Below are 53,362 nucleotides of genomic sequence, written 5' to 3' on the forward strand. Positions count from 1 at the left end.
CGCCCGCGGGGCGGGGCGCCGGCAACCAAACGCCGCCCCCCGCGGCGGTGGGGGCCCGGGCCCTGGCCGCGCGTGGCCATGGCCCGCCGGTCTGGGTCCATGGCGACGTCGCCTCGGGCAATCTGCTCGTCGAAGATGGCAAGCTCTACGCGGTCGTCGATTTCGGTAGTTCGGCTATCGGCGATCCTGCCTGTGATCTGGTGATCGCGTGGACGGAATTTTACGGCGAGAGCCGTCAGGCGTTCCGCGACGCCATTGCCCTTGACGAGCACAGCTGGGCGCGCGCACGGGGCTGGGCGTTGTGGAAGGCGCTGATCGTCGCTTCGGGACATGACGGCAACCAGCGCGAGGCGGAAAAATCGTGGCGGGTCATCGATGAGGTGCTGGCGGATCACACAAAACAGTCGAAGCGGGAAGGCTAATTCAGTCTGAACGCGTCCCGCTCTAATAACGAAAGCATTACTGCCCGCCCATCTCCTTCCTGAACGTATCGAAATCGACCTGCATGCCGTTGAAGATGGTGCTCCAATGGCGGGTCAGCGCTGAAACGGCGACCGCCTCCTGGATCTCCTCGTCGGTGGCGCCGGCGCGCTTGGCGTTCTGCGTGTCCGACCAGATACAGTAGTTGCACGGGATTTGCGCCGCTACTGCCAGCGAGATCAGCGACTTGACCTTCGGCGGCAGCGCCGTCTTGTCGCTGAGCTGGATGGCCTTGACCTCGGCCCATGCACCAGGCAGACCGACTTTCGGGAACTGCATTACGAAACTCGGTACGCCGCCCATGGTCGACTGGATGTCCTTGACGGTCGCGTCATACTCATCGGCATAAGAAGGAGCTGCAGCCAGGGTCAGCACACAGGTGGCGGCGAGCAGGCAGGCGCGGCGGATGGAAGAATGCGTTGATGAAAGAGTACGATAGGCAGACATGACATTCTCCTCTGGCGTTTGTTGGCCTTACGGTGTAAGGTAACGTCGAAAATGAACCTTACAGCGTAAGTTGTCAAGCGGCACCATGGACACATCGATCAAAAAAAAGCGACCGCGCGGCCGGCTGTCTCGCGAGATGATCGAGGATGCCGCTTTGAAGGTGATCGAGAGCGAGGGCCTCGCCGGGTTTTCGATGCGCAAGCTGGCGGCAGAACTCGGCTGCGAAGCCATGAGCATCTATCACCACTTTCCTTCGGTGGCGCATCTCTTCGAAGCCTTGGTGGATCGGCTGATCGGCTCCCTCGAAATGCCCGACGCGGACCTCCCTTGGCGACAAAGGTTACGCATTGCCGTGCAGGATTTCCGCCGCGTCGCGCGTGAGCACCCGGCCTTTGCCACGTTCCTTGTAACCTACCGGATGAATTCGCCGACCTGTCTCACTTGGCTGAACGGCATCCTTGGCCTGTTCGAGGCCGGCGGCTTCGGACCGCAACTGGGTGCGCGGCTGTTCCGCACCACCGGCTATTATCTGATGGGTGCCATCCTCGACGAGACTGCCGGCTATGCAAAGGGGCCTTCGGCCGTGACCATCGTCAGCGACGAGCAACTGGCGCAGGATTTTCCAAAAGTAGCTGCGGCCGGGCGTTATTTCGGCACCGCCGAATTCGACCGGACGTTTGATCTCGGCCTTGACATGCTCCTGGACGAAATGGAGCGCGCCCGCGACGGCACCATCGCGCCGAATACCGGGACTTGACCTCATGCGCTCCCTGTTCGCCCTGATACTGCTCATCGGTACCGGCATCGGCGTCGTCTATCCCTGGGCGATGACCAATTTCTCCGGCCGTGAGATCGGCACCTGGCGGGTTTACGACCAGGGCCGGTTCAAGCCGGTGACCGTGCCCCTGAGCGCACGCGACGGGCCGCTACGCGTGCTGGTCGACCTTACGGCGAGAGCCGAGCGCATCGTCTCGCAACAGCGCACTGTGCTGACCCTGACTGCCGCCGCCAGCGGCAGGACGGTGCTCGCCTCGACGCTGCAGTTCAACCACTCCGACAATCCGCGCCAGGTCAGCCCGCAACTGCCGGACAGGATCTTTCGCGACGAGGCCGGCCTGATCCCGACCATTACCCCTGGTTCCTACATCTTCACCGTCGGTCCGGGCGACGCCGAAGGCATTCCGATGCGGGCCGTCGATCTCGTCCTGCGCTCGGGTGCCGGCGAGGTCGACCGCCGGGCCCACCCGGTCGGTTTTTCCCTGATGGCGGCCGGCCTGGTCGGGCTGGTGCTGGCATTCCGTTTCGGCGGCCGTCGGCCGGAAAATCCGAACTCGCAGCCGCCACCGCCGCGCTGGGGCAGGGGCTCCAATTGAACTATCGCCATGCCTACCATGCCGGGAACTTCGCCGACGTCGTCAAGCATGTCGTGCTCAGCCGGCTGATTGAATATCTGAAACAGAAGGACAAGGCGTTTCGGGTCATCGACACCCATGCCGGGATCGGCCGTTACGATCTGTCCTCGACCGAAGCGCAAAAGACCGGCGAATGGCAAGGCGGCATCGGCCGGCTCGTCGATGCGGCCCTCGATGCGCCGGCGGCAGCACTGCTGGCGCCGTATCTTGAAGCCGTCCGCTCGCTCAATCCGGACGGCGGCGTGAAAAAATACCCGGGTTCGCCGCTGATCGCCCGGCACCTGATGCGCAAGCAGGACCGGCTGTCGGCGGTCGAGCTGCATCCTAAGGATGCCGCCAGGCTGAAGTCGCTGTTCGACGGTGACTTCCAGACCCGGGTGATCGAGCTCGACGGCTGGCTGGCGCTCGGCGCGCATCTGCCGCCAAAGGAAAAGCGCGGCCTCGTGCTCATCGATCCGCCTTTCGAGGAAGAGGGCGAATTCGGTCGCTTGGTCGACGGGCTGCAAAGAGCCCATCGGCGCTGGCCAGGAGGGATTTACGCGCTGTGGTATCCGCTCAAGGACCGCAGGGCGGTCGCCGCCTTCCGCAAGGCGCTGAAGCAGACGGGCATTTCGAAGCTGCTCGACATCGGTTTTGAGATCAGGCCGGACGCCGTCGAGCCGAGCCTCGACGGCTGCGGCATGGTGGTGGTCAATCCGCCCTTCACGCTGGAGGGTGAGTTACGGACGCTGCTGCCGGCGCTGCACCGGCTGCTTGCACTTGAGCAGCCGTCGCACTGGACGCTGGATTGGCTGGCGGGAGAGTAGTTTGAGGCGTGGCCCTGCCGTTCCGTCAGCGCAACCATCGTCACCACAACCACGGTCGCTACAACCGCTTGACCGCGCGTCAGCGAATCCGCACAGTGCGCGCAGTCGACCTTGAGAGGCTGCCATGACTCGCTTCGCCCAATCCGCCCTTGCCGCACTGCTCGCCTTTTGCACGCCGCTGGCCGCGCCTCTTGGCGTCACCCAGGCAGTCCAGGCGGCCGACCTTGCAATCTATACCGACGAGGATAGCGGCGTCTGCGGCGAGGCCTGGGTGCTGAACAAGATCACCGACCGCTTCTCCTATCAGGTGCATCACGTGCCGCATCTGCCGGATGTGCAGATCGTCGACTTCCAGCGCATCCACCAGCATCGCTATCTGCCGGCCGACGACACCTGGCCGATCGGCCGCCGTTATTGCGGCGCCACCGTCAGCCTCTCCGACGGCGGCGCTCGCACCATCTGGTACCTGATCGAAGAAGGCCAGGGCTTTGCCTCGATCGGCGACAATGTCGAATTCTGCGTCTCGGGCTTCGACCGCTGGATGGTCTACAACGGCCGCTGCCGCGTCCTGCGCTGACCAGCGCTTTCCGATCCCGACGGATTGTTGCGTCACTTAGGTGGTCGAGAAAAGGAACACCTGACGGCCATCAGGATCACGGACGATCACACGTCGGCCCATAGCCGTCGCCTTGACGTCCGCAATGATTCCAAGGCCGTTGGCCTTGGCGGCAGAAGCAGCTTCATCTGCGTTGGCGACTTCGAAGCCGATCATCGTTCCCGCTCCTTCCGGCGTCGTTGCTTCTGCCGGGTAGAGTTCGATCGCAAGCCCTTCACCTTGGAACGCGAAATGTATCGGACCGGAGCCATGCTGCTCTTGCCTGAAGACAATTCCAAAATTCGCGTAGAAAGCCGCGGCTGATCTGGGATCAGCCGAAAACCATGTGACAAATGCCAAGCTCGGCAAGGAGGACATTCATACCTCTCTGGTGTTGAGGGTCCAAGGTCGGACGAGGTTGCGAAAATCGGAGACTTCCATGCATGTCAACGCCAACCGACCACATCGATCATTTTGCGGGGGAAACAGCACCACATGGATTCGCTTGTTTATACTGTTGCTCACGGCGCGGTCGTTGCAGGCTTCGTCCAGGGGCTTTCCGGGTTCGCTTTCAGCCTGGTTGCCATGTCGATTTGGGTTTGGACCGTGGAGCCCCAGCTTGCTGCTGCCATGGCGGTCTTTGGGGCGCTCACCGGTCAGATCATCGCTGCCGTCACCGTCCGCCGGGGTTTTGATCTCAGGCTTCTGCTGCCCTTCCTGATCGGCGGGACCTTAGGGATTCCGGTCGGTGTCGCCATCCTGCCCTTGCTGGATGTGCAGTTGTTCAAGCTGGTCTTCGGCGCGCTGCTGGTCGTTTGGTGTCCCTTGATGCTCTTTGCGCGTCGCCTCCCTCCCATCACGGTCGGAGGTCCTGTTGCAGACGGCGCAATAGGTCTGGTCGGCGGCATCATGGGTGGACTTGGCGGCTTCACCGGCCCGGTTCCAACGCTGTGGTGCGTGCTGCGCCAATGGGAAAAGGACAGGCAGCGTATTGTTATCCAGAATTTCAACCTTGTGACCCTCTCCATGACGATGGCTGCCTATCTTGCGGCCGGAAAGATCAAGCTCGAAATGCTGCCGATGTTTGCCGTCGTCGCGCCGGCGATGTTGATACCGACACTCCTTGGCGCGAGACTCTACATCGGCGTTAGCGAGACGACTTTTCGAAAGATCGTCCTCACACTCTTGGCCGCATCAGGTGCGGCATTGTTGGCATCGTCCTTGCCGCACCTCATAATCCGGGTTTGAACGACACACAGAAATCCCGACTTCCGCCGTGCCATGCGCTATCGACCGATACGGCCCGCTCCCGATAGGTAGGCGCAGATCAGTTCGACGAGTTGCTTTTGCAGCTCCGGCGCGGCGAGCATGTTCCGGCGTGCCGCGTTGTGGATCACACCTTCGATCGCTGACGACAGCACGCGCGCCACGGCCTCCGTGTCGGCGCCTTTCCTTGGCTTGCGATAAGTGGCGACAGCAGTCGCATAGTGATTGAGGTATTGTGCCTGGAACGAAGCATGGGCGGCCCTGGAGCCGCGATCGCCCGGCGCCTTGTCGAGCAGCACCTGATGTAGTGTCGGGTGAATGCTGTGCGCGGCGATCATGCCGCGCACCAGCTCCTGCGCGAATTTCCTGAGCGGCTTTTGGTCTTCCGCCGAATCGCGAATGACTGACAGCACATGATCGAAGTGACGGCGCCGGACGGCGGCGAGCAGGGAAAGCTTGTCGGGAAAATACTGGTAGAGCGTGCCGATGCTTACACCTGCTGTCTCGGCAACCTTGTTGGTGGTGAAGCCGGCCCACCCCAGCCCGCTCAGAACATGAGCCGCCGCCTCGATGATCGCCTCGACGGTTGCCCTGGAACGCGCCTGGCGCGGCTGTTTGCGCATGCGCGGATGCGGTTTTGCAATGCGAGTAGACACGTTCGCCCATTCTCCTGAAAATATAAACAACATACTCGCATTTCCGGAAAAGGACACCGACCATGAATACGCTCGCTCTGCTTCGCAGCCTGTTTGCCTATCAGGTCTGGGCCAATGAGGAACTGCTGGAAAAGCTGGCGAATCTCGACCCGCATGTTCACGGCAAGGAACGGCAGGCCGTGATACGGCTCGTCGATCACAGCCATCTGGTGTCGCGGATATTCTCGGCGCACCTTGTTGACGCAAGCCATGGCTACTCCGCCGACACCACCGAGGACACGCCGGCGTTCGACGAACTTCGCGCCGCGGTCGCAGCGACCGATCGCTGGTATCTCGATTATCTCGAAACCGTTTCGTCGCGGCAGCTGTCCGAGCCCGTCGCATTCGTGTTCACCGACGGGGATAAGGCATTGATGTCGCGACAGGAAATGCTGACCCACGTCGTACTGCACGGCGGCTATCATCGCGGTGAAGCGGGGCGCATCCTGGCGCAGATTTCGGTCATGCCGCCATGGGATACCTTCGCCGTCCATCTCCACAGGGCCGAGCCTTCGCGCCGGCTGCAGATGAGCCGTGAGCCGCTCGGCGCCTGAACGGCCGAGCGCATTCGATCACGCGGTCGGCTCGACCGGATCTATCGAACGATATCCTGTCCTTCAGAAATGCGAGCTGTCTGCTTACTTTCATCGCGTCGTGCAAGATAGTGCAGCGGCGTGCTCGTCGCGTTGCTTCCTACTTACCTGTAGTTTATCGTTTCGAACAAGACGAGGCGGGCGACCGCCTTCGCTCTTGACAATGTTCGCGCTGAGCGTCGGACGTTGAAGCGCAAAGCTGGTCGAAAAGGTCCTGAGCTTGACGAGAAGACCGGTCGAGATAGAGCGACCAGAATTTCTGTCGCAGGACTTCGCTGCGGGACACAAAGATTCGCAGCCGGTTTTTGCGCGGGTAAAATGGTCGCGCGCTCGCCGTAACCGAAACTTAAGCTGCAAAAATCATTCTAATGCTTCGCTGGCTAGCAAGCCGCGAGTCAGATATGCAATGCGCGCCGGGTCAATAACGGCCGTCGGCACAACGGAAGGGGCATGATATGGCTAAGCAGTCATCCAAAGCGCCGGCATCCAAGGCACCGGCAAAGAAAGCACCGGCAAAAGCAGCCGCGGCAAAGGCCGCAACTGCTGTGAAGAAAGCAGCACCCGCGGCCAAAGCGAAAGCCGCCGCGCCTAAGGCAAAAGCAGCGCCGGCCAAAAAGCCGGCCGCCAAGGCCGCGGCAAAACCGGCCGTGAAGAAAGCAGCACCTGCCAAGGCGAAAGCAGCACCGGCCAAGGCCAAGGCTGCACCGGCCAAGAAGCCGGCTGCAAAGGCCGTGGCGAAGCCCGCTGCGAAGAAGGCAGCACCGGCAAAGGCCGCCGCTGCGAAATCTTCTGCAGCAGTGAAGAAAGCAGCGCCCGCGGCCAAGCCGAAGGCAGCGCCCGCAAAGGCGAAGGCCAAGAAGTAGTCGCCGTTCTCCGATCGCCGGGGACAGTACTCAAGACAGCCATGGCGGGATGCCTAATAGGCGCCTCGCTTGCTGGCTGACGGTCGGGCAGGACGAGAAAGAGGCGGGAGGAAGACATCTTTTCGCAGCTCCCAGGACTTCGCCGTGCGGCGAAGTCCGGTGGGATTTTTGTGGCTGCCAAAACCAAACCTTCGGTGCAAGGCCTAGTTGGTAGTTGCTCGGATCTGGATTGTCCGACGTGCTCGCGTCTGCCGACGCACCTCCGATTCATCGCATCCGAACGCGAGACAATGGTTGTACGCTGGCGGCGCGGTTTTCCGCCTCTGGCCGTTGATGAACCCTGCATGATCGGTCAACGGTGCCCATGCACGAGCCCCTGTCGGAATCGATTTTCGGTGAGGGTCATGCACGAAGTCACAATGCTACCGCATCCTTTGCGCGTCCAATGGGGCATATGGAGCTGTAGCCGGCAAACAGGAATCGACAATGCCCAGACTGCTCTACGCGTCTACTTCTCCCTACAGTTCCAAGGTGCGCATGGCAGCACTTCATGCCGGCATCGCGGTCGATCTCGTGCCGATAAAGACCGAGGAAAGACCGGCCGCGCTGATCGGCGCCAATCCGCTCGGCAAGATCCCGGTGCTGGTGCTCGACGACGGCCGCTCGGTCCATGACAGTCGCGCCATCACCCAGCATCTCAACCGGATGTCGAAGAACGCATTGTTTCCGCGCAATCCCGACAAGCGCCTCGAGGCGGAGGTGCTGGAGGCATTGGCCGACGGCATCTGCGACTGCGCGCTGTCGATGGTCTACGAGCGGCGCACACGGCCGGAAGAGATGGTCTACCAGCCTTGGCTCGAGCGCCAGTGGACGAAGATTTCGGACGCGCTCGATCTGCTCAACGCAAACCCGCCGAAGCTGCCGAAGAAAATCACCCTCGGCCAGATCGCATTGCGCGCCTGCCTCGGCTATCTCTCGCTGCGCTTCGCTGGAAAATGGGAAAAGGGCCGCGGCCGGCTGACGCGCTGGGCGGCACGCTTCGACGAGAAATTCCCGGAGCTGAAGCCCGCCATCCCGGCTTGAGGGCGGGCGGCCCCAACCGGTGCCACAAAAAAAGCCGGGCGCGAGGCCCGGCTTTTTCGTGTCGTGGCTTGGACGACTTAGAACTTCATACCGACGCCGAAAGTGACGCGATTGTCGGTCGACTTGACCTTGCCGATACCGTCGAAGTCCTTCCTGCCGAAGTCCGTGTAACGATACTCGACACGGCCGAACACATTGTCGGTGATCTTGATGTCGGTACCGACGCCGGCTGTCCAGCCAAACTGCGTGTTGGTGTCGCTTACGCCGGCAGCTTCAATCTTCTGGTTCTTCAGCGCGCCACCGGCGGTGCCGTAGAGCAGGATGTCCGGGGTGACAGCGTAGCCGAGGCGGGCACGCAGCGAGCCCTCGAAGCCACCCTTGGCCTCGATGCCGGCATCGTCGCCCTTGACGCCGTTGTAGCCGATATCGGCTTCGGCACCGTAGACGAAGTTCTCCTGCTGCCAGTTATAGCCGCCGAAGACGCCGCCGACAAAACCCTTGGTGTCGACGTCGACGCCAATGTCTTTGGCTTTGGCGTGGCCAGCGAAGCCGTAGCCGACGCTCACACCGGCATAGGGACCGGCCCAGGATGCGACCGGAAGTTCTGCGATCGGGGCAGGTGCCGGCGGCTCTTCCTGAACCACGTCCGCGGCATAGGCGGTTCCGCCGAGGGCGAACAGCCCAAACGCCACCGCGAGCGGTCGCGCAAATTTAAGATTGGCTTGCATTGTTCTTTACTCCTTAAGCCACAGGACACAGGCTTGTTGTTTATGAGCGCCCTCAACCCGTCCGGGGGATGAAACGGATCCGGCGTTCAACGGTTCCAAATGTCGTGTCGAAATGCGGCTGAAGCGAACCTGAACTTGGGTCATTCCCTGGCACGAATGAGGCAGAACCTTGACGTTGCATCTTCGCAACAGCGAATGTCAGCAGGTTCGCCGTGCTGCACTGCACACGGCTTGGTGTAAGGGCTCCAGAGCCCTATATTGCGGGCGGGCTGGCCCGAATTCCGGTCGAGCCAAAACGCCCACCGGGCACTTTGCCACAATCCTGCCCCAGGTGGAAATGGGATTTAACGCTTGGCGGGCCATAATTTGCCGGCGCGATCCCGGCAGGCCGGAATCGGCATCGGATTAAGGATTGACAGATGAGCAAGGTCGCCGCGACGGCACTGGTGACGGGCGGTGCGAAACGGATCGGCAGGGCGATCGTCGAAGATCTTGCCGCGCATGGTTTTGCCGTCGCCATTCACTGCAATCGCTCGCTGGCCGAGGCGGAGGCACTGGCGGCCGAAATCAACAGTGGTCATTTTGGTCGACATGGCCGGGCCGCAGTGATTGCTGCCGACCTGACCGAGATGGACGCCGTCAGCAACCTGGTCGGTCGCGCGGCGGCGGCGCTCGGGCCGGTGTCGCTGCTGGTCAACAACGCCTCGCTGTTCGAGCACGACAGCGTTGAGGATTTCGACTGGCCGGCCTGGGATCGCCATTTCGCCATGCACGTCAAGGCGCCGGCGCTGTTGGCACAGACTTTCGCCCGGGCCTTGCCGCAGAACAGTGAGGGGCTGATCGTCAACATGATCGATCAGCGCGTCTGGCGGCCGACGCCGCGTTATTTCTCCTATGCGCTGTCGAAGTCGACGTTGTGGGCGGCGACCGAGATGATGGCGCAGGCGCTGGGTCCCCGCATCCGTGTCAACGCCATTGGTCCTGGCCCGACCTTGAAGAACACGCGCCAGCACGACAGCGATTTCGATGCTCAGATTGCCGGGCTGATCCTGAAACGCGGCCCGGAATTGCCGGAATTCGGTGCCACTATCCGTTATCTCTGGGCGGCACGCTCGGTCACCGGCCAGATGATCGCGCTTGACGGCGGCCAGCATCTTGCATGGCAGACGCCCGATGTGACAGGCATGACGGAATGAGCCCCATGGACCAGAAACAAAAAACGCGCGGTGGCGCCGACGACCTGCCGCCCGAAATCGACCTCGAGGACGAGGCGGCCGAGGAGGTCGTCGAGCCTGCAGCCAGCGGTCCGGACGTTACCTTCACCGCCATCGACTGGACCCCGCATGCCGGCGACGCCGACGGCATGGTCGGCGCCGAGGTGATCCAGACGCTGGTAAAGCGGCTGCCCAATGCGCCCGGCGTCTACCGCATGATGAATGCCGCCGGCGACGTGCTCTATGTCGGCAAGGCACGCAGCCTGAAGAAGCGGGTCACCAGCTACGCGCAAGGCCGGTTCCACACCAGCCGTATCGGCCGCATGGTGCGCGAGACATCGACGATGGAGTTCGTCGTCACCCGCACCGAGATCGAAGCGCTGCTGCTTGAAGCCAACCTCATCAAGCGCTTGCGGCCACGCTTCAACGTGCTGATGCGCGACGACAAGTCGTTCCCCTATATCCTGTTGACCGGCGACCATGTCTCGCCCGGTATTTACAAGCACCGCGGCGCGCGCTCGCGCAAGGGCGACTATTTCGGCCCCTTCGCCTCGGCCGGCGCAGTTGGCCGTACCATCAACTCGCTGCAGCGCGCCTTCCTGCTCAGGAGCTGCACCGACTCCTTCTACGAGAACCGCACCCGGCCTTGCCTTTTGTTCCAGATCAAGCGCTGCGCCGGCCCGTGCACCGGCGAAATCTCGCACGGCGACTATGCAAGGCTTGTCGCCGAGGCGAGGGATTTTCTCTCCGGCCGCAGCCAGAAGGTGAAGACGGAGATCTCCGCCGCCATGCAGCAGGCTTCGGAGAACCTCGATTTCGAACGCGCCGCCATCTATCGCGATCGGCTGGCGGCGCTGTCGCATGTGCAGAGCCATCAAGGCATCAATCCGCAGACCGTCGACGAGGCCGATGTCTTCGCCATCCATCAGGAGGGCGGCCAGGTCTGCATCCAGGTGTTCTTCTTCCGCACCGGCCAGAACTGGGGCAACCGCGCCTATTTTCCCAAGGCCGATCCGGCGCTCGAAGCCGGCGAGGTGCTGGGATCGTTCCTGGCGCAGTTCTACGACGACAAGCCGACGCCACGCACCATCCTGTTGTCGCATGGCGTCGAGGACCAGGAATTGCTGGCGGAGGCCCTCTCCACCCGCGCCGGCCGCAAGGTGTCAATCTCCGTGCCGCAGCGCGGCGAGAAGAAGGACCTGACCGACAACGCGCTGCAGAACGCGCGCGAGGCGCTCGGCCGGCGGCTCGCCGAAACCTCGACCCAGGCGCGGCTGCTCACTGGCTTTGCTGAGACCTTCGGCCTGGAAAAACCGCCGGTGCGCATCGAGGTCTATGACAACTCGCACATCATGGGCACCAACGCCGTCGGCGCCATGGTCGTCGCCGGGCCGGAAGGTTTTGTGAAGAACCAGTATCGAAAGTTCAACATCCGCTCGACCGAGATCACGCCGGGCGACGATTTCGGCATGATGCGCGAGGTGATGCAGCGGCGCTTTTCGCGGCTGTTGAAGGAACATGGCGACGCCCCGCAAACCGAGGGCGCGGGCGAGGCGAGCCCTACCGAACCGGGCGACGATATCGAGGACGCGGGCGGCTTCCCCGCCTGGCCCGACGTCATCCTCATCGACGGCGGCCAGGGCCAGATGACGGCGGTGCGCGAGATCCTCGCCGATCTCGGCATCGAGGACCGCGTCGTGGCCATCGGCATCGCCAAGGGTCAGGACCGCGATGCCGGCCGCGAACGCTTCTTCGTCAAGGGCAAGGCCCCATTCTCGCTGCCCGTTCGCGATCCGGTGCTCTATTTCGTCCAGCGGCTGCGCGACGAGGTCCATCGCTTCGCCATCGGTTCGCACCGCGCCCGCCGCAAGAAGGAGATGGTCAAGAGCCCGCTCGACGAGATCAGCGGCATCGGACCCGGTCGCAAGCGCGCGCTGCTGATGCATTTCGGCACGGCCAAGGCGGTCAGCCGTGCCGCCGTCGAGGACCTGGTCAAGGTCGACGGCATTTCCGAGCAGGTGGCGAAATTGGTCTACAATCATTTTCACGAGAGCTAAGACGTATTGCCGACATTTCGGCTGGCTAATCGATTCTGGCCTGTTGACCCCCCACATTCGCTTCTGATTTGACTAAGCAGGCAGAAAGAGTTCCCAAAACATGGCTCAGCGCGCATTCAACCTGCCCAACATGCTCACCTATGCCCGCATCCTGGCGGTGCCGCTGGTGGTGCTGTGCTTCTTCCTGGAAGGGCATCTGAAATCGAGCGACTTCGCGCGCTGGTCGGCGCTCATCATTTTCCTGCTCGCCTCGATCACCGATTACTTCGACGGCTATCTGGCGCGCGCCTGGCAGCAGACCTCCAACATCGGCAAGATGCTCGACCCGATCGCCGACAAGCTGCTCGTCGCCACTTGCCTGCTGCTGCTTGCCGCCGACACCGACCGCCATGCCGGCATCGCCGGCTGGTCGCTATGGGCCGCGATCATCATCCTGTGCCGCGAGATCCTGGTCTCGGGCCTGCGCGAATATCTGGCGGCCTTGAAGGTCTCGGTTCCGGTGACGCAGCTCGCCAAATGGAAGACCACCATCCAGATGATCGCCATCGCCTTCCTGCTTGCAGGTCCCGCCGGCGACAAGATCTTCCCGCTGACCACCCAGACCGGGCTGGTGCTGCTGTGGATCGCAGCCCTGGTGACGCTCTACACCGGCTACGACTATTTCCGCGCCGGCCTCAAGCACATCATGGATGAATAAAATGTCGACGAAGCTCATCTATTTCGCCTGGGTGCGCGAGCGGATCGGCAGACCGGAGGAAGAGGTCGAACTGCCGGCCGGCATCGAAACGGTCGCCGACCTGTTGCGCTGGCTGAAATCGCGCGGCGAGGAGTACGAGAACGCGCTGCAATATCCTGACGTGATCCGCGTCGCCATCAACCAGGAACATGTCGAGCACCGCGAGAAGATCGCCGGCGCGCGCGAGATCGCGCTGTTCCCGCCGATGACCGGTGGCTGAACCATGTCCGCGGTGGTGCCGGTCGTGCGCATCCAGGCGGAGGATTTCGACGTCGCCGCCGAGATCGCCAGGCTGACCAGGGGTCGCAACGATATCGGCGCTGTGGTGACCTTCTCCGGCCTTTGCCGCGACGAGCAAGGCAGGCTCTCGGCGCTCGAGCTCGAACATTATCCCGGCATGGCGGAAGCCGAGATATCCCGCATCGCCGGCGAGGCAATCGAGCGCTGGCCGCTGCAGGGGCTCACCGCGATCCATCGCCACGGCAAGATCGCGCCCGGCGAAAACATCGTGCTGGTAGTGGCGGCTTCCGCCCACCGGCAGGCGGCGTTCGAGGCCGCGAATTTCCTGATGGACTATTTGAAATCACGGGCGCCGTTCTGGAAAAAGGAACACCATAGCGACGGTTCCGAGGGCGGCTGGGTCGACGCCAAGGATGCCGACGACAAGGCGGCGGGCCGCTGGAAGCAGCCGCCGTCGAAATAAATCCCTGCGACAGCCATCCATACCCGGCCAGCCATTCATTGACCGCAATCCTGCGAGACCCTTCGCCGGAAGGGGAGCAGGATCATGCTGGACAGGATCGCCGAGTTCTTCATCTTCGGACTGGTGCCGCTGGCCGTCGGCATCCTAGCCGTCCCGGATCATTCCGCGGCTGCCGAAAAGACCCTCAAGGGCGAGGTGATGTATCGCGAGCGCATCGCGCTGCCGCCCAATGCCGTGCTTTCCGTGCAGCTTGCCGACGTGTCGCTGGCCGACGCGCCGGCCGCAATCATCGGTGAGCGCAAGGTGGTGCCGGCCGGCCAGGTGCCGATCAAGTTCGAGATCAGCTTCGACCCGCAGGTGATCCGGCCTGATATGACCTACGCGCTGCAGGCGCGCATCACTGTCGACGACCGGCTGCTGTTCGTCACAGATGCGCGCCATCAGGTCGACCCGCTCAGCGACGCGCCACAGACCATCATGCTGAAAATGGCGGCGCCGAGCGATGCGCCGGCGGCAGCCTCGGTGTTCGGCCAAAGCTGGCTGGTCGAATATATCGACGGTGTCGGCGTGATTGCCGAGCCGCGGGCGACATTCCGCATCAGCGAAGCCGGCAAGGCCGGCGGCAGCGGCCCTTGCAACGTCTATTTCGCCACTGCCAAGGTAGACGGCTCGACGATCGCCGTCAGCGACATCGGCTCGACCTTCAAGGCCTGCGCGCCTCAGGTCATGGCCGAGGAAAAGGCGCTGTTCGAGGCGCTGGCCAAAGCAGCATCCTACCACGTCGACGCCGGCAAGCTTGTCATCGCCGACAGAGACGGCCGCGACATCCTGCGCTTCAACGCCGCGAGCTAGCGCTTAGTCCGCGCCGATTGGCCCGCGCGGCAGCCGCATGCCGATCACGTTGTGTTTCAGCGGGAATAGGCCGGGCAGGGGGCGCGTTAGTTCTTCATGAATGGCGGGTAAGGCAAAAGGGACGTTTGTCCCTTCGTTGAAGCCGCCAGAATGGCTGCGGCTCGTTCTGGCCTTAACTCAAAGGAGTCCAGACATGAAAACGCACACGCTTATCCTTGCCGCCACCGGTGCATCGCTCCTTGCCTTTACCGGCCTTGCCAAGGCGGACGACCATCTCGTCAATGCTCTTGACCACGGTCTCAAAGCGGACAGCCAACCGTTCCAGACCAACAAGGCCGGCCATAGCGGCGATCTCGCACCGGGGCAGGGCAGCCCGTTTTCAGGTGAAGAGACCAAGACCCCGTCCACCGACACGGAAGCGGCGAACGAACATGCGAACGTGAAGGAACGCGAGGCGAAATAGACTGGCAGAACCCGCCGCTAGGGGGCGGCGGGCGACATGTATCGGGCGACGATGCCGCATCTCATGCGATATTTCTCAATTCGTCGCGAGTTTGAATACCGCGCCATAGTGATAGGGCGGCACATCAACCAGCTCGGCGAGCTTGAACCCGCTCGCTTCCACCGACGCGGTGGTCTGTTCGGGTGACAGCCTCAGCTCGGTCTTTGGCCCGCGCGGCTCGCCCAGGACCGTGGTCTGCTCGCGCGGATACTGGTGCCAGTTGACGATGGCAAAACGACCGGCAGGGCCAAGCGTCGCGCGCACGGCGCGGGCAAGCCGCGGCCGATCCGGAACGCCGTGGAAAGCGTTGGCGATAAAGACGAAGTCGACGGTTTGAGGCACCAGCCTGGCAAGTTCATAGGCGTCGCCCGCCAAAAACTCGCAATTGCTCGCGCCTCCTTCGGCCAGCCGCCGCCTGGCGACTTCGAGCAGATCGGCATCAATGTCGATAGCGATTACATGACGGGCGACCCTGGCGATTGGCAGCGTGAACCAGCCGTCGCCGCAGCAGAGATCGACCACGTCCGTGCCGGGCTTCATGCCGACCGCCGCCAGGACGCTGGCGGGCTCGGGCCACAGCGCTTCCCACCAGCCGCCGGTTGGCATTTCGGTGCCTTGGAAGAAACCGGGAATGGTGCTGGTCATGGCCTGGTCGGCTCCATTGTCGGGACCGCGTTTGATCCGCCGCTCCGAGCTTAACGCACCCGTGACCCGTCGAGGAGCCTGAAGCTGAAAATGTCGGCTACTGCATGTCGCGCAAAACTGTGCAGCGGTTTTGCGATACCGATATGCATCAAGACAAGAAACCTGACACGCGTCGCAGGAGGCCGGTCGAACGCGACGCGCTTTAGCAAAAAAGGCCGGCGTTGTGCCGGCCTTCTTGATGGGGTTCGGGATGCCGGCTCAGCCGACGATCTCGGTGTCCGAGAACCAGTATTTGATCTCCTGCGCGGCGGTTTCCGGCGCATCGGAACCATGCACGGAATTCTCACCGATCGACAGCGCGTGCAGCTTGCGGATGGTGCCTTCGGCGGCGCTTGCCGGATTGGTGGCGCCCATCACTTCGCGGTTCTTGGCAATGGCGTTCTCGCCTTCCAGTACCTGCACGACTGTCGGGCCCGACGACATGGATTCGACCAGCTCGCCGAAGAACGGACGCTCCTTGTGGACGGCATAGAAACCTTCCGCCTCGCGGCGGCTCATCCACACCCGGCGCGAAGCGACGACGCGCAGGCCGGCATCTTCCAGTATCTTGGTGATAGCGCCGGTGAGATTGCGACGGGTCGCGTCCGGCTTGATCATGGAAAAAGTGCGTTCGAGCGCCATGGGATCGTCCTTGTCATGGAGAGTGGAATTGAGGGTGGCGGGCTCTATACAAGCCGCCCGCCGGCTTGCCAAGGGGAGGCCGGCGCAGCGCGCATTTCTGCGCTGGGGCGGCGGACTTTCAAGTCGAACCATGCCGCCGCTCATCTTTTTGTTGAGCATCGGATTTTCCAGAAACCGTACTCACTTTGGATCCGACCGACTGGGCTATAGCGCGTCGTCGTCAGCCTGACACAACGTCGTCATAACTGCATCTCGATCGTCAGGTTGGCCGTGTCGCCAGCCCCGAGGCCTTCGCGGACCCGCACCGCGGTCTTGATCGGCAAGAGCAGGCTGCCGGATTTCTGGTCGGGAAACAGCGATGTCCGCCATCTGGTCTGGCCGATGACGGCTTCCACGCCAAGCGAGCCCCAGGGCCTTGCCATCCCCACTATCGCCGTCTTGATCCGGGCTCCAAGCTCCGGCGGCAGCGTCACGAAATGCCAGCCGCCCTTGCCCGGATAGACCCAGATCTCGGCCTGCATGTCGTAGCGAAACATTCTATGCCCTTCCCTCAGGTCAAGCCCGTCACGACTGGCTTTGCCATGGTGTGTCTTGCTGGCAATGCTGACGATCGGCGAAACCATCCATGACATCCACAGCCCTGCAGGGAGGAGTCATTCTTCCCCGCGCAGCGCCGCCATTCCACTACCGCCTTGTCACGATAGACGGCCGCCGGGTTTCCCAGCCTTCCCGTTCCAGTTCCGGCACGCTGTGTTCCTCCGAGGGATAGCCGATGCAGAAGTAACCGATCAGCGTCCACTCCGGCGGCACATCCAGGATCGTCGCCATCTCCGCCGGATCGAGGATCGAGACCCAGCCCATGCCTATTCCTTCGGCCCGCGCCGCCAGCCACATCGTGTGGACCGCCATGACAGCCGAATAGTCTATGGTGGCCGGCATGGTCTGGCGGCCGAGCCCATGTCCTTGCTCGGTTGCGCGGTCGGCGAAAACCGCAAGCTGGCAGGGCGCCTCATTCAGGCCGGCAAGCTTCAGGCGCGAATACAGGGCGGCGCGTTCACCGCAAAAGGTTTGGAGTGCCTCCGCGTTGCAGCGCTCGAAGCAGGCCCTGACGGCGGCGCGGCATGCTTCGCTCTCGGCGACGACGAAGCGCCAGGGCTGGCTCAGCCCGACGGACGGCGCGGCGCTGGCAAGCTCGAGCAGCCGCTCCAGCGCTCCATCGGGGAGCGGCGTCGGCTTGAACCGCCTGACGTCGCGCCGCCACAGGAAAAGGTTGGCGAGCGCAGCGCGAAAATCGGCCGGGAACTCTGGGTTTGCCGTCATGGCGCGCTGCCTTTGTTGTGATTGCCCGGTTCGCCGGATGTTCGTCTTGTTTGCTTCGATCCAGGCACTGATGAGGCGCTTCGAGCGACACTTCGTCTACCCGCATTGTCGCATTTCGCCGGCTGGCAACTTGCAGCTAAGGCCGGACGACATCCCTGCCGGCAACGCCGTTGGACCTCGATCGGCAAAACAAAACCCGCCTCGGCAGGCCGGGCGGGCGTCGGTGCGAATCATCACCATATCGAGATTAGTAGCATAGCTGCCGGCACAAAGCAAGAACAAAATGTGGCGCCTCCGATAAAAACTGCCGATTTCAACTCTCGAGCGGGGCGATCGCTGCCGCCGCGACGTTGCGGCCGAGGCCGCCATGCAGATCGAGGCATCGTTCGAACCATTGCGCCACGACGTCGCTGTCGTCGAGCAGCCGGTAGGGCGTGGCGATGCGCGCCCATTGCAGCGCGCCGAAAACGATGTAGTCGGCAAATAGCGGCGACCGGCCGCCGATGAAGGGCTGATAGCCAAGCATCGAGCGCAGCGGCTCCAGCGAGGCGCGGAAGCCGGCGAGCCCGGCGTCGCGGGTGGCGTAAACCGCCTCCAGGGGCTTGCCGAAGCGCTGCTCGCGGTTCTGCCGGAAATAGGCGGCGTTCGCCTCGTCCTGCATAGCGTGCAGGTCCAGTATCGCAGCGGTGGTGACGTAGGGATGGATGGTCAGCTGCGACCAGCGTTCGATGAAGCGCGCCGTCGCCTTGCCGCCGTCGCCGGAAAACAACGTCGGCCGCTCGGGATAGGTCTCCTCGAGATAGAGCGCGATGGCGAAGGAATCGGCGACCACCGTCTCGCCGTCGCGGATCACCGGAACGAGCTTCGAGACGCCGCCTTCCACCTTCGGCACTTCGACGAAACGGGTCGGCACGCTGGTGATGTCGAGCCCTTTGTGGGCCAGCGCCATCGCCGCCTTCCAGCAATGTGGGCTGAATGGGCGGGCGGCATCGCGTCCGACAAGGTCATAGAGCAGAATGGTCATTGGCGGCAGCGTCCTTGCAGTCTAACTATGCCCGAAACGGACCCGCGCAGGGGGTCTCGCAGGTCGGGAGAAAATGAAACAGCATTTCAGGATGTTTGCGGCCTACAATCAATGGGCCAACGGCCGCATCTACGATGCCGCCGCCGATCTCGACGAGGAAGAGTTCGACCGCAATGTCGGCGTCTTCTTCGGTTCGATGATGGGAACGCTCAACCACCTCCTGGCAGCCGACCGTATCTGGATGAAACGCTTCACCGGCGAGGGCGACGCGCCGGCAAGGCTCGACACGGTCCTGCACCGCGCCTTGCCAGGCTTGCGGCTGGCGCGCGAGGCCGAGGACAAACGGATCATCGACTGGGTCGACGGCCTGAGCGACAAGGCGCTGTCGGGCCGCTTCTCCTACATGACCGTCTCGGATATGCGCACCGTCTCTCAGCGGCTGGCGCCGGCGCTCGACCACTTCTTCAACCACCAGACCCACCACCGCGGCCAGGCGCATGCGATCCTGACCATTCTGGGCAAGCCAAGCCTCGGACTGGACCTGACGATGTTCCAGCGCAGCGAGGAGGGCAGGGCTTTCGCCTGAATCTGGGGCGGCTGGTGACGCGGACGGTGGATAGAGGACAATCTGCCGAGATTGCAAAACGCGCCGAAACATTTTATGGAGCGGACGGTCGTGAGGGCGGCCGCTTCAGCAGCATTCAGCAGCAACAGCGAGAATTGGCACGCATGCCCAATGAACCCTTGCGCCTCGTGGCGTTCTTCGCCGTGGTCCTGGCGCTTCTCAACTCCGGTTATTATTTCCACCAGGGCGACATTGTCGCGACCATCTATTTCATGATCGGCGCCATTCTTGTGACCGCGGTCACCCGGATGAGCATCAGACGGCAGCTGATTTAGGACCGATCTCCTTATCTGGCCGCCATCTCGACGGCTGGTTTCGCTTCGACTGCGATCGAATTGAAGCAAAGTCTTAGGACTTCGTTTGCGCTGTTGCTTCAAGGTAGCCGGCTGAAGCAGGAGCAAAAGCATGCAGATCGATTTGTCCCCGACGAGCTGGGGCAGGGTCGTGGCGGTTACCGTCGCGGGCACGGCAGTCTGCATTGCAGCCGCATTCCTCGTCGATTCCTTCAATTTCCCGTATTTGTCGCCGGAAGCGCTGTGGCGGGCGCAGCTCACAGACCTGCTGCTGCCGCTTGTCCTGGCCAGCTCGTTCTTCTTCTTCCTCATGTGGAAAATGCGCCAGCTGGCGATCGCGCAGAAGGTACTGGCCGTCGTCGCGGCGACCGACAGCCTGACGGCGGTATTCAACCGGGGTGCATTTTCCATGCTCGTCGAGGCCTATCTCGAACAGGCCCGCAGCCATTCCGTCGTAAATGCCGGAGCCTTGCTGATCGTCGATGCCGACCATTTCAAATCCGTCAACGACCGCCTCGGCCACGACTGCGGAGACCAGGCGCTCAAGCTGATCGCCAGGACAATCCAGGGCCAGCTGCGCGGCGCCGACATCGTCGGCCGGATCGGCGGCGAGGAATTTGCGGTTTTCCTTCCCGGCGCAGATCCTTCGCAGTCCTGGCTGGTGGCGGAGACAATTCGCCGGCGCGTCCGTGAGGCGGAGTTCTCGCCTGGCGGCCGGCCCTGTCCTCTCTCGGTCAGCATCGGCGGCGTCGCCTTCAGCGGGCCGACCACCTACGCCGAGATGTTCGTGGTGGCGGACAAGCACCTTTACAAGGCCAAATCGAACGGCCGCGATCAGGTCAGTTTCGAAACCGCGGCAGCGGGCGACCCGCCGGGCGGCGGCCCGATGACGGTCCATTGATGGTCGTTTCTGTCAGGCGGCGTAGCCGCCGAGGCCCCGGGCGACCGGCTTGACCGAGACCGCCGGCTGGGCGGCCGGCCAGAGGATGCCTGCCGTTACGGCAAAGGTGATCAGGGCGTCGCGTGCCGCTTCGGGCGAGATATCGCCGGCACGTGCCGCCTCGCAGGCCTTCACCGCGGCGCCATAGCTCAGCCGGCGGCGCGAAGGCGGGAACTCGGTCAGGAATTCGTGCATCTCGGAGAACGAAGCGATCGTACGCTTGTAGCCGGCGCCAACGGTTAGGGCGACCGGGGTGGAAAACGTCCTGTCGTGCATTCTGGCCTCTCGAATGGGCGGAGGTCACGGCGGACGCCGTTCTCCGGTCTGGGGGTCGGGCAGAAACGCGGATCACGGCGCGAGGTTCCATGTTGCCGGGATTGTTTTTTCGCCGGCTCCGGGAGCGGTCGCCGGGCGAGCAGCGCCGACGTCGAGGCGGGTGCCTATTTCCACATGCCGCGCATGCGGGCGCCGAGGTCGACACGTACCTGCGGCTGGCGGCGCGGATCGTCTCTGGCCTGGACGCTGGCCCATGCCACCTGCTCGAAGGCGCCGAGGATCGAGCGCGGGATGAAGCGCGTGCGCGAGGCATAGACATGGCGGTCGCCGCGCGCCGCCTGGCCATGGACGAAAAAGCGATGCGGCATGACCAGGTGCAGGGTGTCCTTGGCCCGCGTCATCGCCACGTAGAGCAGCCGCCGCTCCTCGTCGACATCCTCCTTGCTGCCGACGCCGAGATCGATCGGGATGCAGCCGTCGACGGTGTTGAGCACGAAGACGTTCTTCCACTCCTGGCCCTTGGCCGAATGGATCGTCGAAAGGATCAGATAATCCTCGTCGCGGTGTGGCGGGCCGGCCTCGTCGCTGGTCGCGTCCGGCGGATCGAGTGTCAGCTCGGTAAGGAAGCGCTCGCGCGACGCATAGCCGGAAGCGATCTGCTCGAGCTGCAGGAGATCGGCCCGGCGCGTCGTTGCATCCTCGTGGATGCGTTCCAGATGCGGCTCGTACCAGAGCCTGACCTGTTCGATGTCGGCCGGCCATTTTTGCGCGCCGGCGCGCAGGCCGCTATAGAGCGCGACAAAGCCCGGCCAGTCGTCGGCGGCACGCTGCGGCGGCCGATAGCGGGCAAGCCCCATCGTCTCGTCAAGCGAATTTGCCATGGTCTCGACGATCGCATTGGCGGCCGAAGGGCCGATGCCCGGCAGAAGTTGCAGCACGCGAAAGCCGGCGACGCGGTCGCGCGGGTTTTCGGCAAAGCGCAGCACGGCCAGCATATCCTTGACGTGGGCGGCATCGAGGAATTTCAGCCCGCCGAACTTGACGAAGGGGATGTTGCGGCGCGTCAGCTCGATCTCCAGCGGGCCGCTATGGTGCGAGGCGCGAAACAGCACCGCCTGTGCTTTGAGAACGGTGCCGGCCTCGCGTTCGGTGAGTATCGCCTGGCAGACATAGCTCGCCTGCTCGGTCTCGTCGCGCACGCTGACCAGCTTCGGCTTTTCCGCCGATTTGCGCTCGGTCCAGAGATTTTTGGTGAAACGCTCCGACGCTTCGCCGATCACCGCATTGGCGGCGGTCAGTATCGTCTCGGTCGAGCGGTAGTTGCGCTCCAGCATGACGACCTCCGCCGGCTGCGCGAACTGCTTGGGAAAATCGAGGATATTGCGCACTTCCGCGGCGCGGAACGAATAGATCGACTGCGCGTCGTCGCCGACCACCGTCAGCCCCGATCCGTCGGGCTTGAGCGCCGTCAGGATCGATGCCTGCAGCCGGTTGGTGTCCTGGTATTCATCGACCAGCACATGGTCGAAACGCGCACCCAGATGCGCGGCGATTTCCGGCTCGCCGGCCATCTGCGCCCAGTAGAGCAGCAGGTCGTCGTAATCGAGCACATTCTGCGCCTGCTTGGCCTCGACATATCGGGCGAACAATTGCTTCAGCTGTTCGGCCCAGCCGGCGCACCACGGGAACACCGAACCCAGCACCTCGCCGAGCGGCGCCTGTGCGTTGACGGCGCGCGAATAGATCGCCAGGCAGGTGCCCTTGGTCGGGAAGCGGGCTTCGGTCTTTGAAAACCCAAGCTCGTGGCGGGCGAGGTTCATCAGGTCGGCGGAATCCTCGCGATCGTGGATGGTGAAGGCCGGATCGAGACCGATCTCCAGCGCATAATCGCGCAGCAGCCTGGCGCCGATGCCGTGGAACGTGCCGGCCCAGCTCAGCGCATCGGTAATCACCGAGGCATCGCGCCCCAGCACCTCGCCGGCGATGCGCTCGACCCGCTTGGCCATTTCCGCTGCGGCACGGCGCGAAAATGTCATCAAAAGGATGCGGCGCGGGTCGGCACCCCTGACGATCAGATGCGCGACCCGGTGCGCCAGCGTGTTGGTCTTGCCGGAGCCGGCGCCGGCAATGACCAGCAACGGTCCGGCGATCTTGCCGTCGCCATGTTCGACGGCAAGCCGCTGCTCGGCGTTGAGCTTCGCCAGATAGGCCGGCTGGAAGGACGAATCACGGGCGGCGAGGTTCATCGCCCATCAAGCATCGTTTCTGCTTTGTTCGCAACGGTTTGCGGAGCCGGAATAGGGCCCGTGAGCGAAGAAGCCTTGCGGGCAGGCCTGTCGACTAACGCTCGGGCTCGACGCCCATCCTTGCCGATTGCCGCCGTAGCGCCTCGCGATCGTCCTGTGGCGGTGGCAACAGCAGCGGATCGAAATCGTCGGGCACCTCATCGATCACTTTCTTGGCGACGCGATAGGCAACATAGACGATTGCCCCGGCGATGAGCAGACGGATCATGCCATCCTCCATTGATTGTGGAGCAACCGGAGACGCGGCATTTTGTTCCCAGGCCCCTGGCGAATGCAGGAACGACACCGGCCGCGCAACCAAATCGCCGACGCCTCGTTGTCGGGCGAGAGGAGACTGCGATGAAAAAGCGCTCAATCCTGCTGCTTATGGCAGCTCTGACTGTTGCGGGTTGCGACAACAATATCCAGCCGACCAAGGCCCCTGGCGACACGGTCGATCAGAACCCGCAGGTCGACAAGAATCCGGTGCCGAAGTCGACGACCGGCGGCGATCAGCCCGGCACGCCGCCGAAACAATGACCGCCTCAAATGGCGTCGGCGCCGGTCAAGGAAGGTGGCCGGCGCCGCTTGGGAGGAAGCTGATGGCGCCGGCCAGGCGGAGATCAGGCCCGCCGCACATCCAAGGATAGCCGAGTCTTTCCGCAGCGTCATGGTCGATAGCGTACAGACGGCACACCCCTGTGGACAAACCTGCCGGCCACAGCAGCGTTTGTTCATCACATAGTTCGTTCTTCCCATGGAACAAACCAGGCTGCTGCGTGTTTGGATGTCGATCGGACGCTCCCAAGGCCGCCGTTCACGAAAGAGCCCGCTCTCCTTGTCCCCCCTCAGGATAGCGGGTTCTTTTTGCGTTTTGCGGGAAGTCGCGGCGCGCGGGGTCGACATCACCAGCTTTGTCGGTTTTCGCGGCTTATGCGGCGAACCGGGGCTCAAGCCCTTGCGAAGCATGGTTGTCCCGTGCAAAAGCCCGGCCATGCTGATCATCAACGACCTTTCGCTCCGTATGGCCGGACGCCTGCTTCTCGACCATGCCTCGCTGACCTTGCCGGCCGGTAGCAAGGCTGGCCTTGTCGGCCGCAACGGCACCGGCAAGACGACCCTGTTCAAGGCGATCACCGGCGACCTCGCCTCCGAGACCGGCTCGATCAGCCTGCCCAAGAACACGCGCATCGGCCAGGTGGCGCAGGAAGCGCCGGGCACCGAGGAGCCGCTGATCGAGATCGTGCTCAAGGCCGACCTCGAACGGAGTGCGCTGCTCGAAGAGGAAAAGACGGCGGCCGACCCGCACCGCATCGCCGACATCCACATGCGGCTGGCCGATATCGATGCGCACTCGGCCGAGTCACGCGCGGCCACCATTCTCGCCGGCCTCGGCTTCGACGATGCCGCGCAGCGGCGCCCGGCCTCGTCCTTCTCCGGTGGCTGGCGCATGCGCGTCGCGCTGGCCGCCGTGTTGTTTGCCGAGCCCGATCTGCTGCTGCTCGACGAGCCGACCAATTATCTCGACCTCGAAGGCACGCTGTGGCTGGAAAACTACGTGTCGAAATATCCGCATACCGTGCTGCTGATTTCGCACGATCGCGACCTGCTCAACCGCGCCGTTAATTCGATCGTCCATCTCGACCAGAAGAAGCTGACCTTCTGGCGCGGCGGCTACGACCAGTTCGAGCGCCAATACACCGAGCAGCGCGAATTGCAGGAGAAGGGCCGCGTCAAGCAGGAAGCCGCGCGCAAGCACATGGAATCCTTCGTCGAGCGCTTCCGCGCCAAGGCATCGAAGGCGAGGCAGGCGCAGTCCCGCATCAAGGCGCTGGAGAAGATGAAGCCGATCGCCGCGATCGTGAACGACACGGTGCGGCCGTTCTCCTTTCCGGAGCCGGTGAAGGCGGTGGCCTCGCCGATCATTGCGCTGAACAACGTCAATGTCGGCTACACCGAGGGTGCGCCGATCCTGAAGAAGATGACGCTGCGCATCGATGCCGACGACCGCATCGCGCTGCTCGGCGCCAACGGCAACGGCAAGTCGACCTTCGCCAAGCTTTTGGCCGGCCGGCTGAAGCCGGAGACCGGCAGCATGACCGTGGCGCCCGGGCTGAAAGTGGCAATCTTCGCCCAGCACCAGCTCGACGACCTCAGGCCCGATGAAAACGCCTATGAACACGTCCGCCGGCTGATGCCGGACGCGCCGGAATCCAAGGTGCGCGGCCGCGTCGCCCAGTTCGGCCTGACCACCGAAAAGATGAATACCGCGGCCAAGGATCTGTCCGGCGGCGAGAAGGCGCGGCTCCTGATGGGCCTGTCGGCCTTCGAGGGGCCGAACCTTTTCATCCTCGACGAGCCGACCAACCATCTTGATATCGACAGCCGTGAATCACTGATCCATGCGCTGAACGATTTTCCCGGCGCGGTCATCCTGATCTCGCACGACCGCCATCTGCTCGAAGCGACCGCCGATCGGCTTTGGCTGGTCAAGGACGGCGCGGTTAATCCGTATGACGGCGATCTCGAGGATTACAAGACACTGGTCACCGGCGTCTCCGGCGACCGCCGCGGCAAGCGCGAGGCGGAAAAGGCGTCGAAGGCCGACCGCCGCCGCGACGCAGCCGCGCGCCGCGCCGCCTTCGAGCCGCTGGCCAAGGAAATCCGCGCCACCGAAGCGCTGATGGACCGCCTCCGCAAGCGCATCGACCTGATCGAGGACGAACTCGCCAACCCGGCCGTCTACGAAAAGGACCCGTCGACCGCGACAAGGCTGGCCAAGGAGCGCTCACAACTTGCGCAACAGCTGGCCGGCCATGAGGAAAAATGGCTGTCGATGTCGGCGGAGTACGAGGAAGGCACGGCGGAGTAGGACGATGTCGACAAAACTTTGGATCGAAGCTGCCAAGGTTTTGGTTGTCAATTCCGAAGCGGTCGTAAAATGCCCTGAGTGTGGAGACGGCAATCTGCTGGTCATCGACGCCGGAGCCGGATCATCGCATGTCGAGCGCCACATACATTGCCCGAAATGCGGCGCCTACAACGCCTTGCTCAAGCGCATTGATGGCGGGTAACTGGCCCTACACGCCGCCGCCATAAACGGCTAGTTTGCACCCATGAATCAGTATGCCAAGCTCAAAATCGGCCATTCGGCCTGCCCGCATGATTGCCCCTCGACCTGCGCGCTCGAGGTCGAGCTGCTCGACGACAAGCGCATCGGCCGTGTCCATGGCGCCAAATCCAACAGCTATACGGCCGGCGTCATCTGCGCCAAGGTCGCCCGTTACGCTGATCGCGTCCATCATCCCGACCGCCTGCTGAAGCCGCTGATCCGAGCCGGCGGCAAGGGCGAGGGCGCCTGGAAGGAATCCAGCTGGGAGGCGGCGCTCGATCTGGTCGCTGAAAAATTCATCGCGGCGGAGGCAAAATATGGCTCGGAGACGGTCTGGCCCTATTACTATGCCGGCACGATGGGGCTGGTGCAGCGCGACGGCATCGAGCGGCTCAGGCACGCCAAGAAATACTCCGGCTTCTTCGGTTCGATCTGCACCAATCTGGCCTGGACCGGCTGGATGATGGGCGCCGGCGCGCTGCGCGGCCCCGACCCGCGCGAAATGGCGAAGTCCGACTGCGTGGTGATCTGGGGCACCAACGCCGTGGTCACGCAGGTCAACGTCATGACCCACGCCATCAAGGCGCGCAAGGAACGCGGCGCCAAGATCGTCGTCATCGACGTCTACGAAAATGCAACGATGAAGCAGGCCGATCTCGGCCTGGTGCTGAAGCCCGGCACCGACGGCGCGCTGGCCTGCGCGGTGATGCACGTGCTGTTCCGTGACGGCATGGCCGACCGCGCCTATCTGGAACAATACACCGACGATCCGCACGGTCTGGAAGCGCATCTCAGCACAAAGACGCCGCAATGGGCCGCTGATATCACCGGGCTTTCTGTCGACGAAATCGAGACCTTCGCCCGGCTCGTCGGCACGACGAAGAAGACCTACTTCCGCCTCGGCTACGGCTTTTCGCGGCAGCGCAACGGTTCGGTCAACATGCATGCCGCGGCCTCGATCGCCGCGGTTACCGGCTGCTGGCAATATGAGGGCGGCGGCGCCTTCCATTCCAATTCGGGCATCTTCAAGCTCAACCAGGAACTGCTCGAAGGCACACGGATGCGCGACCCCGCGATCCGTCATCTCGATCATTCGCGGATCGGCCCGGTGCTGACCGGGGCTGAGGATGCGCTCTATGGCGGCCCGCCGGTGACGGCGCTGCTGATCCAGAACACCAATCCGGTCAATGTCGCGCCGGAGCAGCGGCTGGTGAAGCAAGGTTTTCTGCGCGACGATCTGTTTTCCTGCGTGCACGAGCAGTTCATGACCGACACCGCCAAGCTCGCCGATGTCGTCCTGCCGGCGACGATGTTTCTCGAGCATGACGACGTCTACAAGGGCGGCGGCAACCAGCACATCACACTCGGGCCGAAGCTGATCGATCCGCCGGAAGGTCCGCGCACCAACCATTTCGTCATCGAGGAGCTCGGCAAAAGGCTCGGTATCGCCGATCGCCCTGGCTTCGGCATGACCGAGCAGCAGCATATCGACATCATCCTGGGCAAGCGCGGGCTGGGCAGCTTTTCGAGCCTGAAAGAGCAGAAATGGGTCGATTTGCAGCCGGATTTCGAGGCCGCACATTTCCTGGACGGCTTCGGCCATGCCGACAAGAAATTCCATTTCCGCGCCGACTGGACGGGCCAGGCCGCACCCAACCGGCCGCCGAAAAGCATGGGCCTGTTCGGACCGGTGGCGAACCTGCCGGAATTCCCCGACCACGTCGACCTGATCGAGGTGGCTGATGAGAAGCATCCGTTCCGGCTGACCACCTCGCCGGCGCGCAATTTCCTCAATTCGACCTTTGCCGAAACGCCGGTATCGCAGGCAAAGGAGCGCCGGCCGGAGTTGCTCCTGCATCCCGATGATGCGGCGGCACTCGGCGTCGCCGACGGCGGCCGTGTCGAGGTCGGCAACCAGCGTGGCGAGGTGGTGCTGCACGCAAAGCTGTTCGACGGCATTAAGCGCGGCGTCGTCGTCGCCGAAGGCATCTGGCCGAACAGCGCCCATGAGCGCGGCGAGGGCATCAACGTGCTGACCGGCGCCGATGCGCCGGCGCCCTATGGCGGCGCCGCCTTCCACGACAACAAGGTCTGGCTGCGCCCGGCGGATTGAGCGTCGGAACGATATCTCCATCCGGCCGTTTTCGCGTGGCGGGTGGAGGCATTGTCATGGCAGAAGTGTTGCCGGCGCCGGATCCCATCGGAAGGACACTGTCGTCCGGCGAACTCGTGACCACGATGTCCCACTTTCATCGCGCCGAGATTGCGCGCATGGCTGGGTGGCGTGACCGCCTGGACCGGACGAGCAACTGGGCGATAACCGTTGTCGCAGCAATGCTGTCCGTTTCGCTTTCGACAGCCAGCGCTCACCATGGTGTGCTGCTGTTTGCCATGCTGCTTGTTCTGCTGCTGCTGTGGATAGAGGCCCGCCGATATCGCTTCTTCGACTTCTACCGGGCTCGCGTGCGCCAGTTCGAACGGCACTATTTCGCGCAGATATTCTCGCCGCAGCCGGACTTCGCGTCCGATTGGCTGTTGATCGTCGGCGAGAGCCTGCGCGCGCCGAAATTCCTGATTTCGCAACGCATGGCTTTGGCGCGCCGCCTGCGTCGCAATTACATCTACATGCTGCTGATCCTGCTGCTGGCCTGGATCCTCAAACTGTCGACCCCCAGTCTTCTGACCGAAGGTGTCCGCATCGGCTTCGTCGGGTCGATGCGTGAGGCCGTCGCCAGTGCTGCCTTGGGTCCAATTCCGGGCGCCGTCATCGTCGTGCTGGTCGCCGTCCTCTATGCGGGCCTGCTGGTGACAGCATTTCTGACAGAGAGCGACGACGGCGAACTCTCCTTCGGTGACGTCCACGTCTAGCAACGCAACGCCCTGTCTAGCAACGCAACGCCCTGTCGCGCGTTGTTGGACACGTGCATTGGGCGATGGGGGTTTCATGGCTTGGCAGGCTCCGACACGTTCCAGCCTGGCGCTGCTGGTTTGCGCTTTCGTCCCCGCGGGGGCGGCCTGGGCAGCGCAGACGCTCGTTGCCGGTACCCGGGCCTCCGGCATGGGTGGTTCGGGCGAAGGCGCTTTCGTCGCCGAGATCGTGCTTCTGCTGCTTGTCGGGCGCGGCCTGGGCGAAGTGCTGCAGCGTTATGGCCAGCCGGCAATCATGGGCCAACTGATCGGCGGCATCCTGCTCGGTCCTTCGCTGTTCGGCTGGCTGTGGCCGTCGGCCCAGCACCTGATCTTTCCCAGTGATCCTGCGCAAAAGGGCATGATCGACGCCGTCTCGCAGCTCGGCATCCTGATGCTGCTTTTGCTGACCGGCATGGAGACGGACCTGCGGCTGGTGCGCCGGGTTGGCGCGGCCTGTTTTTCCATTTCGGCTACCGGCGTCGTGGTGCCCTTCATCTTCGGTTTTGCGCTGGCGCAATTCCTGCCGGACGCATTGCTGGCTGACCCCACGCAGCGCACCGTCGCCGGGCTGTTCCTGGGCACGGCGCTGTCGATCTCGTCGGTCAAGGTCGTCGCCATGGTGGTGCGCGAGATGAACTTCATGCGCCGCAACCTCGGACAGGTGATTATTTCCTCGGCGATCATCGAGGACACGATCGGCTGGCTGGTCATCGCCGTAACCTTCGGCATCGCCACCAATGGCAAGCTACAGTTCGCGCCGCTGGTGACCACCATCGCCGCGGTGGCACTGTTCATGGTGTTCTCCTTCACCATTGGCCGCCGTCTTGTCTTCACCTTGATCCGCTGGACCAACGATCAATTCCGCAGCGAGTTTGCGGTGATCACCATGATCCTCATCATCATGGGAGCGATGGCGCTGATCACTAATCTGATAGGCGTCCATACCGTGCTGGGGGCGTTCGTCGCCGGCATCCTTGTTGGTGAATCACCCATCCTCTCCAGCCATATCGAAGGCCAGCTGCGCGGCGTCATCACCGCGCTGTTCATGCCGATCTTCTTCGGCATGGCGGGGCTGTCCGCCGATCTCACAGTGCTCGCCGATCCAACCCTTGCCATGCTGACGGGCGCTCTCGTGATCATCGCCAGCATCGGCAAGTTTGGCGGCGCGTTCATCGGCGCCAAGCTCGCCGCCATGTCGCTCAAGGAAGCAATCGCCGTCGGCAGTGCCATGAACGCACGCGGCTCGACCGAGGTGATCGTCGCCAGCATCGGCCTGTCGATGAACATCCTGTCGCACAATCTCTTCACCATGATCGTCACCATGGCCGTGATCACCACCTTGGCCATGCCGCCGATGCTGCGCTGGGCGCTCGGCCGGCTGCCGGTTGGGCACGACGAGCAGCAGCGTGTCGAGCGCGAGGCGTTGGACGAATACGGCTTCATTTCCAGGCTGGAGAGGCTGCTGGTGCTGATCGACGACAGCAGGATCGGCAAGTTCACTGCATATCTCGCCGGACTGGTCGGCGGAGGCAGCGGCATGCCCACCACCTTGCTTCGCCTGCCCACCACCTTGCTTCAGCCGAAAGACGGCCGAGTTGACAGGCCGACCGACAGCAAGGGACAGGAGCGCGCCCTCCAGGAAATCAAAAAGGGTGCAAAAAAGAGCGCTCAGGCGGTGAAACGGATCGAAGATACGCTTGTCGACAAAGTCCATCTGACGGCCCGCACCGAATTGGAGGCCACGGGTGAGACGATCGCCGAAGAGGCCCGCAAGGGATACGGCCTGTTGCTGGTCGGCCTGGACAATGTGCTGACCGCCGATGGCGCCTTCGCGCCGGCCCTCAACGACATTGCCGCAGGATTTGACGGCCCGCTTTGCCTCGTCCTGAACGGCGGCAATGCTGGCGAAAAGATGCCGACGCTGAAGGCCGGCACCAGCATTCTCGTCCCCGTCAACGGTACCCAGGTGGCGCGTCGCGCCGCCGACCTGGCGCTGGCGCTGGCCCGTCCAAACCGGGCGCGGATCAAGGTTCTCTACGTCTCGCAAAAGGCAGCCAAGGGCCGCAGGTCGACATCGATGTCACATAGCCGCGAAGAGGCCGTGCTGAAAGACATCGCCGATCTGGCGGGCCGCTATGGCCTGCATATCGACACAGCGTTCCATACCCGCGTCACACCCGACAAGGCGATCACCCGGGAGGCGGCCAAAGGAGCGGCGATCGTCGTGATGGGCGTCACCCAACGTCCGGGTGAGGACCTGTTCTTCGGTGAAACCGCCGGCGCTGTTTTGGCCGCCTGCAACTGCCCGGTCGTGCTTCTGGCCAGCGCGCGGCCCAAGCACGACGCCGCTGGCGCTGAGCTGGCAGCGTGAATTTCACCGCGCATTGATCGGTCGGCAGGAATGTCGATCGAGCCTCTGAAAGCGCTGATCAGCCAAGCGTAAAAGAACTCGAACCGAACGGCTCGGTTCCGTTAGCAGAGAGTACAGGAAAGGGTGAACGCCGGCTCAAAGAATGTTCGCGCGGCAATCACCACTGACCGCATAACTAGTTGAAAAAAAAGAAGAAAATTGTGGCGCAGGAGTTGCATGTCGAATTTCAAGCGGCCAATTTGGCGCACCGGCACAAAATTTTCGTGATTGGAAACGACAGACTTGCCGACCCATCTGGGGTTGGTCCGAGCGACGCGAATTCCTCCCGAGGCACGCCACTTGACGGACAGACCAAAGAACTACCGGAGTACCGAAATGACCAAGCTCGCTCTTACCGCCGCCGCCATCCTCGTTGCCACCGGCACTGCTTTTGCCGGCAGCGACCATTATGGCTCGGACAACGTCAACCAGCCGGCCGCCGCTGCTGCCAACGTCGACAACACCTTCACTGGTTCGATCCGCAAGCCAGTTACTTCCGAGCATACCGGTGCCAAGACAACCTCCGAGTCGGTGGCGCCTGAATCCGGCCAAGGCATCTGGGGCCGCTGATTATCACGGCCCGCAACACAAAGAGCGGCGGGCTTGGGCCGCTACTCTTGCTGTCGCGTATCAACGGGCGTGTGCGCCGAATAGCATCCTGCGCCAATCGAATACTTTGATTTGCAGGTTTCATCTGTAGCCACAATCTCGGTTGCTGAAATCGTCCAGCAACGTGCACATCGGAAAAAGCCGGGTGCGTATTCGTCGGCGCGGACAGCGCTCTCATCTCGAATGCGTCGAAAGCAACGACAACTCACGAATGACCAGTACATTGGAGTACCTGAAATGACCAAGACTGCTCTTACCGTCGCCACCATCGTCCTCGTCGCCACGGGCAGCGCCTTTGCAGGCAGCGATCACTATGGCTCGGACGGCGTCAACCAGCCGGCCGCGCCTGTTGGCAACGCGCCTGTCGGCAGCATCGACAACGGGTTTACCGGTTCGATCCGCAAGCCGCTGACGGCCGAGCACAATGCCGTCGACACCGAGGCGACGACCCGGTTCGGCGCGGATCAACCCGTAGTGCCCCAATCTGGCCGGGGCAACTGGGGCCGATAGTTCCTCAAACCCCGGAGCACGAAGAGCGGCGGGCTTGGTCCGCCGCTTTTGTTTGCGCGAAGCCGGGTTTGGTCGAAAGGTCGGCGATCCCCCGGCCTGTCAGGCAGTCGCTAGCGAAGATCCTTCGGCCAAATGCAGTGCGTCAGTCGGGCGCTGCCGAAGGTGAGACCGGTCCAATCGCCGTCGACGTCGAACCGAGCCAGGCCCGCGGTGGGGTATTTTTCCGCCAGCTTCTTCAGCGCCGCTTGGTCCGATCCAGCCCCGGCAACCCCGCGCGCGAACTCCTCCAGCCCGGGATTGTGGCCAAGCACCAGCAGCGTTCCAGTCCCCGCCTTTACTTGCCGCACCTTGGCGAGGATGTCCGCCGCCGCTGCCTCGTAGAGCGCCTGGGAAAATTTGGCCTGCACCTTCGCCGGCAATTCCGCCGAGACCAGCCGCCACGTGTCGCGGGTGCGCAGCGCCGGCGACACCAGCGCCAGCTCCGGCAGCCAGCCGCGACGGGCCAGTTCGCGCCCGACCAGTGGTGCTGCCTTCAGCCCGCGCGCGGACAGCGGCCGGTCGAAGTCGATGAGGTCGGGATCGTCCCAACTCGACTTGGCGTGACGCAGGAGCAGCAGTTGCTTCATGGATTCAACTCAAGTCCAAGGGATGTCGGGCTGAAAGTCTTTCCCATATCCGCCGTCATGTCTTGCACCTGTGACGGTATCAAAACACCTGTGACGGTATCAAAACTCGCCCAAAGTGCACCAAAGATGAACAGGCCTACACGCCCTTCATCTTTATCCCAACTGACCGAAATGTCTGCTTCAGTGATGGCTCAATCGCCCGATCGAATGTGAATTGCATCGATGATGGGACCTACTCGTCCGTCCTCGATCCGACAGAGATAAAAACATGCCGTGCACTTTTCGGATCGTCCGCCTCGTCGTACTCGAAGACGCCGGCGAGATCACGCTTTTGCCGGATCGCGCTGTCGAAAACGTCCATTGATCTATTCTGTCATTCCCCGGCGATTTATTGGCCGTTTCTGCGGACCCTCACGGCGTGATCCGCGCCAGGTGCTCGAGATCGGTCTCTTCGCGCAGCGGGTCGGGCGCGATCACCACCGACGTGGCGTTGTCGGCATCGTCGGCGAAGCGCGAAAACACCGTGCGGCCGCCTTCCATTCGCGCCTTGCCTTCGGCGACCAGCCCCAGCGCCAGCGGATAGAGCTGGTGCTCGGCCTTGAGCACGCGCGCGGCCAGCGTGTCCTCATTGTCGCCGACCATCACCGGCACGGCGGCCTGGGCGATGATCGGCCCGTCATCCATGTCGAGCGTGACGAAATGCACCGTGCAGCCATGGATGCGCATGCCTGCGCGGAGGGCCCGCGCATGCGTATCCAGCCCCTTGAAGGCAGGCAGCAGGGCAGGGTGGATATTGATCATGCGGCCCTGCCACTTCTCCACGAAGCGCGCGCCGAGGATGCGCATGTAGCCGGCCAGCGCGACGATCTCGGCGCCGAACGACAAGAGGGCCGCATCGATCGCCTCGTCATGCGCTTGCTTGCTGGCATGGTCGGAGCGCGAAATCACTCTGGTGGCGATGCCGCGCGCCGCGGCGATGCCAAGGCCGGCGGCATTGGCGCGGTCGGAGATGACGCCGACGATCTCGGCCGGATAGGCCGGGTTGCTCGCCGCCGCAACCAGCGCCGTCATGTTGGAGCCGCGCCCCGAGATCAGTACGACCGTCCGTTTCCTCATAGGCCAATCGAGCCCCGATAGATGACGCCGGCATCGCGGCGCGGCACGATCTGGCCGATCGGCGTCACCGTCTCGCCGGCCTCCTGCAGAACGGCAGCGACCTGCGCCGCCTGGCCGGAGGCGACGACCAGGATCATGCCGATGCCGCAATTGAAGGTCCGCATCATCTCTTCCGGCGCGACGCCGCCGGTCTTGGCCAGCCATGAGAACACCGGCGGCACCTCGATGGCGCCGAGATCGAGCTCGGCCGAAAAATCCTTGGGCAGAACGCGCGGGATGTTTTCGGGAAAGCCGCCGCCGGTGATATGGGCCAGCGCCTTGATGCCGTGGGTGTTGCGGATCGCCTTGAGGATCGACTTGACGTAGATGCGGGTAGGTTCGAGCAGCGCCTCGGCCAGCGTCGCCTCGTCATTGAACGGCGCCGGATCGCCCCAGCCAAGGCCGCTTACGGCGACGATGCGACGGACCAGCGAAAAGCCGTTCGAATGCAGGCCCGACGAGGCAAGGCCGAGCAGCACGTCGCCCTCGACGATGTCGTCGGTCGGCAGCAACTGGCCGCGTTCGGCGGCACCGACGGCAAAGCCGGCAAGGTCATAATCCTTGTCGTGATACATGCCGGGCATCTCCGCCGTCTCGCCGCCGATCAGCGCGCAACCGGCCTGCCGGCAGCCGGCGGCAATGCCGCCGACAATCGAGGCACCCTGGTCGGGATCGAGCTTGCCGGTGGCGAAATAGTCGAGGAAGAACAGCGGCTCGGCGCCTTGCACGACGATGTCGTTGACGCACATGGCGACGAGGTCGATGCCGATCGTATCGTGCTTGCCGGCATCGATGGCGATCTTCAGCTTGGTGCCGACGCCGTCGTTGGCGGCCACCAGCACGGGATCGGTGAAGCCGGCGGCCTTGAGGTCGAACAAACCGCCGAAGCCGCCGATCTCGCCATCGGCGCCCGGCCGGCGGGTGGCGCGCACCAGCGGCTTGATCTTCTCGACCATGAGATTGCCGGCGTCGATGTCGACGCCCGCTTCGGCATAGGTGAGCCCGTTCTTGCGCTTGCTCATTTCCGGCGCCTGCTCATCTGTTGCGCTTGCCTGTCGCTGGTTTCATTCGCGTGCGGGCTCTTCGCATGAACGGTTTTGCCCCGCAAGGCAAGCGCGCGATGAGGGTGTTTTCAGTTGGATGCCGGGGGAACCGGGCGCGATACACTCCAACAATAAAAAGAAATCCCTGCCAGAATTGCGGCGAGGCCTCCGACGGTGGCAAGAGACCTGATCTCACCGTCGAAGGGCAGGGTCCCATACGAGAAGCCGGCGGCGATCAACGCCGCCGCGCCAGCCCACAGACCTGGATTTGCAACGACTGATCTTGAGAAAACGAACGCGACGACAGCGGCGGTCAGCCAGAGGGGCCAAGAGACGACCACGCCCACGGCCAGCTCAAGAGCGAAGGCCCACAGGAGATCTTGCGTCGCCACCTTGCGGTGCGGGGCTCCCAAAAATGCGAAGACCAAAAGACTTTCTGTCAGTCCGGCCAGATAACAAAGCGTTACTCGCCAAGCGATTGTGATTCTCTGCGCCATCGTCATTCAGCAGTGGGGAAATAGGCTGTCGCTTCACGGGCTCTTCGCATGGGCAACAGCGTCTTGCAAGGACGGCAGCGGAATACCGGGCACTTACGTCTCTTCCAGGAAAGGCACCGCCGTTTCGTCCGTCCAGAGGCGACCGCCCTTGGGGAGGGTCTGCTGCTGTCCCATAAATCGTTCATCGTGCCCGCGTCCTCCCGGTGACTGGAAGAAGGCATATTGAACATGTCTTGGGTTCCAACGCGCCCCGGCTGGATGTCCCTCATGAACGTGCCGCCAGATCGAACCCCAACTGGGTTCCCAGATATCAATGAACTTGAGAAATAGGCCGAGCAAAACCTTTGTATTCACCGGTTCGGCTCCAGCTATGTAGCTAAACTCCAGCGAAGCATTGTTCTGGCTGTCTTCCGACAGATATTTGGACCAGGAACTGCAATGGACTGATGTGGACGCCTCTATATTTGCCTGGCGCTGGTTCCACAGCGACACATTGTATCCCAGTTCAGGAACGGGCTGTCTCGGAGGCATGTCCGTCTTGTTCCGGCCCTTTAACAGCCAGCGATGGAGAACCTCGCACGACGAGGTGTTGACCGGCTTGGAGGCGATTGCTTTTTTGAGCGATCTGCCGCGCGGGGCCCACCTCGCGAACCTGTCGTCGGCTTCGTCCAAGGCCCGGAAATGCGCCTGCAGCTGCGGGACCAGCTCTTCGGCGTCCTTTCTCCTCGCCCCCAGTAGACATAGATGTTGATCGACATGGCGTCCCCTCGAATACGGGAGACGTACCAGCTTTCTTGACTGGCGTCGCCAAAGGAGAGCGCGCGCGCTTCGGGCTCGCTTCCATTTGGTTAGTTCAATGCTGGCTAATCTTCACGCCCCCTCTGCGTTGATCGCAAATTGCGCGGCGAAAGCCCGGATATAGGCCGGCCGTGCTTCCCCGCGCGCTACATAGGCAGCCAAGTTTTGATATTCGTCCAAAATGCCTGACATTCTTAGTCGCAGCAGCACCGACACCATCAACAAATCGCCCGCGCTAAACGCATCATCGAGCCAGTCGGCGACACCCAAGTGAGCCGAGAGTTTGTCCAGCCGAGCGCGAACACGGTCCTTTACCAACGGCAAGCGCTCCTCGCTCCAAGGCTTGTCACGTTCGAATATTCTTGCCGTCGTTAATTCGAGGATCGGTGGTTCGACGGTGTTAAGTGCGGCAAACATCCACGTGATCGCACGCGCGCGGGCATTGCGATCCTTCGGCAGCAATCCCGCATGCTGCTCAGCAAGATGAAAGACGATCGAGCCGGTCTCGAACAGCGAGAGAGAACCTTCCTCATAGGTGGGGATCTGGCCGAAGGGATGGATCGCCAGATGTTCAGGCGCCTTCATCTCTGCGAAGGAAACAAGACGAACCTCATACGGCTGCCCCACTTCTTCGAGCGCCCAGCGAACGCGCGTATCACGCGCCAGTCCCTTGCCGCCATCGGGCGATCGTTCAAATGCTGTGATAGTGATTGTCATCGCGTCCGTTTCCTTGCCTGGGCAAATTTCCTTGGCTTCCTATCGTGAGACGAATGAGCCTCCCCGAAATCGACATCTGTCTTGACCTATTTCATTGCTGGCGCCCTCGTGGGGAGATTGGCAGCTTCTGTGTCGCTTCTCACTTGCCGTAACCCTCCATCTCCATCATGTATCGGCAAACAAGAGCGACGGGATATGCGTTTGACCATCCCCAACATGATCACGATCATGCGCTTCGTGCTGGTGCCGGCGGTGGTGCTGGCCATGCTGCAGGACCGCTGGGACTGGGCCTTTGCGGGCTTCCTCATTGCCGGCATTTCCGACGGCGTCGACGGCTTCATCGCCCGCCATTTCAATCAGTTTTCCAGGCTCGGCGCCTATCTCGATCCGATGGCCGACAAGCTGCTGCTGGTCTCGGTTTTCGTGGTCCTGGGCTTCAGCGGCGAACTGCCGCTGTGGCTGGTCGTTACCATGGTGTCGCGCGACGCACTGATCGTCTGCGCCGTGCTTTTATCCACCGTCATGGCGCATCCTGTCGAGATGAAGCCGCTCCTGGTGTCGAAGGCCAACACCGCGATCCAGATCGTGCTGGCGGCAGTGGTGTTGGGCGAACTCGCCTTCGACATCCATCTCGATCCGCTGAGGCCGGCCCTCATATTGCTGTCCGGGGTCTTGACCGTGGCTTCGGCCGCGGCCTATCTCGTGGCTTGGCTGAGGCATATGAGCGGCTATGGCGAAGGCTCCACACCCGGCACCTGACGAACGGTCCATCGACGCTGAAGCTGAGGCTGCGGCAGCGGAGGCTGCGGCATCGGCGTCGTTTCGCCGGCAGATCCGCTTCTGGCTGGTCAGCGCCATCATCCTCGCCGTCTTCCTCTATGTCTTCAGCGGCATCCTTCTGCCCTTCGTCGCCGGCATGGTGCTCGCCTATTTCCTCGACCCTGTCGCCGACCGGCTGGAGCGGCTCGGCCTGTCCAGGCTGATGGCGACGGTGGTCATCCTCATCGCCTTCATCGTCGTCCTGGTGCTGGCCGTCGTCATCCTGGTTCCGGTACTTGCCTCGCAGATGGCTGATTTCGCCAGCAAGCTGCCGGACTATCTGACCCGGCTGCAGGGCCTGATCACCAGCTTCGACCCGAAATGGCTGGAAGAGAAATTCGGCGTCGACGCCAACGGCCTGCGCGAAGGCCTGAACTCGCTGCTGACCTCCGGCTTCGGCCTCCTGACCACCGTGTTCACCTCGATCTGGAGCTCCGGCGTGGCGCTGGTCTCGGTGGTCAGCCTGTTCGTCGTGACGCCGGTCGTCGCCTTCTACATGCTGCTCGACTGGGATCGCATGGTGACAATCGTCGACAGCTGGGTGCCGCGCGACTATGTCAAGACCGTCAGGACGATCGCCAGGGACATCAACACGGCGACCGCCGGCTTCGTGCGCGGCCAGGGCACGCTGTGCCTGGTGCTGGGCGCCATGTATGCCACCGGCCTGACACTGACGGGCCTGAATTTCGGCATCCTCATCGGTCTGTTCGCCGGACTGATCTCCTTCATCCCCTATGTCGGCTCGCTGACCGGCCTGGTGCTGGCCGTCGGCGTCGCCTTCGTCCAGTTCTGGCCGGACTGGACCATGATCGCAGCGGTGGCCGGTGTGTTCTTCGTCGGCCAGTTCATCGAGGGCAACATCCTGCAGCCAAGGCTGGTCGGCAAAAGCGTTGGCCTGCATCCGGTATGGCTGATGTTTGCGCTGTTTGCCTTCGGCGCGCTGTTCGGCTTCGTCGGCCTGCTGATCGCCGTTCCGGCTTCCGCCGCCGTTGCCGTTCTGGTGCGCTTCGCCATCGCCCGCTATCTCGAATCGCCGCTCTACAAGGGCCACGCCGACGAGCCGGTGCCGCCGCTGCAGGTGCGCCGCCGCGGGGGCGCGCGCGGTTGAGCCAGATGCCGGACAAGATCGATCCGCCGCGTCAATTGCCGCTCGATCTAGGCCACGGCACCGGCTATTCGCGCGACGAGCTCGTCGTCTCCAGCACCAACAGCCAGGCGGCGGCGCTTGTCGACCGCTGGCCGGACTGGCCGTCGCCGGTCGTTGTGCTGGCCGGGCCGGCCGGCTCGGGGAAAACCCATCTGGCCTCGATCTGGCGGACCCGCGCCGACGCGGTGAAAGTGGAGGCCGGCCGCATCGGCGACTGCATCGAAAATCTCGGCGCGCATCCGGCCCTGATCGACGATGTCGATGCCGGCCCGATCGATGAGCACGGCCTCTTCCACCTGATCAACGCGGTGCGCGGCGCCGGCTCGAGCTTGCTGTTGACGGCGCGGCGCTTCCCGTCCGCCTGGGGCGTCAGGCTGCCCGACCTGGCGTCGCGGCTGAAGGCGGCGGCGACCGTCGAGATCCACGAACCCGACGATCTTCTGCTGGCCGGCGTCATCACAAAGCTGTTCGCCGACCGCCAGGTCGAGGTCGAGCCGCATGTCGTGCAATATCTGGTGCGCCGCATCGAGCGCTCGCTGGCCACTGCCATGCGGGTGGTCGAACGGCTCGACCGCACCGCGCTCGAGCGCAAGACGCCGATCACCCGCGCGCTCGCCGCCGAGACCGTCAGCGCCATGGATGAAGGGCAGGGCGAGTTCGAGATTTGACGATTCCAGTTCCGCCACTGTCCCATTTCGGGAACAAAAGCTGGCATCTGTCTTGCAGCAACGAGCTTGCCGGCTAATCCCGGTCCTGATTGCGTATCAAATCAGGTAGTAGGCTCGCCGGGAGATGGGTGGTTGGGGTTCTCGCCCGGCGAGCTTGCCTTTGGCAGCATCGAATCGATAGCGCCATTGCGCGGCTGGCCTCAGCTCTCTCCGCCTGCAATTACCGCTCGTTCCGTGCCAAAGCGCTTGCGATAGTCGCCGGGCACCAGGCCGGTTATCCTGGCGAATACCTTGCGGAACGAGCCGGGATCGTCATAGCCGACCTCCCAGGCGATCTGGTCGATCGACCGCATCGTGGTTTCCAGCATCTCGCGCGCCTTGCCGACGCGCAGGTGCTGGCAATATTCGGTCGGCTTGAGGCCGGTGGCGCTGCGGAACCTGCGCAGGAAAGTCCGCTCCTCCAGTCCGGCATGCCCGGCCATGGCCCCGAGCGTCACGTCGCGGGCGCCGTTCGCCTGCAGCCAATGCTGCACCTTGAGGATCGCTTCGTCGCCGTGGGTCAGCCGCGGCGCGAACGGGCTGTAAAAGCGTTGCTCGCGGCCCGGCGGGTCGACCAGCATGAAACGCGCCGTGTCCATCATGACGGTCGGCCCGAGCACCCTGTCCACCAGCTTGAGGCCGAGATCGGTCCAGGCCATGTAGCCGCCCGCGGTGATGATGTCGCCATCGTCGATGACCAGCCTGTCGGCATCGAGCAGAATGTCTGGAAAGCGTAGCGCCAGCGCGTCGCGATAAGCCCAATGCGTGGTCGCAGCACGACCCGACAGCAGGCCGGTCTCGGCAAGCACGAAGGCGCCGGCGCAGACCGAGCCGAGGGTCGCGCCTGCCGCATGACGGCCCCTGAGCCAGCCGGCATAGGGCGCGGCTGCTTCCCGAGCGATCGGATCTCCCAAGGTTGGCGGGATGATAGCCATGGCTGGTTCATTGTCGGCGCCGGGGTCGCTGTCGAAAGTGCAGACTACGGTCTGGCCCGCGTCCTCCAATTGCCAATGGCTGACGCGAAGCCTCAAAGCGTCCGGCGACCGATCGGCCGCCAGCCGGTTGGCCAGCAGAAAGAGATCGGTCAGGCCGAGCACGGCCGCTTCCTGCACGCCGGGATACAAGACAAGGCCGATTTCGATCAGATCACGCGCAGCCGTCATTTGTCAGTTTTGCCACGTTGAATGTCCGTTTTGCCAATGCTCACCCTGGCCGCGCTGTTATAATTTGTCCAGCTGAAGGGGCTAAAAGCTTCCCTGTTACCCCCCGACTTTTCCATCAAGGAGTAGGACGATGAGCACATTCACCACCCATGACGGCACCGAGATTTTCTACAAGGACTGGGGCAAGGGCCAGCCGATCGTGTTCCATCACGGCTGGCCGCTGAGCTCAGACGACTGGGACAACCAGATGCTGTTCTTCCTCGAAAAGGGCTACCGCGTCATCGCCCATGACCGCCGCGGCCACGGCCGCTCGTCGCAGACCGCGACCGGCAATGAGATGGACACCTACGCCGCCGACGTTGCGGCGCTGGCGGCGCATCTCGATCTCAGGGATGCGATCCACATCGGCCATTCGACCGGTGGCGGCGAGGTGGCCCGTTACGTCGCGCTTTATGGCAGCGGAGGCCGTGTTGCCAAGGCGGTGCTGATCGGCGCGGTGCCGCCGATCATGGTCAAGACCGATAGCAATCCGGGCGGCCTGCCGATCGAGGTCTTCGACGGCTTTCGCGCCGCTCTGGCCGCTAACCGCGCCCAGTTCTACAGGGATGTGCCGGCCGGCCCGTTTTACGGTTTCAACCGCGAGGGCGCCAAGGTTTCGCCAGGGGCTATCGACAATTGGTGGCGCCAGGGCATGATGGGCGGCGCCAAGGCCCATTACGACTGCATCAAGGCGTTCTCGGAGACCGATTTCACCGACGACCTCAAGAAGATCGAGGTTCCCGTCCTGATCATGCATGGCGACGACGACCAGATCGTGCCGATCGCCGATTCCGCGCTGCTTGCGGCCAAGCTGGTGAAGCATGGCACGCTCAAGGTCTACAAGGGCCTGCCGCACGGCATGTGCACCACGCATCCGGAGATCATCAATCCGGATCTGCTGGCCTTCATCCAGGGCTGACGGCTTGCATGTCGGACGGGCAGCGCGGGCTCGTGCTGTCCGTCCGTCGCTTAAACATGACCGGCGACGGGAGACACGCTCGAGCGTGATCCGCTTGCCCTGCCGACGAGATTTGCTTGATGAATGGTCGGAGTGGAGAGATTCGAACTCCCGACCCTCTGGTCCCAAACCAGATGCGCTACCAGGCTGCGCTACACTCCGAACGGTCTGTTGCCTAGTGATTTCAGCCCGCCAAAGCAAGCGTAAAAAGCCATCGGCCTTGCTGCCGGCGGCATTGCGCAGTAATGACGGGCTAGTGCATGGCCAGAGAACAGTAATCTGGTCTCGGGGTCGTGTGCTTGCAACAAGCAATGAGGTGGTCATGTCAGCCCGCATTTTCAGCCCAGCCAAAACCGCGATGCAGTCCGGCAAGGCCAAGACCGGCTATTGGGTGCTGGAATTCGATCCGGAGCAGCGCAAGAAGATCGATCCGCTGATGGGCTACACCACGTCCGGCGACATGCGCAGCCAGATCAGGCTGACCTTCGACACAAGAGAAGAGGCGGTCGCCTATGCCGAGAAGGAAGGGCTGGCTTTTCGGGTCGAGGAGCCGAAGGAAATCAAGCGCCGCCAGATTTCCTATGCGGAGAATTTCCGCTATGACCGCAGGACGCCCTGGACGCATTGATCCTATGCCGGCCCTGCCGGCGCCCAACAAATCAGCCGGTCATGCGGCCGGCCAGCGGTCCCGTAGCTCAGCTGGATAGAGCACCGGCCTTCTAAGCCGATGGTCACAGGTTCGAATCCTGTCGGGATCGCCAATATCTTCAGGTCCATTCCGGACAGGTTCACTCGTCAGTCGCACAGGATTTTCCAACACATGACAGCGATGGGCGCGGCGGCATTGCTGATCCTGGTCCTGACCTATGCCGGCGTCGCAATCGGCAGGATACCCGGACTGCGCCTCGACCGGGCAGGCATCGCGCTGCTCGGCGGTGCGGCGATGATCGCCATCGGCGCGCTCGACATGGAAGACGCCTACCGCGCCATCAGCTTCGACACCATCACGCTTCTGCTCGGCATGATGATCGTCGTGGCGCATCTGAAAGTGTCGGGCGCCTTTCGCGCGCTCGGTGGGTTCGCCATCGAGCACGCCCATGCGCCATTCATGCTGCTGGTGATGGTGACGCTGTTGACCGGCCTCCTGTCCGCATTCCTGGTCAACGACGCCATCTGCCTGGTCATGGCGCCGATCGTCGTCCATGTCACCCGCGTCATCAACCGCAACCCGGTTCCCTATCTGATCGCCACCGCCACCGCCTCGAATTGCGGCAGCGTCGCCACCATCACCGGCAACCCGCAGAACATGGTCATCGGCGCGCTGTCGGGGATTTCCTATCCGGCCTTCTCTGCGGCGCTGGCGCCGGTCGCGGCGTTCGGCCTCATCGCCGTCATCGTCATCATCCGCATCGTCTACCGCGCCGAATTTTCGCGCAAGGCCGAGCTCAGCCCCGAAGTCTACCGCGGCCGCATGCTGCCGGGGCAGGTGCTGAAGGCGGCGGTCGTCTGTGTCGGTTTGGCGATCGCCTTCTTCGCCGGCGTTCCAGTCGCCAAGGCAGCGCTGATCGGCGGTGCCATTCTTCTTTTGACCCGCGCCATCAAACCTGAGCGCATCTATCGCGAGATCGATGGGCCGCTGCTGTTCATGTTCGCCGGGCTGTTCATCGTCGTCGCCGGGGCGGAGAAGACACTGCTGACGCCCGATATCGTCGCCTCGGCAAAGGACCTCGGGCTGAATGATGTGTGGCGGCTGTCCGGCTTCACCGCGGTGCTGTCCAACATCATGAGCAATGTCCCGGCCGTGCTGGCGCTGAAGCCGTTCGTGCCCGGACTGGAAAACCCCGAGCGGGCCTGGCTGGTCGTCGCCATGAGCTCGACGCTGGCCGGCAATTTCACGCTGCTCGGCTCGGTCGCCAATCTGATCGTTGCCGAGCACGCGCGGGTCTCCGGCAAACCGCTGGGCTTCATCGCCTTCTTCAAGGTCGGCCTGCCGTTGACGCTGGTCACGCTGCTTGTAGGGACGGCATGGCTGGCAGCCTAAAAGCGCGTCGCATTAGACCGGCCTCATGCGGCGCGCTTTAGGCTTTTTTATGCATGTCGCTATCGCAAAACCGCTGCACACTTTTGCGCGGCATGCATCAGCCAGTCAGGGCGACGTCACCGTCAGATGGCCTTTCATGTTGGGATGGAAGCGGCAGAAATAATCGACCGATTCCGCCTTCTTCACCGTCAGGCTCGCCGCCTTCTTCGGCGGGATCATCACTTCCCAGGCGCCGTTGACGGTTGCCGTGTGGGCGAACACGTCCTTGTTTACCCACCTGATCGTGTCGCCGACCTTCGCCTCGATCTTTGCCGGCGAAAACACAAGCTTCTCGATCGTCACCTCGATGGTTTCGGCCTTGGCCGGCGCGGCACCCACGGCCAATGCCAGCGCAACCCACAGATGCCGCCTCGACGCCATTGGCTCGATCCTCACTTCAGCATGCCGGCGACGTGTTCGGCGTGCTGTTCGTGGCCCTGGAATATTTTCAGGCCGGTTTCCAGCAGGCTCTTCAGCTCGGCATTGCTGGCGGACGGGATCAGCAGAGTTTCGAGCGCGCCATTGACCTGCTTGTGGTAGGCCACCTCGTTGGCGACATAGGCCTTGTCGAACGCCGCGCCCTTGAGCTTGGCAAGCTTGGCACGTTCCTCGGCCGCCGCCTTGGTCAGCGCCTTGCTGGTCGGATTGTCCTCAGGCGTGACCTTGAGCTTCTTGACCAGGTCGAGAGCCTGTTTGTTGACCGCCTCGTGATCTCGCACCATGTCCTTGGCGAAATCCACGACCTCCTTGTTCTTCGATTTCTTCAGCGCCTGCTTGGCCGCCTCGACGTCAAGCACGCCTGCTGTGTAGGCGATATGTGCGATCTGCGGATCGGTCGGTTTGTCGGCAGCTTGCGACAAGGGCGCTGCGCTAAGCAGGAAAAATGCGGCCAGTGCCGTGGTCGATCGAATAAACATGATGCTCTCCTTCGCCCCGACGCGGAACTGCATCGGGCTTCGTTTTCAGTGATGCTCATTGGATGCAGGTCGCCGCCAAACGTTCCCGCGAAAATCGGCGCGGCCTATCCGGAAAGACCGAGCCGCCGCATCACGGCATTGGTCAGCCGTTCGCAGCGCCGGCCCGCGAAGGGAAAGGCGTCGAGCAGCACCGGGCCGATCTGGTCGTCCAGCGCCTTGCGCACCAGCGCGCGGGCGCGGTGCAGCCGGGTCTTGATGGTTTCTGGTCGCACGCCAAGCAGTTCGGCGGTTTCTTCGATGCTCAATCCCTCGATGACGCGCGCCACGAACACCATCCGGTAGACATCGGGAAGACTGTCGGTTGCCCGTTCGACAAGCTCAAGGATCTGCCGTTGCGCCATCGTCCGCTCCGGATCGTCGCTCGGGTTGAGGGGAAACCGGATGATTTCGGCTTGCGGGTTTTCAGGCATCGCTACCATTCGCCGCCTTTTGCGCAAGCGGCCGAGCGCTTCGTTGATGACGATACGCGATAGCCACGTGGCGAGCGAGGCATCGCCGCGAAAGGCCTCGAGATGGGCAAAGGCGCTGACATAGGCCTCCTGGACGATGTCCTCGGCCTCGCTGTCGTTACGCACGACGCCTCGGGCGATGCGGTAGAGCCTTTGGTTGTGCGTCTTGATGATGGTGCGGAATGCATCGCTATCACGTGCCAGCGCGCGGCCGACAAGCTGCATGTCGCCGGAAGCGGCGGGCGTTGCCGTCAACGCAGCAGGCATGGCCGATCTCCTGATAGGCTTCTCATCGGACATTGGATGAATCGGCCGACAAAAGGTTCCCGACCGATCCGCCGGCCGGCCTCGATCCGTTTCAAGCGCCGGCAGAGGCTATTCTAACGCCTCCACCACACCGGCGTCTCTATTTTGTAGACGCCGTGTCATCGGCTGATCGGTCGCCATGACATCACTCAGGATCGCAATTTTTCCAAGCTGTTACGCCGATTTCCTGACTCAGCCTGGAAAGGTGCTTGGCTCAGGCCTGTGCGGCCGCCGCCAGCCCGCGCGCCAGGTCGGCCTTCAAATCCTCGACATCCTCGAGCCCGATCTGCAAGCGCACCAGCGGCCCGTCATACGGGCCCTTGGCGATTGTGCGGTCGCCAAGGAATACCGGCACGGCAAGGCTCTCATAGCCGCCCCAGGAATAGCCGAGGCCGAAAAACTTCAACGCGTCGAGGAAGGCGTGCTGCTGCTTCTGTCCGCCGCCCGCGAGAACGATCGAGAAGATGCCGCTCGATCCGCAAAAATCGCGCTTCCACATGGCGTGGTCGGGATGACTGGGCAGCCCGGGATGCAGCACCTGCGCTACGCCCGGCTGACCCTCGAGCCAGCCGGCGAGGGCAAGCGCGCTCTTTTGATGATGCTCCAGCCGCACACCCATCGTGCGCAGGCCGCGCAGCACCTGGTAGACGTCGTCAGGCCCGGCGCAGCAGCCCATCGTGTTGAACGTCTCGAAAAGCTGCTTCCAGCAGTCCGCATTGGCCGACACGGTGCCGAGCAGCACGTCGGAATGGCCGGCCGGGTATTTCGTCGCCGCGTGGATCGAGATGTCGACGCCATGGTCGAGCGGGCGAAAGTAGAGCGGCGTCGCCCAGGTGTTGTCCATCATGACGATGGCGCCGGCGGCATGCGCTGCCTTGGCGATGGCCGGTATGTCCTGCACCTCGAAGGTGTTGGAGGCCGGCGATTCGGTGAACACCACCTTGGTGTTGGGCTTGATCAGCGCCGCGATGCCGGCGCCGATGCGCGGTTCGTAATACTCGACCTCGATGCCCAGCCGCTTCAGCATCGTGTCGGCGAAATTGCGGGTCGGATGATAGACGGAATCGACGATCAGCAGATGATCGCCGGCCGACAGGAAGGCGAGCAGCGGCAGCACCACGGCCGCCAGGCCGGACGGCACCGCGACCGTGCCGGCGGAGCCTTCCAGCGCATCGATGGCGCTGGTCAGCGCATCGGTGGTCGGGGTGCCGCGCGTGCCGTAGGTGTATTTCTGGCTGCGCGCCGCCATTGTCGCGGCATTGGGATAGAGCACGGTCGAGGCATGCACCACCGGCGGATTGACGAAGCCGAAATAGTCATGCGGGTTGTTGCCGGAATGGGCGAGCCGCGTGTTGATGCCCATCTCGCTGTCGTCTTTTGCCATTGCTTTTCGTCCCATGGGTTGGTCGTTAGCCATAGTGCGGCGGCATTGGCCGCGCAACCGCACCGCACTCGCCAGGCCAAGGTCTTGAATATGCCAATTCAGCAACGAGCCGTGGACCTGCGGGAAGGCTGCCAAGTGCGCTTGGCAACTCACGGTCGGACTTTGCCGGCTTTATTGGCGCGCTGGCCGATTTGCGAGCGCGTTTGTCTGCAATTTCAGGCATTTCAGGCAGTTGGTTTTCAAAGTCTTTCGGATTTGGTCATTTCCCTTGACCTCACAGGAATAATCGCCTTCGATGTTGTTCGTGAATGGGAGGCAGCGCGTCGGTTACGATGCGGGATTCCGGTAATGGGCCGGGATACATAGCTGCGTTCACACGGGAAAAAGTCAGGTTCGCCTGGAAAAAACAGAAAAGGGTCTGTGGGTCATGAAACACATTGCAATCGGCGTTTTGGGCGCCGCCGCGTTTGGATTCGCGGCTTCGGCGGCTTCGGCGGCCACGCTCGACGATGTCAAAGCGAAGGGCTTCATCCAATGCGGCGTCTCGACCGGTCTGGCCGGCTTCTCGGCGCCGGACGACAAGGGTGAGTGGCAAGGCATCGACGCGGACTTCTGTCGCGCTGTGGCAGCCGCCGTGTTCGGCGATGGCACCAAGGTGAAGTTTACGCCGCTCAGCGCCAAGGAGCGGTTTACCGCTCTGCAGTCGGGCGAGATCGACATCCTGTCGCGCAATACCACCTGGACCATCAATCGCGACACCGCACTCGGCCTGAACTTCATCGGCACGACTTATTACGACGGCCAGGGCTTCATGATCAACGCCAAGAAGCTACCGGGCGTGAACTCGGCGCTGCAGCTTTCGGGCGCGGCGGTCTGCGTGCAGAGCGGCACCACGACCGAGCTCAACCTTGCCGACTATTTCAAGTCGAACAAGATGGAGTACAATCCTGTCGTCTTCGAAAAGCTGGAAGAGGTTAACGCCGCCTATGACGCCGGCCGCTGCGACGTATACACCACCGACCAGTCGGGCCTCTATGGCATCCGCCTGACGCTCGGTGCGCCGGCCGACCACGTCGTGTTGCCCGAGATCATCTCCAAGGAACCGCTTGGGCCGGCCGTACGCCAGGGCGACGACCAATGGTACCACATCGTCAAGTGGACCTATTTCGCGTTGCTCGACGCCGAGGAACTCGGCATCACCAAGGCCAATGTCGACGAGATGAAGAACTCGGACAGTCCAGAGATCAAGCGCGTGCTCGGCCAGGAAGCCGACACCAAGATCGGCACCGATCTCGGCGTCTCTAACGACTGGGTCGTCAACATCGTCAAGGCCGTCGGCAATTACGGCGAGATGTTCGAGCGTAATGTCGGCTCGGGCAGCCCGCTGAAGATCGCGCGCGGCATCAACGCGCTGTGGACCAAGGGTGGCCTGCAGTACGCTCCGCCGATCCGCTGATCGAAAATGGATCCGGAAGGCGGATCGTCTGCCTTCCGGTCTCTCTTTCCAGGGGACTGTCGAATGGCATCGCAGGAAGTTCTTCGCGAGGAGCCAAGCCGCGGTTCCTTCATCAATGATCCTCGTGTCCGCGGAATATTCTTTCAAGCGCTGGTCCTCGTCCTGCTGGTAGCGGGGGTCTGGTGGGTTACCCACAACGTCATCGTCAATCTGACGCGCTTGCACATCGCTTCCGGCTTTGGCTTCCTCAGGGGCCGCGCCGGCTTCGACATCAGCGAAAGCGCGATCGCATATTCGTCGGATTCGACCTATTTCCGAGCCATCCTGGTTGGCTTCATCAACACCGTGATCGTTGCCGTCGTCGGCATCATCACCGCGACCATTATCGGTTTCATCGTCGGCATCGGCCGGCTTTCGCGCAACTGGCTGATCAGGAAGATCTGCACGGTCTATGTCGAGGTCTTCCGCAACATCCCGCCGCTGCTGGTCATCTTCTTCTGGTATTCCGGCGTGCTCGCCGTGCTGCCGCCGCCGCGCGAGAGCATCAATTTGCCGTTCGGCTCCTTTCTCAACCAGCGCGGCTTCTATTTTCCGCGCGCTGTCTGGGGCGAGGGCTCCTGGCTGATCCTGGTCGCCCTGCTCCTCGCCCTTGCCATGGCCTGGTTCGTCGCCCGCAAGGCGCGGCAGCGGCAGATGGCGACGGGCCAGCCGTTCCCGGTGCTCTGGACATCCATAGCGTTGATCGTCGGCCTGCCGCTGCTGGCCTACGCGCTGAGCGGCTTTCCTCTGACCTTCGAATTCCCGAAACAATCGACTTTCAACCTGGTCGGTGGCTTTCAGGTAAGACCGGAGTTCCTGTCACTCTATCTGGCGTTGTCCTGCTATACGGCCGCCTTCATCGCCGAGATCGTGCGCGCCGGCATCAGGGGCGTCAGCACGGGCCAGACCGAGGCGGCCGCGGCACTCGGGCTGCGCTCGGGATCGATCCTCAGGCTTGTCGTCGTGCCGCAGGCGATGCGCATCGTTATTCCGCCGCTGACCAGCCAGTATCTGAACTTGACCAAGAACTCTTCACTCGCCATCGCCATCGGCTATCCGGACCTGACGGCGACTGCCGGCACTGTCTTGAACCAGACCGGGCAGGCGGTTGAAGGCGTGGTGATCATGATGGCTGTCTATCTCGCGCTCAGCCTGATCACGTCGGCGATCATGAACGTCGTCAATGCCAGGATGGCGCTGGTGGAGAGGTAGGGCCATGCAGGAACACGACATGTCCTGGGTGCGGACGGAGATGGCGCTGGCCCAACCGGCGCCGTCGAGCGAGCGTGGCCTCACCGCCTGGATCCGCAAGAACCTGATTGCCACCACGGGCGACACCATTCTCACCATCGTTGGCATTGCGCTGGTCGCTGTGATCCTGCCCCAAATCATCAATTGGGCCTTCATCAACGCCCAGTGGACTGGACCGGACCGCTCGGTCTGCGCCACCGTGGCGCAAGGCGGCATCCAGCCGGATGGCTGGACCGGTGCTTGCTGGGCATTCGTCAACGCCAAGTTCGGCCAGTTCATGTTCGGCACCTATCCTATCGAGGAGCGTTGGCGGCCGATCGTGGTGGCCATCCTGTTCGTGGCACTGCTGGTGCCGGTGCTCATTCCGCGCATACCGCGCAAGGGGCTGAATGCCATTCTTCTCTTTTTTGTACTGCCGGTCGTCGCCTTCGTTCTGCTGGTCGGCGGCATGTTCGGCCTGCCGCATGTCGAGACGTCGCGTTGGGGTGGACTGCTGGTGACGCTCAGCCTGTCGTTCGTCGGCATTGCCGTGTCGCTGCCGATCGGCATCGTGCTGGCGCTTGGCCGGCGCTCGAACATGCCGATAGTCAAGCTGCTGTGCGTGATCTTCATCGAGACGGTACGCGGCATCCCGCTGATTACGGTGCTGTTCTTTGCCAGCGTGATGCTGCCGCTGTTCCTGCCGGCCGGCGTCAGCTTCGACAAGTTCCTGCGCGCGCTGATCGGCGTGTCGCTGTTTGCCGCCGCCTACATGGCCGAAGTGGTGCGCGGCGGCCTGCAGGCGATCCCCAAAGGCCAGTATGAGGGCGCCGATTCGCTCGGTCTCAGCTACTGGCAGAAGATGGGCCTGGTCGTCATGCCGCAGGCGCTGAAGCTGGTCATTCCCGGCATCGTCAACACCTTCATCGGCATGTTCAAGGACACCAGCCTGGTCATCGTCATCTCCATGTTCGACCTCCTCGGCATCGTCAAGCAGAACTTCTCCGACGCGAATTGGGCGACGCCACAGACGGCCAGATCCGGCCTGGTGTTCGCGGCGTTCATCTTCTGGCTGTTCTGCTTCGGCATGTCGCGCTATTCAATGTACACGGAACGCCGTCTCGACACCGGCCACAAACGCTAAAAAGGGGACCTTGTCATGGCCATAGAAAACGCCGTCAGCGCGGAAGAGATCAAGGTCAATGCCGCCAAGATGCACATTTCCACCACCGATGTCGCCATCGACATCATCGCCATGCACAAATGGTACGGCGAATTCCATGTGCTGAAGGACATCAATCTAAAGGTGATGCGCGGCGAGCGGATCGTCATCTGCGGCCCGTCGGGCTCCGGCAAATCGACGATGATCCGCTGCATCAACCGGCTGGAGGAACACCAGAAGGGCAAGATCATAGTCGACGGCAAGGAACTGACCAACGATCTGAAGAAGATCGACGAGGTGCGTCGCGAGGTCGGCATGGTGTTCCAGCACTTCAACCTGTTCCCGCATCTGACCATTCTGGAAAATTGCACGCTGGCGCCGATCTGGGTGCGCAAGATGCCGCGGAAACAGGCCGAGGAAATCGCCATGCATTTCCTCAAGCGCGTCAAGATCCCGGAACAGGCCAACAAATATCCCGGCCAGCTTTCCGGCGGGCAGCAACAGCGCGTGGCGATCGCCCGCTCGCTGTGCATGAACCCGCGCATCATGCTGTTCGATGAGCCGACCTCGGCTCTCGATCCGGAAATGATCAAGGAAGTGCTGGAGACGATGGTCGGGCTGGCCGAGGAAGGCATGACCATGCTCTGCGTCACCCACGAAATGGGCTTTGCGCGCAAAGTCGCCAATCGGGTGATCTTCATGGATCAGGGTCAGATCGTCGAGCAGAACACGCCGGCCGAGTTCTTCGACCACCCGCGCCATGAGCGCACGAAGCTGTTCCTGTCGCAGATCCTGCACTGATCCTTACTCCGGTTCCGGACAAGACCGGCGGATCACGCCTCTCTGTCTTGCTGGCTTCGCGCGTATTCGGCGAGCGCTGACCGTGCGCTACGCGAGAAGATAGCAAGCGTGCTTCAGGCCGTTCGAGTGGTCACGTTGCAACCTGGTAACTAGCGCCGGCACGGATCATAAGCGCGCCGGCTGCGTTCATTGCCATTGGGAGTTGTATAACGAGCCGCGTGGGCGCGTGCGGCGGCAGGTCACGGGTTCATCCTGATGCTCATCCAACCGATCGATTATTTCCTCGTCGTCTGGTTCGCGCTGGCGCTGGCTTCGACGCTTTACGTCGGCTTCGACCAATATCGCAACAATCCCGAGCCGGTGGTGATGAAATGGGGCTTCATCCTGGTCACCCTCTATATGGGTCCGCTCGGCTTGCTGCTCTACGTGCTCGCCGACAAGGAGCCCCGGCCGGGCGATCATGAACTCTTCACCCGGCCGCTCTGGAAGCAGGGCGTCGGCTCCACCATCCACTGCGTCGCCGGCGATGCCACCGGCATCATTCTTGCCGCCGCCGTCACGGCGGCGCTCGGCCTGCCGATGTGGATCGACCTGATCGTCGAATATCTCGCCGGCTTTGCCTTCGGCCTGTTCATCTTCCAGTCGCTGTTCATGAAATCGATGATGGGCGGCACCTATTGGGAAAACGTACGCAAGAGCTTCCTGCCCGAGTTCATCTCCATGAACTTCATGATGGCCGGCATGGCGCCGGTCATGAGCTTCCTGATGATGGGCCGCGACATGCGCGCGATGGAACCGACGGAGCTGCTGTTCTGGGGCGTGATGTCGATCGGCGTCATCGCCGGTTTTGCGCTTGCCTATCCGGCCAATGTCTGGCTGGTCGCCCGGGGGCTGAAGCATGGGCTGATGACGCAGCGTGCGCAGGCAGCCGGCATCGATGTCCGGGAGCAGCCTGCCACGAGGCAACATGCGCAGATACAAATGCAGCAGGCCGACGCCAGCGGCCATCGCGGGCAGCACCACGATATGGTTTCCCACAAAGGCAAAGGCGGCGGCCATCACATGGAGACGGATGCCACGACGCCGCAGGTCGCTGCCCTGGGTGCCGTCTCCCTGCTGGCGCTCGCCATCGGCATG

General features: G+C 62.9%; 62 protein-coding genes and 2 tRNA genes (1 of these 64 cut by a window edge). 39 read left to right on the top strand and 25 right to left on the bottom strand.

Features of this window, described 5'->3' with window-relative positions; genetic code table 11:
* Positions 1-422: phosphotransferase (locus NKH28_RS24790; protein WP_352980639.1), on the top strand; the 422-nt coding region annotated here is incomplete at its 5' end.
* A 37-nt stretch (positions 423-459) separates the two neighbouring features.
* Here the strand turns inward: NKH28_RS24790 and NKH28_RS24795 are convergent.
* Positions 460-927 (bottom strand): carboxymuconolactone decarboxylase family protein, encoded by a 468-nt coding sequence (locus NKH28_RS24795; protein WP_352980640.1) that lies wholly within the window; start codon positions 925-927, stop codon positions 460-462.
* Between the two features lie 85 nt (positions 928-1,012).
* On the opposite strand from NKH28_RS24795, the gene NKH28_RS24800 reads away from it, so the two are divergent.
* The 4 genes from NKH28_RS24800 (at position 1,013) to NKH28_RS24815 (ending at position 3,722) form a co-directional block, all read left to right on the top strand.
* Complete coding sequence (locus NKH28_RS24800; RefSeq protein ID WP_352501858.1) at positions 1,013-1,684, top strand: TetR/AcrR family transcriptional regulator; 672 nt, start codon at positions 1,013-1,015, stop codon at positions 1,682-1,684.
* Between the two features lie 4 nt (positions 1,685-1,688).
* Entirely contained in the window at positions 1,689-2,300 is a 612-nt protein-coding gene (locus tag NKH28_RS24805) for a hypothetical protein (protein ID WP_352980641.1), read from the top strand.
* Positions 2,297-3,145: a 23S rRNA (adenine(2030)-N(6))-methyltransferase RlmJ gene (locus NKH28_RS24810; protein WP_352541655.1), complete on the top strand. Its 849-nt coding sequence runs from the start codon at positions 2,297-2,299 to the stop codon at positions 3,143-3,145. The genes NKH28_RS24805 and NKH28_RS24810 overlap by 4 nt, the downstream gene beginning before the upstream one ends.
* A 124-nt stretch (positions 3,146-3,269) precedes the next feature.
* Positions 3,270-3,722, top strand: coding sequence for a hypothetical protein (locus NKH28_RS24815; RefSeq protein ID WP_023677684.1), 453 nt, complete (start codon positions 3,270-3,272; stop codon positions 3,720-3,722).
* Positions 3,723-3,758: 36 nt separating this feature from the next.
* On the opposite strand, the gene NKH28_RS24820 is transcribed toward NKH28_RS24815, so the two are convergent.
* Positions 3,759-4,100, bottom strand: coding sequence for a VOC family protein (locus NKH28_RS24820; protein ID WP_352980642.1), 342 nt, complete (start codon positions 4,098-4,100; stop codon positions 3,759-3,761).
* A gap of 135 nt (positions 4,101-4,235) precedes the next feature.
* Here NKH28_RS24820 and NKH28_RS24825 point away from each other — a divergent pair, with 135 nt between their 5' ends.
* Positions 4,236-4,988 carry a sulfite exporter TauE/SafE family protein gene (locus NKH28_RS24825; protein WP_352980643.1) on the top strand — a complete coding sequence of 251 codons (753 nt, stop codon included), beginning with the start codon at positions 4,236-4,238 and terminating at the stop codon, positions 4,986-4,988.
* Between the two features lie 38 nt (positions 4,989-5,026).
* Here NKH28_RS24825 and NKH28_RS24830 read toward each other — a convergent pair whose 3' ends face one another.
* A complete protein-coding gene (locus NKH28_RS24830) occupies positions 5,027-5,629 on the bottom strand; it encodes a TetR/AcrR family transcriptional regulator (protein WP_352771823.1) in 603 nt (200 codons plus the stop codon).
* Between the two features lie 95 nt (positions 5,630-5,724).
* Between NKH28_RS24830 and NKH28_RS24835 the strand changes: the two genes are divergently transcribed.
* The 3 genes from NKH28_RS24835 to NKH28_RS24845 all read left to right on the top strand — a co-directional run bounded on the left by NKH28_RS24835 (position 5,725) and on the right by NKH28_RS24845 (position 8,240).
* The gene (locus NKH28_RS24835) at positions 5,725-6,255 is read left to right on the top strand and encodes a DinB family protein (protein WP_352980644.1); all 531 of its coding nucleotides are present in this window, start codon (positions 5,725-5,727) and stop codon (positions 6,253-6,255) included.
* A 494-nt stretch (positions 6,256-6,749) separates the two neighbouring features.
* On the top strand, positions 6,750-7,157 hold the full coding sequence (locus tag NKH28_RS24840; protein WP_352617675.1) for a hypothetical protein: 408 nt from the start codon (positions 6,750-6,752) through the stop codon (positions 7,155-7,157).
* Between the two features lie 486 nt (positions 7,158-7,643).
* Positions 7,644-8,240: a glutathione S-transferase family protein gene (locus NKH28_RS24845; RefSeq protein ID WP_352472598.1), complete on the top strand. Its 597-nt coding sequence runs from the start codon at positions 7,644-7,646 to the stop codon at positions 8,238-8,240.
* A 77-nt stretch (positions 8,241-8,317) separates the two neighbouring features.
* On the opposite strand, the gene NKH28_RS24850 is transcribed toward NKH28_RS24845, so the two are convergent.
* Positions 8,318-8,968 carry an outer membrane protein gene (locus NKH28_RS24850; RefSeq protein ID WP_292662341.1) on the bottom strand — a complete coding sequence of 217 codons (651 nt, stop codon included), beginning with the start codon at positions 8,966-8,968 and terminating at the stop codon, positions 8,318-8,320.
* A gap of 419 nt (positions 8,969-9,387) precedes the next feature.
* On the opposite strand from NKH28_RS24850, the gene NKH28_RS24855 reads away from it, so the two are divergent.
* From NKH28_RS24855 to NKH28_RS24885, 7 genes are all read left to right on the top strand, one after another.
* Positions 9,388-10,164 carry an SDR family oxidoreductase gene (locus NKH28_RS24855; protein WP_352472599.1) on the top strand — a complete coding sequence of 259 codons (777 nt, stop codon included), beginning with the start codon at positions 9,388-9,390 and terminating at the stop codon, positions 10,162-10,164.
* Complete coding sequence (gene uvrC / locus NKH28_RS24860; RefSeq protein WP_352685006.1) at positions 10,161-12,239, top strand: excinuclease ABC subunit UvrC; 2,079 nt, start codon at positions 10,161-10,163, stop codon at positions 12,237-12,239. The genes NKH28_RS24855 and uvrC overlap by 4 nt, the downstream gene beginning before the upstream one ends.
* Positions 12,240-12,339: 100 nt before the next feature.
* Entirely contained in the window at positions 12,340-12,936 is a 597-nt protein-coding gene (gene pgsA / locus NKH28_RS24865; protein ID WP_352481786.1) for a CDP-diacylglycerol--glycerol-3-phosphate 3-phosphatidyltransferase, read from the top strand.
* 1 nt (position 12,937) lies between these two features.
* Positions 12,938-13,195 carry a molybdopterin converting factor subunit 1 gene (gene moaD / locus NKH28_RS24870; protein ID WP_023677674.1) on the top strand — a complete coding sequence of 86 codons (258 nt, stop codon included), beginning with the start codon at positions 12,938-12,940 and terminating at the stop codon, positions 13,193-13,195.
* Positions 13,196-13,198: 3 nt separating this feature from the next.
* Complete coding sequence (locus tag NKH28_RS24875; protein ID WP_352472601.1) at positions 13,199-13,678, top strand: molybdenum cofactor biosynthesis protein MoaE; 480 nt, start codon at positions 13,199-13,201, stop codon at positions 13,676-13,678.
* An 84-nt stretch (positions 13,679-13,762) separates the two neighbouring features.
* Complete coding sequence (locus tag NKH28_RS24880) at positions 13,763-14,530, top strand: YbaY family lipoprotein (RefSeq protein WP_352472602.1); 768 nt, start codon at positions 13,763-13,765, stop codon at positions 14,528-14,530.
* Positions 14,531-14,723: 193 nt separating this feature from the next.
* Positions 14,724-14,993 carry a hypothetical protein gene (locus NKH28_RS24885; RefSeq protein WP_023677671.1) on the top strand — a complete coding sequence of 90 codons (270 nt, stop codon included), beginning with the start codon at positions 14,724-14,726 and terminating at the stop codon, positions 14,991-14,993.
* A gap of 75 nt (positions 14,994-15,068) precedes the next feature.
* Here the strand turns inward: NKH28_RS24885 and NKH28_RS24890 are convergent, their stop codons facing one another.
* The 5 genes from NKH28_RS24890 to NKH28_RS24910 form a co-directional block, all read right to left on the bottom strand.
* Positions 15,069-15,677, bottom strand: a complete 609-nt coding sequence (locus NKH28_RS24890; RefSeq protein WP_352617685.1) for a class I SAM-dependent methyltransferase — start codon at positions 15,675-15,677, stop codon at positions 15,069-15,071.
* A 258-nt stretch (positions 15,678-15,935) separates the two neighbouring features.
* Entirely contained in the window at positions 15,936-16,358 is a 423-nt protein-coding gene (gene ndk / locus NKH28_RS24895) for a nucleoside-diphosphate kinase (protein ID WP_023677669.1), read from the bottom strand.
* 239 nt (positions 16,359-16,597) lie between these two features.
* Positions 16,598-16,894 (bottom strand): DUF1905 domain-containing protein, encoded by a 297-nt coding sequence (locus NKH28_RS24900; protein WP_352980645.1) that lies wholly within the window; start codon positions 16,892-16,894, stop codon positions 16,598-16,600.
* A 148-nt stretch (positions 16,895-17,042) separates the two neighbouring features.
* Positions 17,043-17,678 (bottom strand): 5,6-dimethylbenzimidazole synthase, encoded by a 636-nt coding sequence (gene bluB, locus NKH28_RS24905; protein ID WP_352617690.1) that lies wholly within the window; start codon positions 17,676-17,678, stop codon positions 17,043-17,045.
* A gap of 313 nt (positions 17,679-17,991) precedes the next feature.
* Positions 17,992-18,702, bottom strand: a complete 711-nt coding sequence (locus tag NKH28_RS24910; protein WP_352617693.1) for a glutathione S-transferase family protein — start codon at positions 18,700-18,702, stop codon at positions 17,992-17,994.
* Positions 18,703-18,775: 73 nt separating this feature from the next.
* Here NKH28_RS24910 and NKH28_RS24915 point away from each other — a divergent pair, with 73 nt between their 5' ends.
* The 3 genes from NKH28_RS24915 to NKH28_RS24925 all read left to right on the top strand — a co-directional run bounded on the left by NKH28_RS24915 (position 18,776) and on the right by NKH28_RS24925 (position 20,521).
* Positions 18,776-19,288, top strand: a complete 513-nt coding sequence (locus NKH28_RS24915) for a DinB family protein (RefSeq protein WP_352472607.1) — start codon at positions 18,776-18,778, stop codon at positions 19,286-19,288.
* Positions 19,289-19,302: 14 nt separating this feature from the next.
* Positions 19,303-19,602, top strand: a complete 300-nt coding sequence (locus NKH28_RS24920) for a hypothetical protein (RefSeq protein WP_352617699.1) — start codon at positions 19,303-19,305, stop codon at positions 19,600-19,602.
* A gap of 130 nt (positions 19,603-19,732) precedes the next feature.
* Positions 19,733-20,521, top strand: coding sequence for a GGDEF domain-containing protein (locus NKH28_RS24925; RefSeq protein ID WP_352472609.1), 789 nt, complete (start codon positions 19,733-19,735; stop codon positions 20,519-20,521).
* A gap of 12 nt (positions 20,522-20,533) precedes the next feature.
* Here NKH28_RS24925 and NKH28_RS24930 read toward each other — a convergent pair whose 3' ends face one another.
* The 3 genes from NKH28_RS24930 to NKH28_RS24940 form a co-directional block, all read right to left on the bottom strand.
* Positions 20,534-20,836, bottom strand: a complete 303-nt coding sequence (locus NKH28_RS24930; RefSeq protein WP_352472610.1) for a DUF982 domain-containing protein — start codon at positions 20,834-20,836, stop codon at positions 20,534-20,536.
* Between the two features lie 164 nt (positions 20,837-21,000).
* Positions 21,001-23,082, bottom strand: coding sequence for an ATP-dependent helicase (locus tag NKH28_RS24935; protein ID WP_352980646.1), 2,082 nt, complete (start codon positions 23,080-23,082; stop codon positions 21,001-21,003).
* A 94-nt stretch (positions 23,083-23,176) separates the two neighbouring features.
* The gene (locus NKH28_RS24940) at positions 23,177-23,350 is read right to left on the bottom strand and encodes a hypothetical protein (protein ID WP_023677660.1); all 174 of its coding nucleotides are present in this window, start codon (positions 23,348-23,350) and stop codon (positions 23,177-23,179) included.
* Positions 23,351-23,481: 131 nt separating this feature from the next.
* On the opposite strand from NKH28_RS24940, the gene NKH28_RS24945 reads away from it, so the two are divergent.
* The 8 genes from NKH28_RS24945 to NKH28_RS24980 all read left to right on the top strand — a co-directional run bounded on the left by NKH28_RS24945 (position 23,482) and on the right by NKH28_RS24980 (position 32,672).
* Positions 23,482-23,661 (top strand): hypothetical protein, encoded by a 180-nt coding sequence (locus tag NKH28_RS24945; protein ID WP_023677659.1) that lies wholly within the window; start codon positions 23,482-23,484, stop codon positions 23,659-23,661.
* A 454-nt stretch (positions 23,662-24,115) separates the two neighbouring features.
* Positions 24,116-25,993, top strand: a complete 1,878-nt coding sequence (locus NKH28_RS24950) for an ABC-F family ATP-binding cassette domain-containing protein (protein WP_352617706.1) — start codon at positions 24,116-24,118, stop codon at positions 25,991-25,993.
* 4 nt (positions 25,994-25,997) lie between these two features.
* A complete protein-coding gene (locus NKH28_RS24955; protein ID WP_352541645.1) occupies positions 25,998-26,195 on the top strand; it encodes a hypothetical protein in 198 nt (65 codons plus the stop codon).
* Positions 26,196-26,237: 42 nt separating this feature from the next.
* Positions 26,238-28,346 carry a molybdopterin-containing oxidoreductase family protein gene (locus tag NKH28_RS24960; protein ID WP_352980647.1) on the top strand — a complete coding sequence of 703 codons (2,109 nt, stop codon included), beginning with the start codon at positions 26,238-26,240 and terminating at the stop codon, positions 28,344-28,346.
* Between the two features lie 56 nt (positions 28,347-28,402).
* Positions 28,403-29,101, top strand: coding sequence for a DUF2270 domain-containing protein (locus NKH28_RS24965; RefSeq protein WP_352472615.1), 699 nt, complete (start codon positions 28,403-28,405; stop codon positions 29,099-29,101).
* A gap of 190 nt (positions 29,102-29,291) precedes the next feature.
* Positions 29,292-31,514, top strand: coding sequence for a cation:proton antiporter domain-containing protein (locus tag NKH28_RS24970; RefSeq protein ID WP_502906660.1), 2,223 nt, complete (start codon positions 29,292-29,294; stop codon positions 31,512-31,514).
* Between the two features lie 375 nt (positions 31,515-31,889).
* Positions 31,890-32,123, top strand: a complete 234-nt coding sequence (locus tag NKH28_RS24975) for a DUF680 domain-containing protein (RefSeq protein WP_352472617.1) — start codon at positions 31,890-31,892, stop codon at positions 32,121-32,123.
* Between the two features lie 276 nt (positions 32,124-32,399).
* Positions 32,400-32,672: a DUF680 domain-containing protein gene (locus NKH28_RS24980; RefSeq protein ID WP_352980648.1), complete on the top strand. Its 273-nt coding sequence runs from the start codon at positions 32,400-32,402 to the stop codon at positions 32,670-32,672.
* Between the two features lie 110 nt (positions 32,673-32,782).
* Here the strand turns inward: NKH28_RS24980 and NKH28_RS24985 are convergent, their stop codons facing one another.
* The 7 genes from NKH28_RS24985 to NKH28_RS25015 all read right to left on the bottom strand — a co-directional run bounded on the left by NKH28_RS24985 (position 32,783) and on the right by NKH28_RS25015 (position 37,508).
* Entirely contained in the window at positions 32,783-33,298 is a 516-nt protein-coding gene (locus tag NKH28_RS24985) for a SixA phosphatase family protein (protein WP_352615697.1), read from the bottom strand.
* A gap of 232 nt (positions 33,299-33,530) precedes the next feature.
* Positions 33,531-33,659: a hypothetical protein gene (locus NKH28_RS24990; protein ID WP_352615700.1), complete on the bottom strand. Its 129-nt coding sequence runs from the start codon at positions 33,657-33,659 to the stop codon at positions 33,531-33,533.
* Between the two features lie 50 nt (positions 33,660-33,709).
* Complete coding sequence (purN, locus tag NKH28_RS24995; protein WP_352501881.1) at positions 33,710-34,414, bottom strand: phosphoribosylglycinamide formyltransferase; 705 nt, start codon at positions 34,412-34,414, stop codon at positions 33,710-33,712.
* The gene (gene purM, locus NKH28_RS25000; protein WP_352472623.1) at positions 34,411-35,475 is read right to left on the bottom strand and encodes a phosphoribosylformylglycinamidine cyclo-ligase; all 1,065 of its coding nucleotides are present in this window, start codon (positions 35,473-35,475) and stop codon (positions 34,411-34,413) included. Before purM ends, purN begins: the two co-directional genes overlap by 4 nt.
* Before the next feature lie 110 nt (positions 35,476-35,585).
* Positions 35,586-35,999 (bottom strand): hypothetical protein, encoded by a 414-nt coding sequence (locus tag NKH28_RS25005; RefSeq protein WP_352980649.1) that lies wholly within the window; start codon positions 35,997-35,999, stop codon positions 35,586-35,588.
* A gap of 87 nt (positions 36,000-36,086) precedes the next feature.
* Entirely contained in the window at positions 36,087-36,851 is a 765-nt protein-coding gene (locus NKH28_RS25010; RefSeq protein WP_352771189.1) for an Imm52 family immunity protein, read from the bottom strand.
* Positions 36,852-36,863: 12 nt separating this feature from the next.
* Entirely contained in the window at positions 36,864-37,508 is a 645-nt protein-coding gene (locus NKH28_RS25015; RefSeq protein WP_352541636.1) for a glutathione S-transferase family protein, read from the bottom strand.
* Positions 37,509-37,709: 201 nt separating this feature from the next.
* On the opposite strand from NKH28_RS25015, the gene NKH28_RS25020 reads away from it, so the two are divergent.
* From NKH28_RS25020 to hdaA, 3 genes are read left to right on the top strand one after another with little or no spacing between them, the layout of a single operon-like run.
* On the top strand, positions 37,710-38,267 hold the full coding sequence (locus NKH28_RS25020; protein ID WP_352472672.1) for a CDP-alcohol phosphatidyltransferase family protein: 558 nt from the start codon (positions 37,710-37,712) through the stop codon (positions 38,265-38,267).
* The gene (locus NKH28_RS25025; protein ID WP_352980650.1) at positions 38,239-39,435 is read left to right on the top strand and encodes an AI-2E family transporter; all 1,197 of its coding nucleotides are present in this window, start codon (positions 38,239-38,241) and stop codon (positions 39,433-39,435) included. The genes NKH28_RS25020 and NKH28_RS25025 overlap by 29 nt, the downstream gene beginning before the upstream one ends.
* 5 nt (positions 39,436-39,440) lie before the next feature.
* Positions 39,441-40,142, top strand: a complete 702-nt coding sequence (gene hdaA / locus NKH28_RS25030) for a DnaA regulatory inactivator HdaA (RefSeq protein ID WP_352472673.1) — start codon at positions 39,441-39,443, stop codon at positions 40,140-40,142.
* Between the two features lie 200 nt (positions 40,143-40,342).
* Here the strand turns inward: hdaA and NKH28_RS25035 are convergent, their stop codons facing one another.
* Entirely contained in the window at positions 40,343-41,344 is a 1,002-nt protein-coding gene (locus NKH28_RS25035; RefSeq protein WP_352980651.1) for a GlxA family transcriptional regulator, read from the bottom strand.
* Between the two features lie 130 nt (positions 41,345-41,474).
* Between NKH28_RS25035 and NKH28_RS25040 the strand changes: the two genes are divergently transcribed.
* On the top strand, positions 41,475-42,302 hold the full coding sequence (locus NKH28_RS25040; RefSeq protein ID WP_352980652.1) for an alpha/beta fold hydrolase: 828 nt from the start codon (positions 41,475-41,477) through the stop codon (positions 42,300-42,302).
* 124 nt (positions 42,303-42,426) lie between these two features.
* Here the strand turns inward: NKH28_RS25040 and NKH28_RS25045 are convergent.
* A tRNA-Pro gene (locus tag NKH28_RS25045) sits at positions 42,427-42,503 on the bottom strand.
* 160 nt (positions 42,504-42,663) lie between these two features.
* Between NKH28_RS25045 and NKH28_RS25050 the strand changes: the two genes are divergently transcribed.
* The 3 genes from NKH28_RS25050 (at position 42,664) to NKH28_RS25060 (ending at position 44,382) form a co-directional block, all read left to right on the top strand.
* Positions 42,664-42,969 (top strand): ETC complex I subunit, encoded by a 306-nt coding sequence (locus tag NKH28_RS25050; protein WP_023677641.1) that lies wholly within the window; start codon positions 42,664-42,666, stop codon positions 42,967-42,969.
* Between the two features lie 56 nt (positions 42,970-43,025).
* A tRNA-Arg gene (locus NKH28_RS25055) sits at positions 43,026-43,102 on the top strand.
* A 59-nt stretch (positions 43,103-43,161) separates the two neighbouring features.
* Positions 43,162-44,382, top strand: a complete 1,221-nt coding sequence (locus tag NKH28_RS25060; protein WP_352980653.1) for an anion transporter — start codon at positions 43,162-43,164, stop codon at positions 44,380-44,382.
* Between the two features lie 105 nt (positions 44,383-44,487).
* Here NKH28_RS25060 and NKH28_RS25065 read toward each other — a convergent pair whose 3' ends face one another.
* The 4 genes from NKH28_RS25065 to NKH28_RS25080 all read right to left on the bottom strand — a co-directional run bounded on the left by NKH28_RS25065 (position 44,488) and on the right by NKH28_RS25080 (position 47,537).
* Positions 44,488-44,802 (bottom strand): cupredoxin domain-containing protein, encoded by a 315-nt coding sequence (locus NKH28_RS25065; protein ID WP_352980654.1) that lies wholly within the window; start codon positions 44,800-44,802, stop codon positions 44,488-44,490.
* Positions 44,803-44,813: 11 nt separating this feature from the next.
* Positions 44,814-45,338: a DUF4142 domain-containing protein gene (locus NKH28_RS25070; RefSeq protein ID WP_352541632.1), complete on the bottom strand. Its 525-nt coding sequence runs from the start codon at positions 45,336-45,338 to the stop codon at positions 44,814-44,816.
* A gap of 104 nt (positions 45,339-45,442) precedes the next feature.
* Entirely contained in the window at positions 45,443-46,114 is a 672-nt protein-coding gene (locus NKH28_RS25075; RefSeq protein ID WP_352980655.1) for an RNA polymerase sigma factor, read from the bottom strand.
* Positions 46,115-46,367: 253 nt separating this feature from the next.
* Positions 46,368-47,537 (bottom strand): cystathionine beta-lyase, encoded by a 1,170-nt coding sequence (locus NKH28_RS25080; protein ID WP_352980656.1) that lies wholly within the window; start codon positions 47,535-47,537, stop codon positions 46,368-46,370.
* 427 nt (positions 47,538-47,964) lie between these two features.
* Between NKH28_RS25080 and NKH28_RS25085 the strand changes: the two genes are divergently transcribed.
* The 5 genes from NKH28_RS25085 to NKH28_RS25105 form a co-directional block, all read left to right on the top strand.
* A complete protein-coding gene (locus NKH28_RS25085) occupies positions 47,965-48,993 on the top strand; it encodes an amino acid ABC transporter substrate-binding protein (RefSeq protein WP_254820740.1) in 1,029 nt (342 codons plus the stop codon).
* Positions 48,994-49,056: 63 nt separating this feature from the next.
* The gene (locus tag NKH28_RS25090) at positions 49,057-50,244 is read left to right on the top strand and encodes an amino acid ABC transporter permease (RefSeq protein WP_352472636.1); all 1,188 of its coding nucleotides are present in this window, start codon (positions 49,057-49,059) and stop codon (positions 50,242-50,244) included.
* 4 nt (positions 50,245-50,248) lie between these two features.
* Positions 50,249-51,406 carry an amino acid ABC transporter permease gene (locus NKH28_RS25095; protein ID WP_352980657.1) on the top strand — a complete coding sequence of 386 codons (1,158 nt, stop codon included), beginning with the start codon at positions 50,249-50,251 and terminating at the stop codon, positions 51,404-51,406.
* A 69-nt stretch (positions 51,407-51,475) separates the two neighbouring features.
* The gene (locus tag NKH28_RS25100) at positions 51,476-52,225 is read left to right on the top strand and encodes an amino acid ABC transporter ATP-binding protein (protein ID WP_031212005.1); all 750 of its coding nucleotides are present in this window, start codon (positions 51,476-51,478) and stop codon (positions 52,223-52,225) included.
* Between the two features lie 255 nt (positions 52,226-52,480).
* Positions 52,481-53,362 carry the beginning of a multicopper oxidase domain-containing protein gene (locus tag NKH28_RS25105; RefSeq protein WP_352501894.1) on the top strand. 1,035 nt of this gene lie beyond the right edge of the window, so the window shows 882 of its 1,917 coding nt (coding positions 1-882); the start codon lies at positions 52,481-52,483; its stop codon lies off the right edge, out of view.

This window comes from Mesorhizobium sp. M1227 (assembly GCF_040318315.1).
In the GTDB taxonomy this organism is placed as follows: Bacteria; Pseudomonadota; Alphaproteobacteria; order Rhizobiales; family Rhizobiaceae; genus Mesorhizobium.

What these genes read in the sequence shown, in the direction of transcription:
- NKH28_RS24795 (WP_352980640.1), bottom strand. Translation starts at nt 927, where the DNA reads ATGTCTGCCTATCGTACTCTTTCATCAACGCATTCTTCCATCCGCCGC.
- NKH28_RS24800 (WP_352501858.1), top strand. Translation starts at nt 1,013, where the DNA reads ATGGACACATCGATCAAAAAAAAGCGACCGCGCGGCCGGCTGTCTCGC.
- NKH28_RS24805 (WP_352980641.1), top strand. Translation starts at nt 1,689, where the DNA reads ATGCGCTCCCTGTTCGCCCTGATACTGCTCATCGGTACCGGCATCGGC.
- NKH28_RS24815 (WP_023677684.1), top strand. Translation starts at nt 3,270, where the DNA reads ATGACTCGCTTCGCCCAATCCGCCCTTGCCGCACTGCTCGCCTTTTGC.
- NKH28_RS24825 (WP_352980643.1), top strand. Translation starts at nt 4,236, where the DNA reads ATGGATTCGCTTGTTTATACTGTTGCTCACGGCGCGGTCGTTGCAGGC.
- NKH28_RS24830 (WP_352771823.1), bottom strand. Translation starts at nt 5,629, where the DNA reads ATGCGCAAACAGCCGCGCCAGGCGCGTTCCAGGGCAACCGTCGAGGCG.
- NKH28_RS24835 (WP_352980644.1), top strand. Translation starts at nt 5,725, where the DNA reads ATGAATACGCTCGCTCTGCTTCGCAGCCTGTTTGCCTATCAGGTCTGG.
- NKH28_RS24840 (WP_352617675.1), top strand. Translation starts at nt 6,750, where the DNA reads ATGGCTAAGCAGTCATCCAAAGCGCCGGCATCCAAGGCACCGGCAAAG.
- NKH28_RS24845 (WP_352472598.1), top strand. Translation starts at nt 7,644, where the DNA reads ATGCCCAGACTGCTCTACGCGTCTACTTCTCCCTACAGTTCCAAGGTG.
- NKH28_RS24850 (WP_292662341.1), bottom strand. Translation starts at nt 8,968, where the DNA reads ATGCAAGCCAATCTTAAATTTGCGCGACCGCTCGCGGTGGCGTTTGGG.
- NKH28_RS24855 (WP_352472599.1), top strand. Translation starts at nt 9,388, where the DNA reads ATGAGCAAGGTCGCCGCGACGGCACTGGTGACGGGCGGTGCGAAACGG.
- uvrC (WP_352685006.1), top strand. Translation starts at nt 10,161, where the DNA reads ATGAGCCCCATGGACCAGAAACAAAAAACGCGCGGTGGCGCCGACGAC.
- pgsA (WP_352481786.1), top strand. Translation starts at nt 12,340, where the DNA reads ATGGCTCAGCGCGCATTCAACCTGCCCAACATGCTCACCTATGCCCGC.
- moaD (WP_023677674.1), top strand. Translation starts at nt 12,938, where the DNA reads ATGTCGACGAAGCTCATCTATTTCGCCTGGGTGCGCGAGCGGATCGGC.
- NKH28_RS24875 (WP_352472601.1), top strand. Translation starts at nt 13,199, where the DNA reads ATGTCCGCGGTGGTGCCGGTCGTGCGCATCCAGGCGGAGGATTTCGAC.
- NKH28_RS24880 (WP_352472602.1), top strand. Translation starts at nt 13,763, where the DNA reads ATGCTGGACAGGATCGCCGAGTTCTTCATCTTCGGACTGGTGCCGCTG.
- NKH28_RS24885 (WP_023677671.1), top strand. Translation starts at nt 14,724, where the DNA reads ATGAAAACGCACACGCTTATCCTTGCCGCCACCGGTGCATCGCTCCTT.
- NKH28_RS24890 (WP_352617685.1), bottom strand. Translation starts at nt 15,677, where the DNA reads ATGACCAGCACCATTCCCGGTTTCTTCCAAGGCACCGAAATGCCAACC.
- ndk (WP_023677669.1), bottom strand. Translation starts at nt 16,358, where the DNA reads ATGGCGCTCGAACGCACTTTTTCCATGATCAAGCCGGACGCGACCCGT.
- NKH28_RS24900 (WP_352980645.1), bottom strand. Translation starts at nt 16,894, where the DNA reads ATGTTTCGCTACGACATGCAGGCCGAGATCTGGGTCTATCCGGGCAAG.
- bluB (WP_352617690.1), bottom strand. Translation starts at nt 17,678, where the DNA reads ATGACGGCAAACCCAGAGTTCCCGGCCGATTTTCGCGCTGCGCTCGCC.
- NKH28_RS24910 (WP_352617693.1), bottom strand. Translation starts at nt 18,702, where the DNA reads ATGACCATTCTGCTCTATGACCTTGTCGGACGCGATGCCGCCCGCCCA.
- NKH28_RS24915 (WP_352472607.1), top strand. Translation starts at nt 18,776, where the DNA reads ATGAAACAGCATTTCAGGATGTTTGCGGCCTACAATCAATGGGCCAAC.
- NKH28_RS24925 (WP_352472609.1), top strand. Translation starts at nt 19,733, where the DNA reads ATGCAGATCGATTTGTCCCCGACGAGCTGGGGCAGGGTCGTGGCGGTT.
- NKH28_RS24930 (WP_352472610.1), bottom strand. Translation starts at nt 20,836, where the DNA reads ATGCACGACAGGACGTTTTCCACCCCGGTCGCCCTAACCGTTGGCGCC.
- NKH28_RS24935 (WP_352980646.1), bottom strand. Translation starts at nt 23,082, where the DNA reads ATGAACCTCGCCGCCCGTGATTCGTCCTTCCAGCCGGCCTATCTGGCG.
- NKH28_RS24940 (WP_023677660.1), bottom strand. Translation starts at nt 23,350, where the DNA reads ATGATCCGTCTGCTCATCGCCGGGGCAATCGTCTATGTTGCCTATCGC.
- NKH28_RS24945 (WP_023677659.1), top strand. Translation starts at nt 23,482, where the DNA reads ATGAAAAAGCGCTCAATCCTGCTGCTTATGGCAGCTCTGACTGTTGCG.
- NKH28_RS24950 (WP_352617706.1), top strand. Translation starts at nt 24,116, where the DNA reads ATGCTGATCATCAACGACCTTTCGCTCCGTATGGCCGGACGCCTGCTT.
- NKH28_RS24955 (WP_352541645.1), top strand. Translation starts at nt 25,998, where the DNA reads ATGTCGACAAAACTTTGGATCGAAGCTGCCAAGGTTTTGGTTGTCAAT.
- NKH28_RS24960 (WP_352980647.1), top strand. Translation starts at nt 26,238, where the DNA reads ATGAATCAGTATGCCAAGCTCAAAATCGGCCATTCGGCCTGCCCGCAT.
- NKH28_RS24965 (WP_352472615.1), top strand. Translation starts at nt 28,403, where the DNA reads ATGGCAGAAGTGTTGCCGGCGCCGGATCCCATCGGAAGGACACTGTCG.
- NKH28_RS24970 (WP_502906660.1), top strand. Translation starts at nt 29,292, where the DNA reads ATGGGTGGTTCGGGCGAAGGCGCTTTCGTCGCCGAGATCGTGCTTCTG.
- NKH28_RS24975 (WP_352472617.1), top strand. Translation starts at nt 31,890, where the DNA reads ATGACCAAGCTCGCTCTTACCGCCGCCGCCATCCTCGTTGCCACCGGC.
- NKH28_RS24980 (WP_352980648.1), top strand. Translation starts at nt 32,400, where the DNA reads ATGACCAAGACTGCTCTTACCGTCGCCACCATCGTCCTCGTCGCCACG.
- NKH28_RS24985 (WP_352615697.1), bottom strand. Translation starts at nt 33,298, where the DNA reads ATGAAGCAACTGCTGCTCCTGCGTCACGCCAAGTCGAGTTGGGACGAT.
- NKH28_RS24990 (WP_352615700.1), bottom strand. Translation starts at nt 33,659, where the DNA reads ATGGACGTTTTCGACAGCGCGATCCGGCAAAAGCGTGATCTCGCCGGC.
- purN (WP_352501881.1), bottom strand. Translation starts at nt 34,414, where the DNA reads ATGAGGAAACGGACGGTCGTACTGATCTCGGGGCGCGGCTCCAACATG.
- purM (WP_352472623.1), bottom strand. Translation starts at nt 35,475, where the DNA reads ATGAGCAAGCGCAAGAACGGGCTCACCTATGCCGAAGCGGGCGTCGAC.
- NKH28_RS25005 (WP_352980649.1), bottom strand. Translation starts at nt 35,999, where the DNA reads ATGACGATGGCGCAGAGAATCACAATCGCTTGGCGAGTAACGCTTTGT.
- NKH28_RS25015 (WP_352541636.1), bottom strand. Translation starts at nt 37,508, where the DNA reads ATGACAATCACTATCACAGCATTTGAACGATCGCCCGATGGCGGCAAG.
- NKH28_RS25025 (WP_352980650.1), top strand. Translation starts at nt 38,239, where the DNA reads ATGGCGAAGGCTCCACACCCGGCACCTGACGAACGGTCCATCGACGCT.
- hdaA (WP_352472673.1), top strand. Translation starts at nt 39,441, where the DNA reads ATGCCGGACAAGATCGATCCGCCGCGTCAATTGCCGCTCGATCTAGGC.
- NKH28_RS25035 (WP_352980651.1), bottom strand. Translation starts at nt 41,344, where the DNA reads ATGACGGCTGCGCGTGATCTGATCGAAATCGGCCTTGTCTTGTATCCC.
- NKH28_RS25040 (WP_352980652.1), top strand. Translation starts at nt 41,475, where the DNA reads ATGAGCACATTCACCACCCATGACGGCACCGAGATTTTCTACAAGGAC.
- NKH28_RS25050 (WP_023677641.1), top strand. Translation starts at nt 42,664, where the DNA reads ATGTCAGCCCGCATTTTCAGCCCAGCCAAAACCGCGATGCAGTCCGGC.
- NKH28_RS25060 (WP_352980653.1), top strand. Translation starts at nt 43,162, where the DNA reads ATGACAGCGATGGGCGCGGCGGCATTGCTGATCCTGGTCCTGACCTAT.
- NKH28_RS25065 (WP_352980654.1), bottom strand. Translation starts at nt 44,802, where the DNA reads ATGGCGTCGAGGCGGCATCTGTGGGTTGCGCTGGCATTGGCCGTGGGT.
- NKH28_RS25070 (WP_352541632.1), bottom strand. Translation starts at nt 45,338, where the DNA reads ATGTTTATTCGATCGACCACGGCACTGGCCGCATTTTTCCTGCTTAGC.
- NKH28_RS25075 (WP_352980655.1), bottom strand. Translation starts at nt 46,114, where the DNA reads ATGCCTGCTGCGTTGACGGCAACGCCCGCCGCTTCCGGCGACATGCAG.
- NKH28_RS25080 (WP_352980656.1), bottom strand. Translation starts at nt 47,537, where the DNA reads ATGGCAAAAGACGACAGCGAGATGGGCATCAACACGCGGCTCGCCCAT.
- NKH28_RS25085 (WP_254820740.1), top strand. Translation starts at nt 47,965, where the DNA reads ATGAAACACATTGCAATCGGCGTTTTGGGCGCCGCCGCGTTTGGATTC.
- NKH28_RS25090 (WP_352472636.1), top strand. Translation starts at nt 49,057, where the DNA reads ATGGCATCGCAGGAAGTTCTTCGCGAGGAGCCAAGCCGCGGTTCCTTC.
- NKH28_RS25095 (WP_352980657.1), top strand. Translation starts at nt 50,249, where the DNA reads ATGCAGGAACACGACATGTCCTGGGTGCGGACGGAGATGGCGCTGGCC.
- NKH28_RS25100 (WP_031212005.1), top strand. Translation starts at nt 51,476, where the DNA reads ATGCACATTTCCACCACCGATGTCGCCATCGACATCATCGCCATGCAC.